Here is a 57,671-nt window from a genome sequence, read left to right on the forward strand (position 1 = left end):
TCATGGAAGGAACAGGTAAGCCAGAATATGGTAAATGTGTTGAAATTTCGACTAAAGCGGCTTTACGCGAAATGATGTTGCCAGGAATTTTAACGATTGGTTTCCCAATTGCGATTGTTCTTTTAGGAAAATTAGTTTATGGTGATAATAACCAATTAATCGCTGAAATGTTAGGTGGTTATATGGCAGGGGTAACAGTTTCGGGTGTGCTTTGGGCTGTGTTCCAAAACAACGCTGGTGGCGCTTGGGACAATGCTAAAAAATCATTTGAAGCTGGTGTTGAAATCAATGGCGAAATGACGTATAAAGGTTCAGATGCGCACAAAGCTGCGGTAACTGGAGATACTGTTGGTGATCCGTTTAAAGATACTTCAGGACCGTCAATGAACATTTTAATTAAATTAACTTGTTTGATTGGATTGGTAATTGCGCCAATCTTAGGAGAAGGAAGTGCCACTCAAAAAGAAATGACCTGTACTATTGAGATGAAATCTTCTTCTGAAGCCGGTATGATGGGTAATTGTGATATGAGCAAATGTGCTACTATGACTAAAGACGAATGTGCTAAAATGTGCGACAGTCTAAAATGTACTCCTGAGCAAAAAGAAATGTGTTTATCTCATTATGATGCGAATGGTAAATACATCGCTAAAGAAGAAAAAGCATGTTGTGCCAAAAAAGGAGAAGCTAAAAAGCAAGTAAATGTTCAAATGAGCAATGATAATGGAAAAGCAAAAGCGACAGTAACTATTTCTGAAAATGGAAAAGAAACTGTTCAAGTTTTTGAAGGAACTGAAGCTGAGGTGAAAGCTAAAGTAGAAGCGATTAAATAATTTCCTTTTATATAAAAAGAAAATGCCTCAAGAAATTGAGGCATTTTTTTATGGATCTAATTTTCAGTCTAAAACAAACCGTTGATTTCGGCATCAATTCGGTTGATGATATTTCCTAAATCTTCTGGATTATCTACAAAATTGATATTGTCTACATCAATGATTAATAATTTACCCCTGTCATAGGTATGAATCCAAGCTTCATAGCGTTCGTTCAAACGACTCAAATAATCAATAGAAATAGAATTTTCATATTCACGACCACGTTTGTGAATTTGGCCTACTAAATTCGGAATAGAACTACGCAAGTAAATTAATAAATCAGGTGCTTTTACCAAAGATTCCATCAATTCAAAAAGAGAAGAGTAATTTTGGAAATCGCGATTGGTCATCAAGCCCATAGCATGTAAGTTAGGAGCAAAAATGTGCGCGTCTTCGTAAATCGTTCTGTCTTGAATGATTCTTTTTCCGCTTTCGCGAATTTGCATTACCTGACGAAATCGACTGTTCAAGAAGTAAATTTGTAAGTTGAATGACCAACGTTCCATTTGGTGATAGAAATCATCCAAATACGGGTTGTCGACTACGTCTTCAAAATGAGGTTCCCATTTGAAATGTTTGGCTAATAAATTGGTCAAGGTGGTTTTTCCCGAACCTATGTTTCCTGCTACTGCTATATGCATTACGGTAGTGTGATTTTATTATTGATAAATTCTAAAAGGGTAAAAATAGATAAAAATTAGTGTTTGTAATACATTTTTCGGAATGATTTATTCACAATCGAAAAATGAAATAGTGGCTTTATTTTATTTCTATTTTTAAATTAATTGCATCGATACCAACTGATTTGGAATGCCTCTGACTAAGTCATTTAACATTTTATTGGTACAAAATTCAAATTCTTTCGTCATATTTGCCTTTTAATTATAATTTGAACTTCATGAAAAAAGCGATTTTACTTTTATTATTTGTATTAATTTATACTAATTCACAAGCACAAAAAGATTTTCAAGGTATGGCCGTATACGAGTCAAAAACCAGTATGGCCGACTTCAAAGTTCGTATGGAAGGGAATAAAAATATTAATCCTGAAATGCAAAAAATGATGGAAGAGCGAATGAAAAAAATGTTTGAGAAAACATTCATTTTAAATTTTGATAAATCAGCCTCCATCTATAAAGAAGAAGAAAAATTAGATGCAAACCCACAAGGTGGCGGATTCAGAATGATGAGTTCCATGACTGGTGGCGGCGGTACTTTTTATAAAAATGTAAAAGACAAAACCTACACAGTGGATAAGGAATTCATGGGGAAAGAATTTTTAGTAAAAGATTCACTAGCGAGTTTGAATTGGAAAATGGAGGCTGAAACTCGTGTAATTGGCGGGTATACTTGTTACAAAGCTACAGCAGTAAAGGAAGCAAGTAAAACAGATTTTAGAAATTTCCGTCCGAAAAAAGAAGAAGAACCTAAAAAGGACGCAGATAAACCTGCTGAAGCAAAGAAAACGAACTTCATGGATGCCGTTGAACTGCCTAAAGAAATTACAATTACAGCTTGGTATACACCTGAAATTCCGGTTAATCAAGGGCCTGAAGGTTATTGGGGTTTGCCTGGATTAATTTTAGAAGTAAATGATGGGAAAACCATTATTTTGTGTTCCAAAGTAATTTTAAATCCAAAAGAAAAAGCGGAAATAAAGCCTTCTTCTAAAGGGAAAGTGGTCGGCCAAAAAGAATACGACGAAACCGTAATGAAAAAAATGGAAGAATTTAGAGAAATGAATCAAGGTCGTGGCGATCGAGGTGGAATGCAAATTCGAATCGGGCAATAAAACCACAATAAAACCACAATAAAATCAAATGGTATCCAATGAAAAAAATAATTCTGTTGATTGCTTTTTTAACAATGACTTTTGTGAATGCTCAAAATATTCGCTTTGAAGGAATTGTTCTTGATAATGCAAAAGCGCCACTAGAAATGGCCAATGTAATGGCGGTTAATCAAACCTCTAAAACAATGGATTCCTATGCTATTACTAGCGACAAAGGTAAGTTTGTTTTGAACTTGAAAGCCAATACGTCGTATTCGATAAAACTGAGTTATATTGGGATGCAAAATAAAGAAATCTCAGTTAGCACAAAATCAGAAAACATCGTTCAGAATATTACTATGGAATCGGGCGGTATTGAATTAGCCGGTGTCGAAATTGTTCGCGAAATGCCGGTTTCTATTAAAGGTGATACTATTGTCTACAATGCAGATTCTTTCAAATCGGGTACCGAACGCAAGTTGGAAGATGTACTTAAAAAATTGCCTGGTGTTGAAATTAATGCAGATGGAGAAGTAGAAGTAGAAGGTAAAAAAGTCTCCAAATTGATGGTAGACGGAAAAGATTTTTTCAAAGGAGACACCAAATTAGGGGTAAAAAATATCCCAGCAGATGCTATTTATAAAGTACAATTTCTTCGCAATTATAATGAAAATTCGATCCTGAAAGGAGTAGAAAACAACCAAGATAATGTGGCCATGAATATCAAATTGAAATCAGGGAAAAAGAATTTCTGGTTTGGTGATATCGCTGCTGCTGGAGGATTGAATGATACCAAACGTTACTTGGTCAATCCCAAATTATTTTATTACAATCCGGAGTATAGTATCAACCTGATTACTAATTTCAATAATATAGGCGAATTGCCTTTGACGGTTCAAGATTATTTTAAATTCACAGGGGGATTTAGAAGTATGATGGCAAAAGGGGGTAGTAGTTTCAATGTATCTTCAAATGATTTGGGTATTTCTTTAATGCGAAACAATAGAGCGAAAGAAATCGAGACACAATTTGGCGCTGCCAATTTTTCATATAATGTGACCAAAGCTTGGACCTTGAGTGGTTTTGGAATTGTGTTGAATTCTAATTCCGATTTGGAAACTAAATCGACAGTGAATATCTTGAATCCTACTTCCAATCAGATTGCTTCTACAGAGAAAAGAACGGAGATTTCCAACCAAAGAAGTAATTTAGGATTGTTTAAATTGGGTTCTATTTACAAACCTAGTTCCCGATTGCAATTGGATTATGATATTTTGGCTAAAGTTTCAAAACAAGATGAAACGAGTACTTTATCACGTCAATCGATTGTTAATTCCCTTTCGAATTCGGAAACTATATTTACCGAAAAAAATCAAGATCCAACATCATTGAATCAAAATTTGAGTGCTTATTTTACGCAAAGTGAAAAGAATGTTTTTGCCTTAGAAATGCAGCATTTGTACCAAGACGAAAATCCATTTTACAATGCTAATTTGCAATCGCAACCCTTTAGTTTAACTGGATATTTGAATGGGCAAAATAGGAATGATTTAACCCAAAACCGTTTTGTACAGACCAATAAAGTAGATGCTAAACTAGATTACTATTATATGGTAACCCCAAAAAGTAATATTAATATTACCATGGGAAATACCATTTCGAATCAGAATTTTGATTCCTCAATTTTTCAAATTTTAGATGGTGGGGCTGTCAATAATTTGTCAGATTCAAGAAATAAAAACAATGTAAATTATAAATTTAATGATGCTTTTTTGGGATTCCATTACAAAGTATTGACCGGTAAATTTACTTTTACACCTGGTGTAAGTTTCCATGCTTACGATATGACTAATACCCAATTGGGCACTAGTTTCAATCAGAATTTCTTTAGGATATTACCCGATTTTGTAGCCATTTACCAAATGAAAAAGGCCGAAACCTTGACCTATAATTTTGGATACACTAATAGTTTTACGGATATCAATAGACTGGCAGAAGGATTTGTTTTTAATAATTACAACAGTTTGTCTAAAGGAAGTCGAACGCTGGAAAACGCTACTCAACAAACTCATTCGTTGCGTTATTTCAAATACAATATGTTTAATCTAGAAAATATTTCGGCTAATCTAAGTTATTCTAAAACCGTGGATGCCATTAAAACGCAGTCAGTTTTTAATGGGGTAAATCAAACATCAGCACCGTATAATTCAGATTTTGCTGATGAAACTGCTTCTGCTTTTGCCATGTATGGCCGTTCTTTTTTTAAGAATTATAAAGCCTCTTTGAACACCCGTTTGGCTTGGTCAAAATTCAATAATATTCAAAATGCTACGCTTACGGTTAGAGAAAGCTTCACGCAATCGCATACGATTACCGCTTCTACAAATTACAAGAACTTACCTAATTTAGAACTGGGGTATTCGTTGACTGTAAATGACTATAACAACACTAAATTTTATACAGACAAACCTTTTGTCAAGTTGGATTATTACTTTTTGAAAAGTTTCTCTTTTGTGTCTGAATACGAATTTTACCATTATTACAACGGCGATAAAACGGTAAATAACGAGTATGATTTTCTTTCGGCCAGTTTGATTTATCAAAAAACAAAAGAAAGTAAGATGGAATATAAAATTGCAGCAACTAATTTATTGAATACTACTTCGTTAAATGATGATAGTTTTTCTCAATTTTCTACAAGAACTTCGCAATATATTGTTCAGCCTAGATACATTATTTTTAGTTTGAAGTATAATTTATAGTCTACATATACAAAAAAACCACGCCAATGGCGTGGTTTTTTTTATCTATAAAAAGCAAATAAATTACAATTTAAAAGCTGTTTTAACTGCGTCTACAAAATCTAATTTTTCCCAAGTAAATAAATCTACAGTCACGGTTTTCGTTAATCCGCCAGGAGCTGAGAAGATTTTAGTTACCGTTTCTGGTGTACGTCCCATATGTCCGTAAGCTGCTGTTTCACTATAGATAGGATTTCTCAATTTCAAACGTTGCTCAATGAAGTACGGACGCATATCAAAAATACCTTCCACTACTTTACTGATTTCTCCATCTGTCAAACTTACTTTTGAAGTTCCGTATGTATTTACATTGATTGATGTTGGTTTTGCCACACCAATAGCATAAGACACTTGTACCAAAACTTCGTCACACAATCCTGCTGCTACTAAATTTTTAGCAATATGACGGGTTGCATACGCTGCAGAACGGTCTACTTTTGACGGATCTTTTCCAGAGAAAGCACCACCACCGTGAGCGCCTTTTCCACCATAGGTATCCACAATGATTTTTCTTCCTGTCAAACCAGTATCTCCGTGAGGTCCTCCAATAACGAATTTTCCTGTTGGGTTGATGTGATAAGTAATATTATCATTGAATAAATGTGCATATTGTGGGTATTTCGCTTTAATACGCGGAATCAAAATGCTCACTAAATCCGATTTGATTTTAGCCAACATCGCCGCTTCTTGATCAAAATCGTCATGTTGCGTAGAGATTACAATGGCGTCAATTCGAACCGGTTTGTTGTCATCTGAATATTCAAGAGTTACCTGCGATTTAGCATCTGGGCGCAAGTATTTGATTTCGTTGTTCTCTCTTCTTAAGTTAGCCAACTCGATCAAAATCGCATGCGATAAATCCAAAGCCAAAGGCATGTAGTTCTCCGTCTCATTAGTAGCATAACCAAACATCATTCCTTGGTCACCCGCTCCTTGTTCTTCTTTACTTGCTCTATCTACTCCTTGATTGATATCAGCTGATTGTTCGTGAATTGCTGAAAGAATTCCACAAGAATTCGCTTCAAACATATACTCACTTTTGGTGTAACCAATTTTCTTGATTACATCACGAGCGATTTGTTGTACATCTAGGTAGGTATTGGATTTTACCTCACCCGCCAAGATCACCTGACCGGTTGTTACCAAGGTTTCACAAGCTACTTTTGAATCGGCATCAAATGCCAAAAAATTATCGATTAATGCATCGGAGATTTGATCAGCCACTTTGTCTGGATGTCCTTCACTCACAGATTCTGACGTAAATAAATAAGCCATAATAATTTAATTTAGTTTTAAATTAAGCGAGGAAAAATGGTGTTGCTACGAAATGCTAAAGGGAAATTCCTGCTTTAGCATTTTTTAACGAGGTTGCAATCAGTTCAAATTTTTCCTCTGAAATTAGAGCGCAAAGTTATAAAACGATTTTGAATTCCAAATTAAACTTTTCATTTTTTTTTGTTGCAAAAAGGCGTTTTGGTTTCGGTTTCTTCAAAAAACGAGGCTTTTAGCTCCTTTTTATTGCATTATTTCTTTGTTCTTATTATATTGTAATCAAATAATCGTTCGCAAATAGAGAAAATCAAATGCCCTGTATTCGAATTTTGTCCAATTATGCAGAAACGAAATTTGGTTCTTTAAGAAATATGCCGTTAATTTGCAGCTCAAAGTTCAAATAAACGTATTGAAATGTTATAAAGAAAGGTAGAGGGATTAGACCCGATGAAACCTTAGCAACCCTTCGGTAAATCGAAGAAGGTGCTGCATTCTACCACAGCAATGTGGAAAGATAACACGAGATTTTTCTAGCTTCCTTCTAGATTTTCTTTCTAATATTTCCAACACAAATCAACAATCACAATCGATTTGACATTGGAAAATAAAACCAACCAAATACAAATACACAATTTTACCACCGAAAGTGGTGTGTTATATCCTACACTACATTTAAGCTATCAAGTATTTGGCCCAAGCTTGAATACAGCTCCTATTGTTTTGGTGAATCACGCCTTAACAGGTAATTCCAACGTAATTGGGGCACAAGGTTGGTGGAACGATTTAATTGGAGAAGGCAAAACGATCGATACAAATAAATACAGCGTTCTAGCATTTAATGTACCAGGAAACGGATACGATGGTTTTGGTATTGAAAACTACCAAGATTTCAACGCGAGAGATATCGCACGAATATTTAATCAGGGAATTGAAGCGCTACAAATTTCACAGTTGTTTGCCATTATTGGCGGGTCTGTTGGTGGAGGAATAGCCTGGGAAATGGCCGCATTAAACCCTAAAATTACCCAACATTTGATTCCAATTGCAACCGATTGGAAATCGACAGATTGGTTGATTGCTAATTGTTTTTTGCAAGAACAAATTTTAGCTAATTCGTCAAAACCAATCGAAGATGCGCGCATTCACGCCATGTTATGTTATCGAACTCCAGAATCCTTTTCGTCCAAATTCCAACGTACAACCAATGAAGAATTAGCCGTTTTCAATATCGAAAGTTGGTTAGCCCATCACGGGAATAAGTTGCAAAAACGGTTTCAGTTATCGGCGTATAAAATGATGAACCATTTGCTAAAGACGATTGATATTACTAGAGGCAGGGATTCTTTTGCAACAGTAGCGGCAACAATCGAAGCTACTATTCATATTATTGGGATTGATTCGGATTTGTTTTTTACAGCAAATGAGAATCGCGGTACTTATGAAGAATTAAAAAAATATAAAGAAAATGTATCCTATCAAGAAATTGTTTCCATTCATGGTCACGATGCTTTTTTGATAGAATACCAACAATTACATAATTTATTGGCTACCATTTTTTAATGGTACAACCAAAAAAACAGACACAATGAAGATTTTAAAATTTGGAGGAAAGTCATTATCTAACGGAGATGGATTAGATAAAGTGGTAGCAATTATTTTAGACAAAGTTAATCAAGGTGAGAAAATTGCCGTGGTGGTTTCGGCGCGTGGCAATGCTACTGACGAATTGGAAGAGATGTTATCTATTGCATCCAAAAATGAAAGCTACAAGCCGCAATTGGAACAGTTTAAATTAGAGCAACAAAATGGTTTTGCTGAAGTTGATTTTACAGAAGAATTTACCGTTTTAGAAAAATTATTTGAGGGTGTAAGCTTAATTGGGGATTACAGCAGTAAAATTAAAGATCAAATTTTGTCGATAGGCGAAGTACTTTCTGCTAAATTATTGACCGCTATTTTACTTAAAAATGGAGTGACTGCTCGTTTTGCAGATAGTAGAGAATTGATCAAAACCGATTCAAAATTTGGCGATGCACAACCCATTGAACACGCCTCTAAAAAAAATGTAGTACAGTATTTCAAAGAGAATGAGGATGCAGTAAATATTGTGACCGGTTTCATTGCTTCGAATGCGAAAAATGTGACTACTACTTTAGGAAGAAACGGAAGTAATTATACCGCTTCTTTGATTGCGAATTATTTGAATGCCGAAGAATTACAAAACTACACACACGTTGACGGAATCTATACCGCAAACCCTGACTTAGTTCCCGATGCCAAGAAAATTGATTATTTGACTTTTAACGAGGCCAATGAGTTGGCTAATTTTGGCGCAACCATTTTACACGCTAAAACGATCATTCCATTATTAGAGAAAAACATTCCGCTTCGTATTTTGAATACCTTCAATCACGAAAATAAAGGCACCTTAATCCGATCTACAGCGAGTAAAGAAGGAATCAAAACACTTTCAGTTTTGGAAAATGTGGCCTTGGTCAATTTAGAAGGACGCGGTTTGCTTGGAAAAACCGGTGTCGATGCCCGAATTTTCAAAGTTATGGGTGACAATGATATCAGTGTGAGTATCATTTCGCAAGGTTCTTCTGAAAGAGGAATTGGTTTAGTGGTTGATGCAGATAAAGCGTCTTTAGCGATGATTCAGTTGGAGAAAGAATTTGAAAATGATTTCTATTCGAAAGATGTCAATAAAATTTCGGTGACCGATAATGTATCGGTTATTTCTATCATCGGACAAGACTTAAGTACTTTTCACAAGCCCTATACGGCATTGATTAAAAATAAAATTGTTCCAATTTTGTTTAACAATACCGTTACCGGTAAAAACGTGAGTTTGGTGGTGAAGAAAACGGAATTGAATCGTGCTTTGAACGTAATTCACGGAGAGATTTTTGGGGTTTCCAAAAAAATCAACATAGCTATTTTTGGTCACGGATTAGTTGGAGGAACTTTAATTAACCAAATTTTAGAATCGGCTACCGCTATCGAAAAACGCAAAGATGTGAAGTTGAATATTTTTGCTATCGCCAATTCTAAAAATGTTTTGTTGAATAAAAATGGGGTAACTCCTAATTGGAAAAACGAAATCCAAAACAAAGGGACTTTATACACCATTCAAGATGTGATTGATTATGCCAATGAACACCATTTGGAAAACTTAATTGCTATTGACAATACGGCGAGTGCCGAATTTGTAGAAAATTATATTCCGTTGATTGAAAGTAGTTTTGACTTAATTTCGTCCAATAAAGTAGCAAATACCTTGAGTTATAGTTTCTATAAAAAACTACGCAAAGTATTGGCCGACAATCAAAAAACCTATTTGTATGAAACCAATGTAGGAGCCGGTTTGCCATTGATTGATACGATTAAATTATTGCACCTTTCAGGTGAAAATATTACTAAAATAAAAGGGGTGTTTTCTGGAACATTGAGTTATTTGTTTAATAACTTCTCTGCCAAAGACGTTCCGTTTAGCGACGTATTGAAAGAAGCCATTGACAATGGGTATACCGAACCCGATCCAAGAGAAGATTTATGTGGAAACGATGTAGGTAGAAAATTGTTAATTTTGGCGCGTGAATTGGATTTGCAAAACGAATTCGAAGAAATCGCTATTCAAAATTTAATTCCGGAACATTTACGAGAAGGAAGTGCATCTGAATTTTTGACCAAATTGAAAGAATTTGATGCGGTCTACGCCAAAATAAAAGAAGACCAACAACCGAATCATGTGTTACGGTACATCGGCGAATTGTCTGGTGATTTGCAAAGCGACAAAGGAAATTTAGAAGTGAAATTAGTAACAGTCCCTTCAGACACAGCTTTAGGTGGATTGAAAGGATCGGATTCATTCTTCGAAATTTACACTGAATCCTATGGAGATCGACCAATTGTAGTTCAAGGTGCGGGAGCTGGTTCAGCGGTAACAGCAAGAGGGGTGTTTGGAGATATTTTAAGATTGTCAGACAAAGGATAATATTTATACAAACAAAACAAATGAAAATAACATTAGAAAGAGTAAACGATAACTTTCATTTTCAATTGAAAAACGACAGAGGACACCTTGTCAATGTCGATGCACGTCCTGCCTTTGGAGGAAACGACATGGGACCAAGTCCAATGGAATTGGTGTTAATGGGTGTTGCGGGTTGTAGTGGTATTGATATGATTTCGATTTTGAAAAAACAACGTCAAGAAATTACGTCTTTTAAAGCGGAAGTAGAAGGAGAACGCGTACCCGTTGGTGAGGCCAATCCGTTTAAAACAATTCATGTTGTTTTCTTTTTAGAAGGCCCAATCAACGAAGACAAAGCAGCTAGAGCGGCTAAATTATCGTTTGAAAAATATTGTTCGGTTTCCAAAACCTTAGAACCAACCGCTACCATTTTGTACAAAGTTGTATTGAATGGAGTGGAATTAGCGAATTAAAAAAAATAAATACAACTACAATGAACGAAGAAGATTTCGGTTTTGAAACTCAAGCGATACGCGGTCAATTAGAAAGAACACAATACTTGGAGCATTCGGTGCCTTTGTATTTAACCTCTAGTTTTGTTTTTGAAGATGCAGAAGACATGAGAGCTTCCTTTGCAGACGAAAAAGAACGCAATATCTATAGTCGTTATAGCAATCCCAATACGATTGAATTCATCAATAAAGTGTGCCAAATGGAAGGAGCCGAAACCGGTTTTGCTTTTGCATCAGGTATGGCAGCGGTGTATTCTACTTTTGCGGCTTTATTGAAATCGGGAGACCATATTGTTTCGGCGAGTAGTGTTTTTGGGGCAACCCATTCGTTGTTTGTGAATTATTTTCCCAAATGGAATATCGAAACAACCTATTTTGATTTAAATCATCCAGAAACCATTGAGAGTTGTATTCAACCCAATACTAAAATTTTGTTTGCCGAATCGCCAACAAATCCTGCGGTAGATATTATCGATCTGGAATTATTGGGAAAAATTGCCAAAAAACACAATTTGATTTTAATTATTGACAACTGTTTTGCAACGCCTTATTTGCAACAACCTATCAAATGGGGTGCTGATTTAGTGATCCATTCGGCAACTAAATTGATGGACGGTCAAGGACGTGTTTTAGGTGGAATCACAGTGGGTAGCGCCGATTTGATAAAAGATATTTATCTTTTTTCTAGATTGACTGGGCCAACATTATCACCGTTTAATGCCTGGGTTTTGTCGAAAAGTTTGGAAACATTAGCCGTTCGTTTGGAAAAACATTGCGAGAATGCTTTGAAAGTGGCTGAGTTTTTAGAAAACCATCCTCAAGTAAATAAAGTGAAATATCCGTTCTTGAAATCGCATCCGCAATATGCTATTGCGCAAAAGCAAATGAAATTAGGAGGCAATATTGTAGCTTTCGAAATCAAAGGTGGAATCGAAGCGGGAAGAGCTTTCTTGGATAAAATTAAATTATGTTCGTTGTCACCCAATTTAGGAGACACTAGAACAATTGTTACGCATCCGGCATCAACAACACATAGTAAATTATCTGTTGAAGAACGTTTGGCAGTGAGTATTACCGATGGATTGGTTCGAGTTTCGGTAGGTTTAGAAACTGTTGCCGATGTCATTGCTGATTTGGAACAAGCTTTGTCTTAAAATTTAAGATGTGCGATAGTGGATTTTCGATTTAGTGTTATAATTTCGCACTTTGCAGATCGTAAATCATGTATCGTAAATCGAATATATAAATCATGTTATCAAAAAAAACAAAGTACGGAATAAAAGCATTGACTTTCTTGGCACGCCAAGAGAATCAAACGCCGGTGCAAATTGCAGAAATTGCCAAGAGTGAGCATATTTCGATTAAGTTTTTAGAAAGCATTTTATTACTCTTACGTCATTCGGGTTTTTTGGGAGCCAAAAAAGGGAAAGGTGGCGGTTACTATTTGATCAAAGAACCGAAAGATATTAATATGGCGCATGTGTACCGTATTTTAGAAGGTCCTATTGCCTTACTTCCTTGTGTAAGTCACAATTTTTATGAAAAATGTGATGATTGTGTGGATGAAGTGAACTGTTCCGTTCATAAACTAATGACCGAAGTCCGCGATAACACTCTGATGATACTCGAAAACAATACGCTCGCAGACGTTTCTTTTTAAATTCAAACTTTTTAAATTTCCATTTTGTAATTAGTAAAAAAGTACTATTTTTGCACTTTAATCTACTTTACCGATAGGGTAATAGATTTTTACATAAGAAAATTAAGAATAAGCTGTAATAATGAGTCGAGAAGCTAAAGAAAATAGATTAGAAGCCAATACAAAAGTACCCTTCAAACAACGTTTGTGGGTGATTATTCCAGTTGCTTTGTTAGTGGGTTTAATTTCAAGTTTAATCTACAACCATCATGCGGAGTTTTCTTGGGAGGGTTTACTAGCAGGTTTCGATCAAGAGTTTTTGGTTTTTTTCTTAATAGGAGTATTTGCTCAGTTAGTAGACGGCACTTTAGGAATGGGGTATGGGGCTACTTCCACTTCGTTCTTATTGGCCTACGGAATTCCACCAGCAATAAGCAGTACGGGAGTTCACGTTGCCGAGATGTTCACAACAGGAGCTTCTGCAATTTCGCACCACCGTTTTGGAAATATCAATAAAAAATTAGTGAAACACTTGTTAATTCCAGGTGTGTTAGGATCTGCTGTGGGAGCTTATTTGCTTTCGGATGTTATCGACGGAGATGTAATTAAGCCTTTTATTGCGGTTTATATGATTGCACTAGCGATCATCATTATTAGAAAAGCAGCTCAAAAAAATATCATCAAAAAGAAAACCAAGCGCTTGAGTGTCCTTGCTTCTTTTGGAGGTTTTATGGATGCTGTTGGTGGCGGTGGTTGGGGACCAATTGTAACCTCTACTTTGTTAGGTCGCGGTAGAAATCCACGTTACACTATAGGCTCTGTAAATGCTGCCGAGTTTGCTGTTTCTTTTGCCAGTGGGGTAACTTTTATGCTTTTTGGCGGAATTGAAGGTTGGCAAGTCATCATTGGTTTGATTTTAGGAGGAGTGATGGCAGCACCCATTGCCGCCTTTTTAGTGAACAAAATTAAAAGACAACCTATGATGATAGCAGTGGGAATATTAATTATCATTTTAAGTTTGCGAACCTTATCTAAATTACTATAATGAGTACATCAGTCGTAGCCAGTTTATTGGAAAAAACAAAGGACTTCTCTATCGAGGAGACGCTTGCTTTTTTAGCGAATGAATATCCAAATCAAGTAGTTTTTTCTACTTCTTTTGGACAAGAAGATCAAGTGATTACCGATTTGATTGGTCAAAATCAATTGCCAATTACCGTATTTACTTTAGATACCGGGCGTTTGTTTCAAGAAACCTATGATGTATTTCATAAAACAGTTAAAAAATACAAGACCGAAATCAAAACCTATTTCCCTGAAACAGCAGCCGTAGAAAGCTTGTTGAATGAAAAAGGGCCGAACAGTTTTTACAGCTCGGTAGAGAATAGAAAAGAATGCTGTTTCATTCGAAAAGTAGCGCCTTTGACAAAAGCCTTGCAAGGCAATGCAATTTGGATTACCGGTTTGCGAGCAGAGCAATCAGAGAACAGAAGCGACTTGAACTTTTTTGAATACGATGCCCATTTTGATATCATTAAATTCAATCCATTACTAAAATGGACATTGCAGGAAGTGGAAGAATATTTAGAAAAGAATAACGTGCCGCAGAATACCTTACATAAAAAAGGTTTTGTGAGTATCGGATGTGCGCCATGTACCAGAGCAATTTTGCCTGGCGAGGACATCAGAGCAGGAAGATGGTCGTGGGAATCAAGTCACAAAGAATGTGGCTTACACCAAAAATAGTGATTAGTCAATAGTAATTAGTGATTAGAATATAATAAATAAAAAAGTAGTGGAAAGTTTAATGATAAGAGGTTAACCAACCTTAAACCTTAAACTTTAAACTTTTAAACAATTATAAATGAGTTCAATAGTAAAAACAAATGCTTTAGAAAGCGAAGCAATTTATATTTTCAGAGAAGTAATTGCTCAATTTGAGAAACCTGTATTGCTTTTTTCAGGTGGAAAAGATTCGATCACCTTAGTGCGTTTGGCACAAAAAGCTTTTTTTCCAGCAAAAATACCTTTTCCATTATTGCACGTTGATACCGGGCATAACTTTCCAGAAACGATTGAGTTTAGAGATAAGTTGGTAGCCGAATTAGGATTAGAATTAATCGTTCGTAACGTTCAGGATGCTATTGACCAAGGAAAAGTAGTAGAAGAATCTGGGAAGTATTCTAGCAGAAATAGTTTGCAAACGACTACGCTTTTGGATGCGATTGAAGAATTCAAATTTGATGCATGTATTGGTGGCGCGCGAAGAGACGAAGAAAAAGCAAGAGCTAAAGAACGCATTTTTTCAGTACGTGATGATTTTGGTCAGTGGGATGAAAAAAACCAACGTCCTGAATTGTTTGATTTGTTGAACGGAAAAATTGAATTGGGTCAAAACGTTCGTGTTTTTCCAATTTCAAACTGGACCGAATTAGATGTTTGGAGTTATATCGAACAAGAAGGCATTGAAATTCCGTCAATTTATTTTTCACACAAACGTAAAGTGTTTTTAAGAGACGGATTGATTTGGTCTCATTCCCCATTTGTGTACCAAGAGGAAGATGAAGAAATCGAAGAACGAATTGTTCGTTTTAGAACCGTGGGAGATATGAGTTGTACGGCTGCTGTTGAATCCTATGCCGCAACCATTCAAGAAGTAGTAGGAGAGATTCGCTCATCCACTATTTCTGAAAGAGGTGCTAGAATTGACGATAAACGATCAGAAGCAGCTATGGAGAAAAGAAAACAACAAGGGTACTTTTAAGCCCCCTAACCCCCAAAGGGGGGACGAAGGAGCGAAAAAAAATAAACAAAATATTAATTTAAAATCAAAACTCAGCTCCCTCCCTTTTGGGGAGGGCTGGGGAGGGGCTTATGGAAGTTTTAAAAATAGCAACAGCAGGAAGTGTAGATGATGGAAAGAGTACTTTAATCGGGAGGTTATTGTATGATACCAAATCATTGACAACGGATAAAATTGAAGCAATAGAAAAAAGCAGCAAGCAAAAAGGATACGATTATCTTGATTTTTCTTTGGCTACGGATGGTTTAGTTGCCGAAAGAGAGCAAGGAATTACAATTGATGTAGCCCATATTTATTTTTCGACTGCAAAGAAAAGTTACATTATTGCCGATACTCCAGGTCACGTAGAATATACGCGTAACATGGTAACGGGAGCTTCGACTTCGCAAGTGTCCATCATTTTGATTGATGCGCGAAAAGGAGTAATTGAACAAACCTACCGTCACTTTTTCATCAATAATTTATTGCGTGTGAAAGAGGTAATTGTTGCGGTAAACAAAATGGACTTAGTGGATTATTCAGAAGAGGTTTTTAACAAAATCAAAGCCGACTTCCAAGCCTTGAATGCCAAAAGTTCGTTCAAAGAACAAAACGTAAGTTACATTCCGTTGAGCGCAATTAACGGCGGGAATGTAGCCGATAAATCTGAAAATATGCCTTGGTATACTGGGCAAACGGTATTGGAACACTTAGAAGATTTAACTCCTGAAGATGTTTTTGAAACCGGTCAAACGCGTTTTCCTGTGCAAACAGTGATTCGTCCCAAAACAGAAGAATACCATGATTTTAGAGGATATGCTGGGAAATTATATGGGAATTCCATTAAAGTAGGCGATGCCGTTACAGTTTTACCTTCTTTAACCGAATCAAAAGTGTCCAAAATCCACTTCTTTGACCAACAATTTGATGAAGCCAAAGCAGGTTCCTCTATTGTATTGGAATTAGAAAACGACATCAACGTGACTCGAGGAGATATGATTGTAAAATCAGGAGAATTACCTCAAGTAGAAAAAGATATCAATGCGACTATTTGCTGGATGGACAGCAAGAAATTAGTCTCAGGAACCAAGTATTTAGTGCAACACAATACCAATAGAGTTTTGGCTAAAATTGATGCAATCAAAAATGTAATTGCGACCGATTATTCTGGTGCGACTCCGGCTTCGCAATTAGCCATTAACGAAATTGGAGAAGTAACCATCAAATTAAGCAAAGCATTGTATTTTGATAAATACAACGATAACAAATCCAATGGAGCGTTTATTTTAATTGACGCCAATACCAACACAACAGCGGGAGTTGGATTTATTAATTAAATAAAAGCCCACAAAAATGGAAAGTTTTAGAACCGAAATAGAAAATCCGATTGTCCAAAAAGACATCATTGATTTAGAAAGAAAAATACGATTATTCAAAGAAGGTAAAATTGATGACGAACGTTTTCGTAGTCTTCGTTTGGCTAGAGGTGTATACGGTCAACGTCAAGAAGGAGTACAAATGATTCGTATCAAATTGCCTTTTGGTAAAGTGAGTAGCGAACAATTAGTGCGAATTACTAAAGTATCTGACGAATATTCGACTGGGCGTTTGCATATTACTACGCGTCAAGACATTCAAATTCACTACGTAAGTTTAGATAGAACACCGGAGCTTTGGGCTAATTTGGAAAAAGACGATATTACCCTTCGAGAAGCTTGTGGAAATACGGTTCGAAATATTACAGCGAGTGAAAATGCAGGAATTGACCCAGAAGAACCTTTTGATGTGTCGCCTTATGCGCACGCTTTGTTTCAATTTTTCTTGAGAAATCCGGTTTGTCAAGAAATGGGACGTAAATTCAAAATGTCTTTTTCATCTTCTGATAAGGATACCGCTTTGAGTTATTTGCACGATTTAGGATTCATACCAAAAATTGTCAATGGAGAACGCGGATTTAAAGTAATGTTAGGTGGTGGATTAGGTTCGCAACCCAGCCATGCCGAATTGCTTTCTGAATTTGTTCCGGTCAACCAAATCATTCCGATGACAGAAGGTGTCTTGCGTATATTCGATCGCTATGGCGAAAGAGCCAAACGTTTGAAAGCCCGTATGAAATTCTTAATCAAAGAAATTGGTAGAGATGAATTTTTACGATTGGTAGAAGAAGAGAAAAAAGCCTTGTCGTACCAAACAGTGGAAATTGATACTACTGCCTTTGAAGGTCCAATTCCAGCACCAGCTTTGGAAGTTCCTAAAGTAACTATCGAAGATGTTGCTGCTTTTGAGGCTTGGAAAAAATCAAATGTAATCGCGCAAAAACAAGCCGGTTATGTAGCTATCGGAATCAAAGTAGCGTTAGGTGATTTTTATACGGATAAAGCAAGAGCTTTGGCCCATTTGATTAAAAATTACGGCGCCAATGAATTGCGTTTTACCTTGCGTCAAGACATTTTAATTCGCTACATAAAAGAAGAAAATTTACCGTTCTTTTACCAAGAATTAGCCAAGTTGGATTTTGTTACTTTAGGGTACAACACCATTAATGACGTGACGGCTTGTCCTGGTACCGATACTTGTAATTTAGGAATTGCTAGCAGTACCGGAATCGCAGTAGAATTAGAACGCGTTTTAGCAACAGAATATCCACAATATAGCAACAATCAAGAAATCACGATTAAAATTAGTGGTTGTATGAATGCTTGTGGACAACACAATATGGCAGAAATTGGTTTCCAAGGAATGTCTATCAACTCTGGAAAATTAGTAGCACCAGCCCTTCAAGTTTTGTTGGGAGGTGGTAACTTAGGAAATGGCCAGGGACGTTTTTCAGATAAAGTAATTAAAATCCCAAGTCGAAGAGGACCTGAAGCTTTGCGTTTGATCTTAAATGATTTTCAAGCCAATGCAAATGGACTATCGTTCTTGAATTATTATGATGCCAAAGGTGAAAAATATTTTTACGAATTTTTGAAACCTTTAGCCGATGTAACCAATTTGACAGAAGCTGATTTTGTCGATTGGGGAAATGCTGACAACTATGTAAAAGCAGTAGGTGTAGGAGAATGTGCAGGAGTAGTGATTGACTTAGTAGCTACCTTACTGGTAGAAGCCAAAGACAAATTGACCTTCTCTCAAGAAGCATTGAACGACCAAAAATGGTCCGATTCTATTTACTTAACCTATGCAGGATTTGTTAATGCAGCCAAAGCTTTATTGTTGGCCGAAAAACAAAAAACAAACCACCACGCCGGAATTATTGATTTGTTTGATACCGTATTTGTGGAGACGAATACCATTCCATTAGCCACTACTTTCAAAGAGTTGGTGTACCAAATTAAAGACAACGAACCTTCGGAAGCGTTTGCCAAACAGTATTTAGAACAAGCCACAGCGTTTTTTGCAACCATAGAAGAATACAGAGAAAAAGATTTAGCTAATGCATAAACCAATACAACCCAAAGTAACTTTAGTAGGTGCTGGTCCAGGCGATCCAGACTTGCTAACAATCAAAGGAGCCAATGCTTTAGCGGAAGCTCAGGTGGTTTTGTACGATGCCTTGGCCAACGAAGAAATTTTGACCTATGCCCCTAAAAAATCCATAAAAATTTTTGTGGGGAAAAGAAAAGGATGTCACGCCTATTCACAAGACGAAATCAATCAATTGATTGTGGACAATGCTTTGACTTACGGACATGTTGTACGTTTGAAAGGTGGCGATCCATTTATTTTTGGTCGTGGTAGTGAAGAAATTGATTTTGTAGAAAGTTTCGGAATTCCTACAGCCATAGTGCCGGGGATTTCTTCTTCGGTTGCAGTGCCAGCTTATCAAGGAATTTCATTAACTAAGAGAGGAGTTTCAGAAAGTTTTTGGGTAATTACAGGAACTACTTCGGATAGAAAATTATCAACTGATGTGGCTTTGGCAGCACAGTCATCAGCCACGGTAGTGATTTTGATGGGCATGAGTAAATTGAACCAGATTGTGAATTTGTTCCAAAATGAATCGAAAGGCGCGAGTCCAATTGCCATTATTCAAAATGGAACCACTCCCAAAGAAAAAATAGGAGTAGGAACCATAGATACGATTCAGCAAGTAGTAGCAGCAAAGAAATTAAGTTCACCAGCCATTATTGTTATTGGCGAAGTGGTGAGAGAAAGCAATAAACTGAAAGATTTTTATCACGATTATTTGATAGAAAAAAGATAAATAGCGTTCCTTTGGCGTGAGCCAATAAAGAAGAATGAAAGAAAGAAACGAACTATATCCGGTATTTTTAAAACTGCATCAATTGAATGTGTTGATTGTGGGTGGCGGAAATGTCGGTTTAGAAAAGTTGTCTTTTATGTTGAAATCCAGTCCGAATGCCAATGTTGAGGTGGTAGCGCCTAGATTTCTTCCTGAATTGGAAGCCTTGGCTACCCAACATCCTTCGGTTAAGCTAACACCAAAGAAATTCAATCGTTGGATGCTTCGCAAACGCCATATGGTAATTGCTTGTACCGACGATTTGAAGGTCAATAAAAGAGTATTTGATTTGTGTCGCAAGCGTCATTTGATTTGCAATATCGCCGATACGCCTCAGTTGTGTGATTATTACTTGGGAGGAATTGTCACTAAAGGAAATGTGAAAATTGCCATTTCAACCAATGGAAAATCGCCAACAACAGCCAAGCGATTGCGAGAGTTTTTTGAAGAAATTATTCCGGACGATATCAATACAATGGTTGAAAACCTGAATGAATATCGAAAAACTTTGAAAGGTAATTTTGAAGAAAAAGTGCAAAAGATGAATGAAATTACCGAATCGTTGAAAAACAAGAAATAGCAATTGAAGAGGAAAAGTGATTAATGTTACCATCAGAAACTAAAATCATTCGTTCATTTGCATAAAATAAGAGAAGATAATTAAAGAATAAAATACAATAGCATGATTAAAACAGACATACTTATAATTGGAGCAGGCCCAACAGGTTTATTTGCCGTATTCGAAGCGGGATTATTAAAATTAAAATGTCACGTTCTAGATGCTTTGCCTCAACCGGGCGGACAGCTTTCGGAATTATACCCTAAAAAACCAATCTACGATATTCCAGGATTTCCTGAAGTATTAGCTGGAGATTTAGTGGATAATTTGATGGAACAAATCAAGCAATTCGAACCAGGATTTACACTGGGTGAACGCGCTGAAACTATCGTAAAACAAGAAGACGGAACCTTCATCGTAACCTCTAATGCAGGAACACAATTTCACACACCCGTAGTAGCTATTGCAGGTGGTTTAGGAAGTTTTGAGCCTCGTAAACCGTTGATTGAAAACATCGAATTTTACGAAGATAAAGGCGTAAAATATTTCATCAAAAATCCAGAAGAATTCAGAAACAAAAGAGTGGTAATAGCAGGTGGAGGAGATTCAGCTTTGGATTGGAGTATTTTCTTGGCTGATGTAGCTTCAGAAGTCACTTTGATTCACAGAAGAAACGAATTCAGAGGTGCTTTGGATTCAGTAGAAAAAGTACAAGAGTTGAAAAACGAAGGTAAAATCCGAATGATTACTCCTGCCGAAGTAGTAGGTATTAATGGAACTAACCATGTAGAATCTATTGTAATTGACGAAGACGGTGCGCAAAGAACCATCGAAACGGATTACTTTATTCCGCTTTTTGGTTTGACACCTAAATTAGGTCCAATTGCCGATTGGGGATTGGAAATCGAAAAAAATGCGATCAAAGTAAACAACTCCTTGGATTATCAAACGAACATTCCTGGAATTTTCGCCATTGGTGACGTAAATACTTATCCTGGTAAACTAAAATTGATTCTTTGTGGTTTCCACGAAGCCACTTTGATGTGTCAGGCCGCCTACCAAATCATCAATCCAGGAAAACGTTATGTATTGAAATACACCACCGTTTCAGGAGTTGATGGGTTTGACGGTACTCGTAAAGAAGCGCCAAAAGCAGTAGTAAAAGCAATTGTGTAACTACTTTTGCATCACAATACAAAGCGCTATAACTTTTAAGTTTTAGCGCTTTTTGTATTTTGGCTTCAGCTCAAACGCCATTTTTTTAAAAGGATCGTATCTAATATTTTTTTAAAGCAAAGGAATGGCGTATTTTTGCCAAGATTTTTTCCTGCTGTACGCTCTATCTTTTATTCTGAAACCCAGAATAAAAGGATGCCGCTTCCATCAGGGCTAAAGGGCAAAAAGGGATTTTTTTGCCAAGAAATAAACAACACAACAGTTTGATTGAGTGCCTGTAAGGCCAAAATAATAAATATGTCAAAAATTCAAAAAGCCATACAAGAAAGAATCTTAGTCCTAGACGGCGCTATGGGAACCATGTTGCAACGCAATAATTTCTCTGAAGAAGATTTTCGTGGCGAACGCTTTAAAGATTTTCCTCATCCGTTAAAAGGGAACAACGATTTACTTTCGATCACACAGCCCGATGCCGTAAAACAAGTGCACCGTTTGTATTTTCAAGCAGGAGCCGATATTGTAGAAACCAATACGTTTTCTGGAACCACTATCGGTATGGCCGATTATCATTTGGAAGATTTGGTGTATGAGTTGAACTTTCAATCGGCAAAAATTGCTCGTGAAGTAGCCGACGAATTTACAGACCGTCCGCGATTTGTAGCGGGTTCTATCGGACCAACCAATAGAACAGCCTCGATGTCACCAGACGTAAACGATCCGGGTTACCGCGCGGTTACTTTTGATGATTTGCGCGTGGCCTACAAACAACAAGTAGAAGCCTTGATTGATGGCGGTTGCGATGTATTATTAGTCGAAACCATTTTTGACACCTTGAATGCTAAAGCAGCCCTTTTCGCCATTGAAGAAGTAAAAGAAGAACGCAAAATAGACATGCCTGTAATGGTGTCAGGAACCATTACCGATGCTTCAGGAAGAACACTTTCAGGTCAAACGGTAGAAGCTTTCCTAATTTCGATTTCCCACATTCCGTTATTGAGTGTAGGATTCAATTGTGCTTTAGGAGCCGACCAATTGAAACCGTATTTGAAACGTTTGTCTATGAATACGCAATTGAATATTTCGGCACATCCTAATGCAGGTTTGCCTAACGCTTTTGGACATTACGATCAAACTCCCGAAGAAATGCAAGCTTTGATTCGAGAGTATTTGCAAGATAATTTAATCAATATTATTGGAGGTTGTTGCGGCACAACTCCAGAGCACATCAAAGCCATTGCTGATGTAGCGAGAGAGTTCAAACCGAGAAACGTTGAATTAAACTAAACCACGAAGGTTTTCAAAACCAATAGGTTGTTACACGATATGAGTACACACGAAACGAAATATTTACAATTATCCGGACTAGAGCCATTAATTATCACCCCAGAAACTAATTTTGTGAATGTGGGAGAACGAACTAATGTGACTGGTTCCAGAAAATTCCTTCGATTAATCAAAGAAGAGCAATACGAAGAAGCTTTAGATATTGCTAGAAATCAGGTAGAAGGTGGTGCACAAATCATCGATGTCAACATGGATGAAGGAATGTTGGACGGGGTGTACGCCATGACCAAATTCTTAAACTTAATTGCTGCTGAACCAGACATTTCTCGTGTTCCTGTAATGATTGATAGCTCAAAATGGGAGATCATCGAAGCGGGATTAAAAGTGATTCAAGGAAAAGGGGTGGTGAATTCTATTTCGCTAAAAGAAGGTGAAGAAAAGTTCATTGAATACGCCAAAAAAATCAAACGTTACGGAGCTGCAGTAATTGTAATGGCATTTGACGAAAAAGGTCAAGCTGATAATTACGAGCGACGTATCGAAATTTGTAAAAGAAGTTACGATGTATTAGTCGATAAAGTAGGTTTTCCTGCTCAAGACATAATTTTCGACCCGAATATTTTTCCAGTGGCTACCGGAATGGAAGAGCATAAATTGAATGCTTTGGACTTTTTCCGTGCGACCAAATGGATTAGAGAAAACTTACCGTATGCCCATATTTCGGGTGGGGTGAGTAATGTGTCTTTTTCGTTTAGAGGGAATGATAAAGTGCGCGAGGCTATGCACTCGGCATTCTTATACCATGCCATCAAAAACGGAATGACAATGGGAATCGTGAATCCTGAAATGTTAGAGATTTACGACGAAATTGATCCGGTTTTGTTAGAACATGTAGAAGACGTTTTGTTGAACAGAAGAGAAGATGCTACCGAGCGTTTATTGGATCTAGCAGAAAGCTTTAAAGGTGATTTCAAAGCCAATGAAAAAGCGATTGCGGAGTGGCGAAACGGTACGGTTCAAGAACGATTGACGCATTCATTAGTCAAAGGAATTGACGAATTTATAGAAATAGATGTAGAAGAAGCAAGACAAGCCGCTTCTAAACCTATTGAAGTCATCGAAATCAATTTGATGGCCGGAATGAATGTAGTAGGCGATTTATTCGGAAGCGGAAAAATGTTCTTGCCACAGGTAGTAAAATCAGCACGTGTAATGAAAAAAGCAGTGGCGTATTTATTGCCTTACATCGAAGCCGAAAAAGATGGTGTGTCGCAAAGTGCGGGTAAAGTTTTGATGGCAACCGTAAAAGGAGATGTTCACGATATTGGGAAAAATATTGTTTCGGTCGTTTTGGCCTGTAACAATTATGAAATAGTTGATTTAGGTGTAATGGTAGCGCCAGAAAAAATCATCGCGGCCGCTATTGAGCACAATGTAGATATCATCGGATTGAGTGGTTTAATTACGCCTTCGCTTGACGAAATGGTCTATTTGGCTAAAGAATTGGACAAAATCAATGTGCAAATTCCAATTATGATTGGAGGAGCAACCACTTCTCGAGCGCATACCGCTGTGAAAATTGCACCACAATACAAAGCGACTGTAGTACACGTAAACGATGCTTCAAGAGCAGTAACTGTTGCTGGAAACTTATTGAATTCGGATACCAATGAAAAATACACCCAAGACATTCGTACCGAATACGATGCGCTTCGTGAAGGCTATTTGAATCGAAGTAGAGATAAAAATTTCCTAACGATTGAGCAGGCAAGAGTTAATAAACTAAAACTAGATTGGAATACCTACACCCCAGCCCAACCGAATTTCATTGGTACAAAAACTGTGGATGTAGCGATTGCCGATTTAGTCGACTATATTGATTGGACGCCGTTTTTCAATTCTTGGGAATTGTACGGAAAATATCCAGCGATATTAACTGATGAGGTAGTTGGAGAACAAGCCACTTCTTTATTTGCTGATGCGCAACAAATGTTGCACCAGTTAATTCAAGAAAATTGGTTAACGGCCAAAGGTATTGTAGGAATTTTTCCAGCGAATACCATCAACGACGACGATATTCTGTTGACAACAGACAACGGACAACCGATCACTTTTTTAACTTTACGTCAACAATCTCAAAAAACCGCTGGAGCGCCTAACATCGCTTTAGCCGATTTTATTGCGCCAAAAGATTCAGGAGTGCAAGATTATATGGGTTGTTTTTGCGTCACCACCGGTTTTGGAGTAGAAGAAAAAGCCAAAGCTTTTGAAAAAGACTTGGACGATTACAATTCGATTTTAGTGAAAGCTTTAGGTGATCGTTTGGCCGAAGCCTTTGCGGAATATTTGCATTTGCAAGTGCGAAAAGAAATTTGGGGATATGCTTCTGATGAGAATTTATCGAATCAGGATTTAATTGCTGAAAATTATAAAGGAATTCGTCCGGCACCAGGATATCCTGCTTGTCCAGACCATTTAGAAAAACCAACGATTTGGAAACTCTTAGAAGTTGAACAAAAAATAGGTGTAACTTTGACCGAAAGTATGGCTATGTGGCCAGCGTCGTCAGTGTCCGGTTACTATTTTGCCAATCCAGAAAGTAAGTATTTTGGTTTGGGTAAAATCAAACAAGACCAAGTAGAAGATTATTCGAAACGAAGAAACACCACCATGGAGCAAGCACAAAAATGGTTGGCTCCTAATATTGCAGATTAATACAGTTGTCGGTTTATTTTGTAAATAAAACCGACAACCAACAATGATACTATGAAAGTAACAGACCATATAGCAGCAGCCAAAGGGGAAACTTTATTCTCATTTGAAATTGTACCGCCTACTAAAGGGACAAGTATTCAGGAATTATATGATAATATAGATCCGTTAATGGAATTCAAACCGCCATTTATTGATGTAACTACTTCGCGCGAGGAGTATATTTATGTGAATAAAGGCAACGGTTTATTGGAAAAAAAATTAACTAGAATGCGTCCAGGAACTTTAGGAATTTGTGCTTCTATAAAACATAAATACCATGTGGATACAGTGCCTCACGTATTGTGTGGTGGATTTACCAAAGAAGAAACCGAATACCTTTTGGTAGATTGTCATTATTTGGGAATTGATAATGTTATGGCCTTGCGTGGCGATGCCATGAAAGACGAACAATCGTTTATTCCTAAAGAAGGTGGAAACCATTATGCAGCTGATTTGGTGAGTCAAATTCACCAGTTGAATCAAGGGAATTATTTACACGGTTTGAAAGATATCGAACACAAATCGGATTTTTGTATTGGAGTAGCGGGCTATCCAGAAAAGCATTTGGAATCGCCGTCGTTAACTTCTGATTTGAAACGATTGAAAGAAAAAGTAGATGCCGGTGCTGATTATGTGGTAACTCAAATGTTTTTTGACAATGCTAAATTTTTTGAATTTGTGGCCAAAGCAAGAGAAATTGGAATTAATGTTCCTATTATTCCAGGAATTAAACCAATTGCGGTACATAGACATTTGCAAATCCTACCTCAAATCTTTAGAATAGATTTACCAGAAGATTTAATCAATGCGGTGGAAAAATGTAAAACACCAGCGGATATCCGTCAAGTGGGAGTAGAATGGGCGATCCAACAGTCGTTGGAATTGAAAGCAGCAGGAGTGCCGTTTTTACATTATTATTCTATGGGTAAATCAGAAAACATCCGACAAATAGCAAGTAAAGTTTTTTAATTAAAACAACACATAAAAAAAATCCAGTACCTAAAGACTGGATTTTTTATTTAGTAACTTCTCGAAATACCGTTTCAAGATTTTTATTTTTTTGATTCAGCTGTAACGTTTTTAGTCCATTGGCGGTAGCAAAATCAAAAACAACCGGGCGCATGTCTTTGTCAGTTGCAAAAGTCAATTCCCAAATGGCGCCATCAATATTGGAATAAGAACTTATATTTTCGATAGTGGCTATTTGAGTTTCGTTTACTTCTTGATCAAACTCCACTCCGATAATTTGGGTAGCCGACTCGCTAATGAGTTTTTCTAATTGTTTATCAGCTACAATTTTTCCTTTGTCAATAATTATAACGCGGTCGCAAATCGCTTCTACTTCTTGCATGATATGTGTAGAAAGGAAAACAGTTTTGTCTTTACCAGCATTTTTTATCACATTTCGAATTTCTACTAATTGATTGGGATCCAAACCTGTGGTGGGTTCGTCCAAAATCAAAACGTCAGGATTGTGCAATAAAGCATTGGCTAAACCCACACGCTGGCGATACCCTTTGGACAATTGACCAATTTTTTTGTGACTTTCAGTAGTCAGTCCGGTCAATTGAATCACTTCTTCAATTTGGGATTGGGCTACCTTATACACATCGGCATTGAAGGCTAAATATTCCCGAACGTACAAATCCAAATACAACGGATTGTGTTCTGGCAAATAGCCAATTGAAAGTTGGACGTCCTTTTGTTGGGAATTCACATCAAAACCATTGACTTTAGCACTGCCTTCGTCAGCGGTCAAATAAGTCGTTAGAATTTTCATCAAAGTCGATTTTCCAGCTCCGTTTGGACCAAGAAAACCCACAATTTCGCCCTTGTTAATGGTAAAAGAAATTGCATCAAGTGCTTTTTGTGTTCCGTAACTTTTAGATATATTATGAATGGCTATTGACATGGTGTTGTATTTGCTACAAAAGTAAACAGAAAAAGCAATTAATTGTTGTTGCAACCGATTTGAATTTTGATGCAATTTTCAAATTCTTAAAAAACAGGGAATAAATAAACGTTTATTTAATCAATAGTTAAATAATAGTGTGTTTAACAAAGAATTTCGTTTTTGTTGTATAAAAGCATTGGTTTTTCTTGGAGGAGATGAAATAAATGCTAATATTTGCACCGTAATTATTTACAAAACAAGCAGGCAATGTGTAATAACCGTTTTTATTTTAGCAATACTTATTACTTCTTTTTTAAGAAGTAAGGATTGTTATAGGGTTATTTGAAAAATTAAAAAGCAAATTAAAACAATATACAATCCTGATGAAAATCAGGATTTTTTTTTGAATTTATGGCAACAAAAATTGCAATACAAGGAATACAAGGTTCATTCCATCATCAAGTGGCTCAGGAGTACTTCGGGAAAGAGGTGGCTGTGGATGAATGTTTGTCTTTTGAAGAATTGGTGTCGAGCCTATTGTCTGGAGAATCAGATCAGGCGGTAATGGCTATCGAAAATTCGATCGCAGGCCCTATTATTCCGAATTATGCTTTGATTGACAAGAATAATTTGCACATTATTGGCGAACATTATTTGGATATTCAACAGAATTTAATGGCTTTGAAAGGTCAGACGATTCAAGATATTGAAGAGGTGCATTCGCATCCAATGGCTTTGCTGCAATGTATGGAGTTTTTGAAACAGTATCCACATATTAAAATTGTGGAAGACAAAGACACTGCAGAAACGGCGCGAAGAATTCACGAAAAGCAATTGAAAGGCATTGCAGCTATTGCCAGTAAAGTGGCTGCTGAAATGTATGATTTAGAAATTTTGGCACCGGAGATTCAGACGATTAATAATAACATGACCCGTTTTGTAATTATTGATAAGAAGCAATCGGTTTTGTCAACTAATGAAATTAATAGAGCGTCGATTAAATTCGAATTGGATCACAAACGTGGCAGTTTAGCAGCCGTGCTGAATGTTATGAGCGATTGCAAATTGAATTTAACCAAAATCCAGTCGTTACCCAAAATCGAAACTCCTTGGAAATATTCGTTTTTTGTGGATGTGACCTTTGAGAAATATGAAGATTATGCCAAAGCAAAAGCCTTGATAGATATTATGGCGGAGTATTTCAAAGTTTTGGGAGAGTACAAAAATGCAAAACCCTAAGAAGTAAAATACCTTTACGAAAGTAAATTAAGATAGTAGAACCAACATGATTGCAACAGCAAAACGTTTAGAGATAGTTGAAGAATATTATTTCTCTTCCAAATTGAGAGAAGTACGACAATTGGCTGCAGAAGGGAAACCCATTATTAATATGGGTATCGGAAGTCCTGATTTGAAGCCTTCGCAAGCTGTTATTGACGCGGTGGTTTTGGCCATGCAGGAAGAAAATGCACACCAATACCAAAGCTATCAAGGAGTTCCTGAATTGCGTCAAAGTATGGCTGATTTTTATCAGAATAACTTTGGGGTAGCAATGAATCCGACTACTGAAATTTTGCCTTTAATGGGTTCCAAAGAAGGGATCATGCATATTTCTTTGGCTTTCTTGAATGAAGGAGACCAAGTGTTGATTCCTAATCCGGGTTATCCAACCTATACATCGGTGACGAATTTAGTGGGTGCAGTTCCGGTGTATTATGATTTAAAAGAAAGTACCAATTGGGAACCGGATTTTGAGGCTTTGGAACAATTGGATTTATCTAAAGTAAAAATAATGTGGGTGGGTTATCCGCACATGCCAACGGGAGCTAGAGGCAGTTTGGCTTTATTTGAAAAATTAGTGGCTTTTGCCAAAAAGCATAGCATTTTGTTAGTGAATGACAATCCGTATAGTTTTGTTCTGAATGACAATCCGATGAGTTTGTTGCAAGTCGAAGGTGCCAAAGAAGTAGCTTTAGAATTGAATTCGTTGAGTAAAACCTTCAATATGGCGGGCTGGCGTGTAGGAATGGTATTAGGAAATGCCGATTGTATTGATGCTGTGTTGAAAGTGAAAAGTAATATGGACAGCGGTATGTTTTATGGCATCCAAAAAGGAGCCATCGCCGCTTTGAAAAGTGATGCTTCTTGGTTTGATTCGATGAATGCTATCTATAGAAAGCGTCGAGTTTTAACTGAACAATTGGCTGAAAAATTAGGTTGTGAAGTCTATAAAGAAGGAGTAGGATTGTTTGTTTGGGCAAAATTGCCAGCAGGAATTAGCTCTGCAGAACAATTCATCGACCAAATATTATATCAAAAACATATTTTCATAACTCCGGGAACTATTTTCGGAAGTAATGGTGAAGGATACATTCGATTTGCACTTTGTGTGAAAGAAGAAAAAGTACAAGAAGCAATAGATAGATTTTAATGCAATGAAAGTAGTTGTAGTAGGTATCGGTTTAATTGGAGGTTCAATGGTTTTAGACATCAAAGCATTGCATCCAGAAGCGACTATTTTGGGTATGGATGCCAATGAAAATCATTTGCAACAAGCTATTGATTTGGGGGTGGTTGAAAAAGCAGGAACGTCTGAAGATTTAGCCGATGCTGATTTTGTGATTGTTTCGGTTCCGGTAGATGTTGCTTTGGTAGTATTGCCTCAAGTATTGGATGCTGTTGGAGAGAATACCATTGTTTTTGAAGTAGGTTCTACCAAGTTGCCTATTTGCGAAGCGGTAGCCAATCATCCAAAACGACGCAATTATATTGCAACACATCCTATTGCAGGAACCGAGTTTTCAGGACCGACGGCAGCCATAAAAGGATTGTTCCAAGGGAAAACAAATATAATTTGTGAGGTAGAAAAAACGACCTTCAAGTTGCAGGAAAAAGCCTTACAATTGTTTACAGCTATAGGAATGCGAATTCGCTATATGGATCCGCAATCGCATGATAAACATATAGCTTACGTATCGCATTTGTCTCATATTAGCTCGTTCATGTTAGGTAAAACAGTAATTGACAAAGAGACCGAAGAGCAAGATATTTTTGATATGGCGGGCAGTGGATTTGAAAGTACGGTGCGTTTGGCTAAAAGTTCCCCAGCCATGTGGACACCGATTTTCAAGCAGAACAAACAACAAGTGGTGAATACCTTAGAAGAATACATTTCTAATTTGTCAAAGTTTAAAACCTTGTTAGAAAATGAGGATTATGATGCGATTTATCAAGAAATGCAAAGTGTCAATAAAATAAAAGAAATATTAAACGGAATAAACATTAAAAAGTAATTTTAGAAAAGATGGAGAATAGTAAAGAAATGAGAAATTGGTTGGATGCATTCAAATTAGATCATCCATTAGTAATTGCAGGACCATGTAGTGCTGAGACTGAAGAGCAAGTATTAAAAATTGCTCACGAATTGAAAGATTCAGATGTAAGTGTGTTTAGAGCAGGAATCTGGAAACCAAGAACTCGTCCAGGAGGATTTGAAGGTGTAGGAGAAATTGGATTGAAATGGTTGAAAAAAGCGAAAGAAGAAACAGGTTTGCTAATGGGTACTGAAGTAGCTACTGCAGCACACTGTAAATTAGCTTTGGAATATGATATCGATGTATTATGGGTTGGAGCGCGTACAACTGCTAATCCATTCGCAGTGCAAGAAATTGCAGATACTTTGAAAGGAACAGATAAAATCGTTCTGATTAAAAATCCAGTAAACCCAGATATGGCTTTATGGTTAGGTGGTGTAGAGCGTTTGTATGCAGCAGGTATTAGAAAATTAGGAGTGATTCATAGAGGGTTTTCTACCTACCAAAAAACAAAATACAGAAACATTCCAGAATGGCAAATTGCTATCGAATTGCAAAATAAATTCCCTGATTTGCCTTTGATCATTGACCCATCGCATATTACAGGAAACCGTGATATGATTTTGGAAGTGACTCAAGAAGCCTTGGATTTGAATTACGACGGTATGATTATCGAAACACATATTGATCCAGACAATGCTTGGAGTGATGCTGCTCAACAAGTAACACCAGCTGCTTTGAAACAAATTTTCAAAGATTTGAAAATCAGAAAGCAAACAGGAGATACGGCTGATTTTGAAAACAAAATGACAAAATTAAGAGCGAACATCGACGTGTTAGACGCTAACCTTTTAGAGTTACTAGGAAAACGTATGCAAGTGGCTTCTGAAATTGGACAAGTAAAAAAAGACGCTAACGTTGCGGTTTTGCAAAACAGTCGTTGGAATGAAATCCAAGCAAAAATGACTGCTGAAGGTGCTAAAAAAGGATTGTCTGAAGAATTTATCATTAAATTGTTCAAAGGCATTCACCAAGAAAGTATCGAACAACAAGAAAAAATATTGAATTCATAATTCGTATTTTTCTATTTATAGAATCCTCACAGTTGAATCAATTGTGAGGATTTTTTATTTGAAGTCAGTGTAAAAACTTTGTAGTTCCAACCATAAACTTGAAACAAAATTTTACCTTTGCCGCATGACAGGAATCGTTTATAAATCTACAGGGAGTTGGTACACCGTAAAATCGGAGACAGGCGATTTTATCGAATGTCGTATCAAAGGAAAATTCCGAATGAAAGGAATTAAAAGCACCAATCCAATTGCTGTAGGTGATGTAGTCGATTATGAAATAGACGAGAACTCAGATTCTGTTACAGGAACTATTCATCATATCCACGACAGAAAAAATTACATCGTTCGAAAATCGGTGAATTTATCGCATCAAATGCACATCATTGCTTCGAATATTGATCGTGTTTTTCTTTTAGTGACAGTGAATAATCCACCAACTACTTTCAATTTTATAGATCGATTTTTGGTTACTGCTGAAGCCTATGGAATTGAAACAGTATTGGTATTTAACAAAATAGATACGCTTGACGACGCTACTTTGGATGAGCAATTGTATATGCAACATGTCTATCAAGAAATTGGCTACCAATGTTTGCGCGTTTCATCAACCGAAATGAAAGGGATCGATGCATTGAAAGCTTTAATGATAAATAAAGTAAGTATGTTTTCTGGGCATTCCGGTGTTGGGAAATCGACTTTGGTCAATGCATTGGAGCCTGCTTTGCATTTGAAAACAAAAAACATTTCAGAAGCCAGCAAACAAGGTCAGCACACGACCACTTTTGCCGAAATGTACGACTTGAGTTTTGGTGCCAAGATTATTGATACACCCGGAATCAAAGGATTTGGAATCGTGGACATGGAGAAGGAAGAAATCGGAGGCTACTTTCCTGAATTTTTCAAATTACAAGATCAATGTAAATTCAACAATTGTTTGCACAAAGAGGAACCTCATTGTGCCATCAAAGCAGCCTTGGAAAAGGATGAAATCGCTTGGTCGCGTTACAATAGTTATTTGAAGATTTTAGAAGGCGATGATGAACATTACCGAACGGATATTTACAATGAAGACCGAATAGCTAGCGATAAAACACGAGATTAATGAAAGTAGTATTACAAAGAGTAACATCGGCTTCAGTAATTGTTGAAGATAATATAGTCGGAGAAATTCAAAAAGGAATAGTAGTCCTAGTTGGAATTGAAGAGGCCGATTCGCAAGAAGATATTGACTGGTTAGTTGGCAAAATTACCCAACTTCGTATTTTTGGCGATGAAAATGGAGTGATGAATTTATCCGTTGAGGAGGTGAATGGAGATGTACTTGTAGTAAGTCAGTTTACTTTACATGCCGCTACCAAAAAAGGCAATCGACCTTCCTATATCAAAGCGGCTAGACCTGAAGTTGCTATTCCAATGTATGAAAAATTCGTAAGTTCGTTAGAAATAAAATTGGGTAAAAAAGTAGCGACGGGAATTTTTGGTGCCGATATGAAAGTGGCATTACTGAATGACGGTCCGGTCACCATAATTATAGATAGTAAAAACAAAGAATAATGGATTTAAAAAACGCACAATTAGACGTCGATACTTGGATTAAAGAGCACGGTGTTCGTTACTTTAACGAATTGACCAACATGGCGCAATTGACAGAAGAAGTGGGCGAAGTAGCGCGCATTATCGCACGCCGTTATGGCGAACAGTCTGAGAAAGAATCTGATAAAAATAAAGATTTAGGCGAAGAACTAGCAGATGTTGTTTTTGTAGTCTTATGTTTGGCCAATCAAACCGGAATTGATTTACAAGCTGCTTTCGACAAGAAAATGGATTTAAAATCGGTTCGTGATAAAGACCGTCATAAAAACAACGAAAAGTTGAAATAATGTGATACGCTGTTTTAAAACTTGGGCAACTCCTTTTTTTAAAATAAATTTGCGCCCAATTACCTACCAACACAAAACAGAATGAAATTACTACTACAATCTGCACTATCTGAAATTAATGCTGCAATAAAGATCACGGGTTCCAAAAGCGAAACCAATCGGTTGTTATTGCTAAAAGCATTGTTTCCGAATATTAGTTTAGCCAATACTTCCAACTCAGATGATAGCGAAGTAATGCAAAAAGCGTTGAATGGTTCAGATGAAATAGTAGATATTCACCACGCAGGAACGGCAATGCGTTTTTTGACGGCTTATTTTGCTGTTAATGCGGGTCGTGAAGTTGTGCTAACAGGTTCTAGCCGAATGCAAGAACGCCCTATCAAAATTTTGGTAGAAGCTCTAGAACAGTTAGGGGCTGTCATCACCTACGAAAAAGAAGTGGGTTATCCACCTATCCGAATCAAAGGACAAAAAATTACGGCTTCTAAAGTCAATTTAGCGGCCAATGTAAGTAGTCAATATATTTCGGCTTTATTGTTAGTAGCTTCGAATTTAGAGAATGGTTTGGAACTTACTTTAGAAGGAGAAATTACTTCTATTCCATATATCAAGATGACTTTGGCTTTGCTAAATGATTTGAATATTCACACGAGTTTTGAAGGAAATGTAATTACTGTTGCTCCTAAATCAGCTGTGGAAACTAAAGAAATGGTAGTAGAATCCGACTGGAGTTCGGCTTCCTATTATTTTAGTATTGCCGCTTTGGCAGACAAAGCTTCGATTACCATTTCAAGCTATAAAGCAAACAGTTTACAAGGTGATTCAGCCTTAGTCAACTTATACCAAGCTATGGGAGTAGAGTCAACTTTCAATGGAAACCAATTGACATTGACCAAACAAGCCAATTTTGATTACCAAGACGTTACTTTCGATTTGAATAATACGCCGGATATTGCCCAAACAATTGTAGTAACCTGCCTTGGATTAGGAATTGGTTGTCATTTAACAGGTTTGCATACCCTAAAAATCAAAGAAACTGATCGTCTTGAAGCACTTCGAATCGAGTTAACAAAACTAGGTGCGAATATTTCAGTGACTAACGATAGTTTGACTTTGGTAGCCACCAAAGGAATCAATCCAAATGTTACGATTGCCACTTACAATGATCACCGTATGGCAATGGCTTTTGCTCCATTGGCTTTCCGAGTTCCGATTTTCATTGACAATGCCGAAGTAGTCTCTAAATCCTATCCTGATTTTTGGGAAGACTTAACAAGAATTGGCTTTGCAATCGAAGAAATAGCTTAATTTGTAAGGTTACATAGTCGGCATCCCTTTCTGGTATTGGGTTGGTAAAAATAAACACCAAAAGACTTGACAACGCCTCTTTCACAATCGTATATTTGCACCCACAAAGTAAAAGACTATAAATTCCCTTTTGCTTGAAACTTAAAATTCAAAACAAATGAAATTATCACATTTTCAATTCAATTTACCGAAAGAACTTTTAGCTGAGTTTCCTGCAGAGAACAGAGACGAGTCTCGTTTAATGGTGATCGACCGAAAAAAACAGACGATAGAGCACAAAATGTTCAAAGATGTTATCGATTATTTTGATGACGGAGATGTTATGATTTTGAATAACACCAAAGTTTTTCCAGCACGTTTGTATGGAAATAAAGAAAAAACCGGAGCAAGAATCGAAGTGTTTTTGTTGCGTGAATTGAATGCAGAACAACGTCTTTGGGATGTATTAGTAGATCCAGCTCGTAAAATCAGAATCGGAAACAAATTGTATTTTGGAGATGATGATTCGTTAGTAGCTGAGGTAATTGACAATACTACTTCTCGCGGAAGAACATTGCGTTTTCTTTACGATGGTTCGTACGAAGAATTTAGAAACAAATTAACTGAATTGGGCGAAACCCCAATCCCAAAATACATTTCACGTGAGGTAACTCCAGAAGATGCAGAGCGTTACCAAACCATTTATGCTAAAGAAGAAGGAGCTGTTGCAGCACCTACTGCAGGTTTGCACTTCTCAAAGCATTTATTGAAAAAATTAGAAATCAAAGGAATCAATTTTGCTGAGGTTACTTTGCACGTTGGTTTAGGAACTTTCAATCCAGTAGAGGTAGAAGATTTATCGAAACACAAAATGGATTCGGAAGAATTAAAAATCAGTCAAGAAGCTTGTGATATTGTGAATAATGCCAAAGCAAAAAAGAAACGTGTTTGTGCTGTTGGAACAACTTCTATGCGTGCCATTGAAAGTTCGGTTTCTTCACAATATACCTTGAATCCATTTGAAGGTTGGACTAATAAATTCATTTTTCCTCCTCACGATTTCAGTATTGCCGATTGTATGATAACCAATTTCCATACACCAAAATCGACTTTATTAATGATGATTTCAGCTTTCTGTGGTCACGATTTAATGAAACGTGCTTACGAAGAAGCAATCAAAGAAGAATACAAATTCTACTCTTATGGAGATGCGATGTTGATTATTTAATCACATCTACTTTAAATATATTAAAATCTCGTCCATCTTGGCGAGATTTTTTTTTTGGCGTGACCCTTTCCCTTCCTACAGCCAAGGCTTGGGTCGGGCTATACACTTCAAGTCCTCGCTGGCTTTCACCAGCTTCGGGCTTTCTGTTGCTATCCCTCACGCAAAACGCTGTTAAATTCTAATTCACTTTATTCGTGCTTATTTTTCCTAATTGTTTGTTACTTTTACCTCTCAAAATTAGTTCGAATGACATTTGAAAACAGCCTAGCTTTTGCGCAACAACTCGATGCTCAAGACCAATTAAGACAGTATCAAAATGAATTTTCTTTCCCACAAGTAAACGGAAAGAATGTGATTTACTTTACCGGAAACTCTTTGGGACTCCAACCCAAAAGAGCCAAAACTTATGTAGATGAGGTAATGAATGATTGGGCAAACTTGGCGGTTGAAGGTCATTTTTATGCCGAAAAACCCTGGTGGGATTACCACGAGCGTTTTGCCAATCCGTTGAGTCAATTGGTGGGCGCTTTACCGTCTGAGGTTACGGTGATGAACACATTAACAGTGAATTTGCATTTACTAATGGTGTCGTTTTATAGACCAACAGCTACTCGATATAAAATTATTTGCGAGGAAAAAGCTTTTCCTTCCGATCAATATTTGTTTCAAAGTCAAGTCAATTTTCATGGCTATGCAACCGAAGACGCCATTGTAGAAGTGAAACGTCGTGAAGGCGAACACAACATTCGTTTGGAAGATGTGCTAGCAAAAATTAATGAAGTCGGAGACGAATTGGCTCTGGTACTCATTGGCGGAGTGAATTATTATACCGGTCAAGTTTTTGATATGAAAACCATCACTGAAGCGGGTCATCGCGTAGGCGCATACGTTGGTTGGGATTTGGCGCATGCCGCTGGAAATATTGAATTGCACTTACACGATTGGCAAGTAGATTTTGCTGCTTGGTGCAGTTACAAATACATGAATTCAGGTCCGGGAAATGCGTCGGGTTGTTTTATACACGAGAAGCATCATACTAATTCTGAACTACCTCGTTTTGCCGGTTGGTGGGGACATAATAAAGAACGCCGTTTCAAAATGGAACAGAAATTTGATCCTATTCAAGGGGCAGATGGTTGGCAAATAAGTAATTTACCCGTTTTGTCTTTGGCTCCTTATTTGGCTTCAGTCGAACTCTTTGCCGAAATTGGAATGGAGGCATTAATTCAAAAACGAAATCAAATTACGTCTTACTTGGAATTTGTTTTGCGCCAAATTGATCAAGAAGTGAATGGCAATTTTGAAATTATTACCCCTTCTAATCCATCAGAAAGAGGTTGCCAACTTTCGGTTTTTTTACATGGAGAAGGCAGAAGTTTATTTGACTACCTCATGAAAAATGGTGTAATAATCGATTGGCGCGAACCTAATGTAATTCGCCTTGCACCAGTTCCATTATACACTTCGTACGAAGATATTTATCGTTTTGGGCAAATTTTGAAAACCGGTATTGAATCGAAATAAATATTCAATTACTTTATAAAGGATTCAGTTGGCTGGTTTTTTCTGGCATACTTTAATCGGTCTACCAATTTAGGCAAACAATACCCGTCTAAACCATTTACGGTAACTACCTTTCCTTTGTCGAGCTGTAACCAGCCATCTTCGTGTTGTAATTCTTCCTCAAAAAACAAGCGTTCAATCGAAGCAATGATATGAATCGTATCGTTTTCTTTTATGTGGTATTCGTTTAAATATTTGCAATACAATTGTACGGGACTTCCTTTTACAAAAGGAATTTCGATATCTGTTTTATATTCTTCTTCTAAATTCGTTTTGTCAAACTCAGAAATACCCATATCATAATTCGCTGAACTATGATGCGCGTCTTCAATCATGTCAACCGTTACATGGTTGATAGTGAAATAACCTGTTTCTTTGATATTTTTATAGGTATCTCTAGGAACTGTTGTTGGTCGCATGATAAATCCAATCATTGCAGGATCACTTCCTAGGTGCGTCACACTACTAAAAATTGCCACATTCGATTGTCCATCAACAGATTTTGTAGCAATTAAATTGGTCGATTTGTAACCCGTACAGGAATTAATTAAATTCAAACGAGGCACTTTGTCCATGGCGCCAATGTTTGCCTTCGAAATGTCTTTCATCGTATTTATTTTGTGCAAAGATACTTTTTGTTTAATAAATATTTAATTTTAGTTAAACAAAATTCAAATTTTTGGATTAGTGTCAAGTAGTAATTCTCGATTATTCTGTTATATTTGTTAATCAAATTTAAACGATATGAAAATTTTCAAAAAAGGACTTCTTGTTATAATTTCAATTTTGATACTACTTATTTTGGTTTTAGTGGGCTATGCTTTTTATTCTAAACCGCAATATGAAGGGGAATTGCCTTTGAAAAATATACAAAAAGAAACTACGGTTTATTTTGATGAATTTGGAGTACCACACATTTATGCCGAGAGCCAAACTGATGCCATGGAAGCATTGGGCTATGTTCATGCTCAAGATCGTTTATGGCAAATGGAGTTGATGCGACGTATTGCACCAGGACGATTATCCGAAATTTTCGGATCGGCAGCTTTGAAAAATGATCAATTTTTTGCGGGTATTGGTATCGAAGAAGCTTCGGCCAAAGCCATTGCGCAATTGGACAAAAACAGTCCGGCTTACAAATTGACACAAGCTTATTTGGACGGAATCAATCAATATTTAGAAGAAGGAAAAACACCTATAGAATTTCAATTATTGGGAATTCAAAAACAAAAATTTGAAATAAAAGACGTTTATAATATTTTCGGGTACATGTCATTTAGTTTTGCGATGGCACAAAAATCAGATCCCCTGATGACTGACTTGCGAAATAAATATGGTATGGAGTATTTGAAAGAGTTTGGTTTAGAGGGCGAATTCAACACTACCAAAATCAAGAATGCGAAGGAGAATGTTCAAGAATATTCGGCTATAGCCAAATCAGTAGCTTCTTTGTTAGACCGATCACCAATTCCTCCATTTATTGGAAGTAACAGTTGGGTCATTGCGCCACAAAAGACCAAAAACGGAAAAGTAATTTTTGCCAATGATCCACATATTGGATTTTCGCAACCGGGCACTTGGTATGAAGCTCATATGGTAACTCCAGATCATGAAATTTATGGCTACTATCTAGCGGGAACACCATTTCCTTTACTGGGACATAATCACAACTATGCCTACGGATTAACCATGTTTGAAAACGACGATATTGATTTGTACCAAGAAGAAACTAGTTCGACAGATGTCACAAAGTACAAAACACCTTCAGGATTTAATGCCTTTGAGACAAGAACTAAAACGATCAAAGTTAAAGACACGTCTGATGTGGTGATGAACGTTAAAGTGAGTCGTCACGGACCAATTGTCAATGATTTGATAGAGGGATTACAAAAAGACAAACCAGTCGCATTATCTTGGGTGTATACCCAACAACCTATTTTGATTTTAGATGCGGTTTATAAACTTTCGCATGCTAAAAATAAAGCCGATTTCCAAAAAGGGGTTCAATTAATTTCAGCTCCTGGTTTGAATGTGATGTATGGCGATGCTAAAGGCAATGTGGCGTGGTGGGCAACCGGAAAATTATACAAACACAATCCAGGTGTGAATCCGAATTTTATTTTGGATGGCGCTAGTGGAAAAGACGATATTAAGGAATATTTGGATTTCTCCAAAAATCCTTCCTCTGTCAATCCGAGTTGGAATTATGTGTATTCTGCCAACAATCAACCGGAAGCAATTGATGGTTTTTTATATCCAGGCTATTATTTACCTGAGGATAGAGCCAAACGAATTGTGCATTTGTTGGATTCAAAATCCAATTGGGACAAAGAATCAGCAAGTAAAATGATTTTTGATAATACCTCTTCGGTTGCGCCTTCAGTGGTTAAAAATCTTATTCAAGCTGTTGATTTAAATACACTTTCTAAATCAGAAAAAGAAGCTATTGCTATTTTAAAAGACTGGAAAGGGTCTAGTAATTTGGAAGACGTAGCCCCTACCATTTATAATAAATGGGTTTATTGCAGCCTAAAAAATACGTTTCAAGACGAAATGGGAGAGAAAGATTTCAAACAATTTTTAGGAACTCATATTGCGAAACAAATTGTTGCAAGACAAATGGCCAATAACCAATCGCTTTGGTGGGATAATTTGTCTACTAAAAATATAAAAGAAACGCGCAGTCAAATCGTGACAACCGCTTTGAAAGAAGCTGTTGCTGCTCTTGAAAAGCAACTAGGTAAATCCGTACAATCGTGGACTTGGAACAAAGTGCATACGGCAGAACACCAACATCCTTTGGGGAAAGTGAATGCCTTGAAACCATTTTTTAATGTGGGACCTTTTGAAGTTTCGGGATCTGTGGAAGTAATCAACAATTTGTTTTTTGATTATACAGAGGATGGCAACTATGCAGTAAAAGGCGGGCCTTCAACGAGACGAATAATTGACTTTTCTGATATTGAAAACAGTTGGAGTATTTTACCAACAGGTCAATCTGGGAATCCAATGAGTCCGCATTATAAAGACCAAGCCGAAATGTACAACACAGGAAAGTTTAGAAAAATGAAATTGAATAAAGCTGAAATTGTTACCACTTCAACAAAATTGGTTTTTATTCCCAATAAAAATTAAATAGAAATAAGGGTTAGTACGTTTTTATAATTATTTTTGCCCAACTTTTAAAATTAGTCATGCAGACTCCTCAAAAAATTGCAATAGTTGGTTCAGGGTTAGTAGGTTCATTATTGGCAATCTATTTGCGCAAAGCAGGCCATACCGTCCATATTTATGACAGAAGTCCGGATATTCGCCAAATTGAATTTTCGGGCCGCTCCATAAATTTAGCCATGTCCAATCGCGGTTGGAAAGCATTAGATGGAGTAGGAGTGGGAGATGCCGTTCGCCAAATTGCCATTCCCATGGACAAACGTGCGATCCATTTGGTTGACAAATTGAATTTTCAAGCCTACGGACAAGAAGGAGAAGCGATCTATTCAATTTCAAGAGGTCTTTTGAATCGTAAAATGATTGATTTGGCGGAAGCCGCAGGAGCCGAATTCTTTTTCGAACAAAAAATCTGGGATGTGACGCTTGCCGATGCTACTTTGCATATTGGCGAATCGGAACGTGGTGCTTGGGAGGAAAAAAAATATGATATGGTATTTGGTGCAGATGGTGCTTTCTCTAGAATTCGCCACCGCATGCAACGCCAAAGCATGTTTGACTATTCGCAAGAATTTTTAAAAATTGGCTATAAAGAATTAAATATTCCTGCGAATCCAGACGGAACTCATAAATTAGATCCGAATTCCTTCCATATTTGGCCACGAGGCGAATATATGTTAATTGCGTTGCCTAATTTAGACGGAAGTTTTACCTGTACTTTATTCATGCCTTTTGAAGGTGACAATTCGTTAGCAGAATTAAAAGATATTAATTTGGTAAAAGCTTTTTTTGCCAAAAATTTCCCAGACTCCATTGAGGTAATTCCAATGTTAGCGGAAGACTTTTTTAAAAACCCAACAAGTACATTGGTAACCATGAAGTGTTTTCCATGGGCATACGAAGACAAAATTGCATTGATTGGAGATGCCTGTCATGCTATCGTTCCTTTTTATGGACAAGGAATGAATGCGGGTTTTGAAGATATTACTGTTTTGAACGAAATGATGCAATTGTATGGAAACGATTGGAAAACAATTCTTTCAGAATACCAAAAATCAAGAAAACCAAATGCAGATGCCATTGCTGAATTGTCGTATCGCAATTTTATGGAGATGAGTACCAAAACTGCCGATGAGAAATTCTTGTTGCAAAAGAAAATCGAAAAAGTATTTTCAGACAAATACCCCGACTTGTGGATTCCATTGTATAGTAGAGTAACTTTTAGCGACCGACCTTATGCCGAAGCATTGGCTATTGGCGATGCCCAAAATACAATTATGGAAGAAGTGTTGCGAATGGACAATATTGAATCCATTTGGGATTCAGCTGAAGTGGAAAACAAAATCTTGGAATTACTTCAAGATAAATAAACTAGTCTTCTTCTCGGTGTACTTTAGTAAAGTCAAATGCAGGCGTACAAATAGCAATGTATTCACAAGCTTTCTCAAATGGGTTGGAATATTGAACTCTGGTATTTTTTTCAATTTTAATAGATTGTCCTGCTTCTAATACGATTGTCTCTTCTTCCACAATAAATTGTTTTTTACCACTTATTATATAGGTATACTCATCAAATTCGGGTGTTTGAAAAGGTTCGCTCCATCCAGGAGGCGCTATCATGTGTGCGATGGACACATTTGGATTGTTAGTACTCGCAAGGCCGTGATGCTCTTCAATTAATTTCCCGTCAGTAGTAGGGACAACGAATGGGTTATTTTGTAAGGTATATTTTTTCATAATGTTGTATTTATCTCCTATTAATTATTAAGCTAGAACGGATTTAATCCATACTTGGATTTCAGTTTAGATTACAAACATATTAATTCTAGTAGAATAAGAGGTTTTCAATTAATTAATTAGTTTTTAATTCCTATTTAATTGGATGGGTTACTATATTTTTTGCAGGATCAATTTAGTGATTGGGAGTACTTATTTTTGGGCTAATTGTCACAAATAATCTCTTACTACAACGTTTTTTATTAAAAAAACATAAATTTTATATCCAAATTTTTTAGCAAGTTATATTGATAATTTAACTGAATATACGGCTTGTAAATGTGTAATTAGTATCAAACAATCGATTTCGTTATGTATTTTTTATTAAATAAATTAATTTCAAAAAAAAATTCAATTGACTCGACTAAAATTAACACTAATTAAATTAAAAAAAGTTTTTTTATTTAAACTAAAAATATAAATTTGCTCCACTACAAGTTTATTTAAACACTAAAAAATTAAATTATTTAAAACTATTAAAATTAAAAAAAATGGCAAACGTTAAAAAAGAAAATGGACCAAAAGGTGGAGGAGCAATTTCAGGAATTATCATCGCAGCATGTATTTTTGTTGGATGGATTATTTGGAATTTTATCATGGGTAATGGAGCTAACTTCGAAGGAGGAGTAAACACAGGTCACCCACTTCCAGGAAACTATTTAGCAATGGTGTATAAAGGAGGTCCAATCGTTCCAATTTTGTTAGGATGTTTATTGATGGTAATTGTTTTCTCTTTTGAGCGTTTTGCAGTTATTTCAAAAGCAGCTGGAAAAGGAAACTTAGATGTTTTCATGAAAACTGTTCAAGCTAGTATTACTAAAGGAGATATCGATGCGGCTATTGCTTCATGTGACAAACAACAAGGTTCTGTTGCTAATGCTATCAAATCTGCATTATTGAAATACCAAGACGTTAAAGCAGAAGGATTAGATAGCGAAGCTGCTGCTGAAACAATTCACAAAGAAATCGAAGAGGCAACTTCATTAGAAATGCCAATGTTAGAGAAACACATGACTATCATCTCTACTTTAGTATCTTTAGGTACATTAGCAGGTTTGTTAGGAACTGTAACAGGGATGATTAAAGCGTTTGGTGCGTTAGCATCTGCTGGAACTCCAGATCAAGCTGCACTTGCAAATGGTATCTCTGAAGCATTGATTAACACTGCAACAGGTATCTCTACTTCTGCATTAGCAATTGTTACTTATAACTTGTTTACTTCTAAAATTGATACTTTGACTTATTCTATTGATGAGGCTGGTAATACAATTGTAAATACTTACAGACACTTCAGAAGTACAAAAAAATAATTAAATAATTAATTGTAATAAGTGACTCGATTTATCGCACGCTTATTGAATTATAAAAAATAAAGTAATGGCTGTAAAAATGTCCAAAAAAGCTGCGTCTATTGATATGACCGCTATGTGTGATGTTGTCTTTCTATTGTTAACTTTCTTTATTTTGACTGCTACAGCCAAAATTCCAGAACCGTTACCTGTAGATACCCCAGCATCAACAGTTCAAACCAAATTGCCAGACACTGATTTAGCTACTATTACCGTAGGAAAAGGAAAAGTTTTCTTTGACCTAAAAGGTAGAGAAGTTAGAAAAAGAACTTTAGAGTTAATGGGTCAAAAGTATGAAGTTGCTTTTACTGAAGAAGAATCTGCAAAATTTGCTTTAATGGAGGGTATTGGAGTGCCAATTACAAGCCTTAAGCAATTAATTGCAATGAAAAGTTCAGACAGAAGTAAAGCTAATTTACAACCTGGAATTCCTAAAGATTCTTTAGACAATCAGTTGTCTCAATGGATTCAAAATGCGCGTATTGCAAATATTGAATTACAAGATAAAGAATTGCAAATTGCAATCAAAGGAGATGCTAGAGAAGAATATCCAGCTATTAAAAAAGTAATGGATATTTTACAAGACCAAAAAATCAATAGCTTTAATTTAGTTACTGGTTTAAGAGCAAAAGATAAATAATATAAAAAGATACTAAAATGGCTGAATTAAATACCGGCGACGGTGGTGGTAAAAAAGGCAGTGGTAAGGTAAGAAGTAAAAAATCTGGCTCTAAGGTTGATTTAACAGCCATGGTAGATTTAGCATTCTTATTGATTACTTTCTTTATGTTGACCACGACCTTGTCAAAGCCTCAATCGATGAGCTTGGGATTGCCAGATAAAGAAGATAAACCAGATCCTAAAAATCAAGTTAAAGTGGATGAAAATCGTACGATGACTATACTTTTAGGAGATAACGACAAATTAGTTCGTTATGTTGGACTTCTTGCAACTCCTGTTAAAGGCGGTGCTCCAAAAGATTTTTCTTATGGAAAAGGCGGAATCCGCGAAGAGTTATTAGCTCGTAAAAAGCTGGTACTTGAGTACACAGGGAATAAGGATAAAGGGATGATTGTAATTATCAAACCAAGTAAAAAATCGAATTATCGTAACTTGGTAGATATATTAGATGAAATGGCAATTGTAGATGTACCAACGTATGCAATTGTTAATGATTATACTCCTGAAGAAAAAAAATTGTTAGAAGGTAAATAATAATAGGATTTACTCAATAACCTAATAATTAAGAAATATGAAATTAGATATATTCACAAATCAATGGCTTGATATTGTTTTCGAAGGGAAAAATAAGACATACGGGGCTTATGAACTTAGAAAATCAAATACAAAAACCACAGTTAGAGCGTTAATTATTGGTGCAGTTTTATTCTCTGTGCTTGTAGCTGCACCTCTTATTATGAGTTTGTTGCCAGATTCTTCAGGTGATGATGATAGTTTAGATACTAAAATCGTAACCATGAAGTTACCTCCAAAAAAGGAAGAGCCTAAAAAAGACCTTCCACCACCTCCACCACCTCCACCAAAAGTGGATCAAGTGAAATTTGTTAAGCCAGTTGTGGCTAAAGCAGAAGAGGTAACAGAGGAGCCACCAAAAATTACTGAAATTAAAGACAAGAAATTAGGTAACGAAACCATCAAAGGGGATCCAGATGCCGATTTGTCTGTTGAGCCTGTTGGAAATGGACCTGCAGCTGTAGTAGAAGAAGATAACAGTATTTACAATACTGCTGGTATCGAAGTAAAACCAGATTTTCCTGGTGGAATGGAAAAATTCTACAAGTTTGTTGGAAACAACTATCAAACTCCTGAAGAGGATGGCTTGAAAGGGAAAGTATATGTTACTTTCGTAGTTGAGAAAGATGGTTCATTAACAGATATCAAAGTAATTAGAGATATTGGATACGGTACTGGTAAAGAAGCTATCCGTGTTTTGAACAAATGTCCAAAATGGACTCCTGGAGAGCAAAATGGTAAGAAAGTGAGAGTACTTTACTCTCTTCCTATTACTATTCAATCTGCAGAGTAATGATACAAAACTTTGTTAATAGTTTTCAGAAGAAATCGCTCAAAGAGCGATTTCTTCTCGTTATGGGGATTTTGTTTTTAATGTCTTACCTTACTTTAGGTATCTTGTTCATTTTCATGAAGCCCTTTCCATTTTCAATGCAATACAATTATAGAGTTGCTTTTGGCGTTCTTTTAATTGCGTATTCAATTATACGTTTTTTTCGAATTATTAATGATAGTAAAGAGTAAGTTATGAATTCTACATTAAGACTAAGTACTTTTTTTTGCGTTCTATTTTTAGCTATTTCCTGCAACAAATCAGTTGATGCAAATCAAGAAACGATTTTGAAAGGTAAAGCAACGTTGCTTGTTGATGCTACTTTGATGCCTGTGATGGAAGATCAAGTACAGATTTTTGAAAGTAGGTACGACGCGACCATTGGTATAAATGCACAATCAGAAACGGAAGTGATTCAATCTTTGGTTAAAGACACTTCTAGTATTGCGGTGCTGTCAAGAAAATTGAATGCTGATGAAATGAAAATTTTTGCGAATAGAAAAATAATTCCAAAAATTACACCGATTGCATTAGATGCTGTAGCTCTTATTACCAATAGCAATTCAAATGATACATTGGTTGATATAAAGGCTGTAATAGATTTTATGAATGGAAAACCGTCACCGAAAATCAAAGGTTTAGTGTTTGATAATGCTAACTCAAGTACGGTACGATATATGAATAAATTAGCCGGTTTAACTACAATTCCTCAAAAAGGAGTTTTTTCTTTTGGAACTAACAATGAAGTTATTAAATTTGTATCGCAAAATGAAGGCATGATTGGTGTAGTTGGATTAAACTGGTTAACACAACCAAAACCTGAAATGCAAGCCTATGTAGATAAAGTTGTTGCATTAAGCTTAAAAGGCCATAATCAAAATGATTTTTTCGCACCTGATCAAAACAATATAGCTGAGGGTAAATATGCTTTAGCGCGTGAAATATACATTGTTAATTGTCAAGGTTTTTCCGGATTAGGAATGGGATTTGCTTCTTTTGTTGCGGGTGATATTGGTCAACGAATTATTTTGAAGTCAGGATTGTTGCCCTACAAAGTCCCACCACGTAAATTAAGTATTAGAAATCAAATCAATAACGATAAAAAATAAATTAACTATACAACTCAAAATGAAAACATTTAAAATTTTCGGATTACTTCTTTTGGCTACTGTTTCAGTAGGTCATGCGCAAGATATTAATCAAGCTAAAAAGGCAATTGATGCCGAAAAATACGAAGAAGCTAAAACGATATTAAAATCAATATTACAAGCTAAACCTTCCAATGGTATGGCCTCTTTCCTTTTAGGAAATGTTTATTTAAATCAAAGCGTCAAAGATTCTGCTACAATTTCTTTTGGTAAAGGATTAGCAGCAACTGAAGCTGCACGTTTCAATCATATTGGTTTAGGTCAAATGGATTTGGACCGAAATGATACTATAGCGGCTAATGCAAAATTTATTTTGGCAACCAAAGACATGCGTAAAAAAGATTTTGAAGAATATGTGTATGTGGCAAGAGCGTACATGAATGCTGAAAAACCAAATTACAAAGCAGCATTAGCAGTTTTAAAGCGTGCTATAGTAAACAACCCAATGGATGCTCAAGTTCAGTTAGCTTTAGGAGACGCTTATTATGGGTTAAGCAATCAAAACGATGCATACAAAGCGTATCGTGATGCATTCTCAGCTGACAATACATTGTTGAGAGCAAAAATGCAATTAGGGGTTTTGTTAAAAGGAGCAAAATCGTATGATGAAGCTTCAAAAGCCTACAATGAAGTGATTGCTATTAACGCAAATTACGGTCCAGTTTATAGAGAATTGGCAGAAACTTATTATAAAATTGCTCGTAACAAACCGTCTAAAGCGGCTGAAAATTTCAAAATTGCGATTGATTACTATCAAAAGTACATGGATTTAACAGATTATTCTATTCACTCTAGAATGCGTCGTGCCGACTTTTTAATTTTAGCAAAAGAATACAAAGCCTTAGAGGAAGAAGCAAATAAAATGATTGAATTGGATAAAGTGAATCCAAGAATTTTCCGTTATTTAGGATATGCTGCTTTTGAAAATGGAAATGTGGATAAAGCAATCCAATCTTTGGAAACATTTACTTCTAATCCAGCTAGTAAAATTATCGCTAAAGATTTTCAAGTATTAGGTTTAGCTAAAATCAAAAAAGGAACAAGTGCTGATGGACTTGCTATTGATCCTATAGCTTTCGAATCCGGTTTAGTTTCTATCAAGAAATCTATTGAAATGGAACCTTTAGCAGTAGAGGATTTAAATGAAGTGGGTAAAAAATTATTTGGTCAGAAATTGTACAAAGAAGCCGCGGCCATTTTTGAATTAGGTGCTAATAATGCAGAGTCAAAAACTTATCTTGATGACAATTTGTATCTTGGATTGTCTTTGTATTATGCTAATAATAAAAAAGACGTTAAACCTGAGGTTGCTGGTCTTCAAAAAGCAGATGCTGCTTTTGATAAAGTATTAGTAGCTTCGCCAAGTTATTACGAAGCCTATATATTCAAAGCAAGAACCAATAGTTTGATGGAAAATGATGAGAACACCATTAAATTCTATGAAGCTTATGTCGCTGCAGTAATTGCTAAAGGAACAGAAGAAACTGCAAAACCAGCAGTTATTAAAAAAATCGCTGAAAGTTACAACACTATTGGAGCAACCTATGCTAATACGGATAAAGTGAAAGCTGTAGAGTATTTCAATAAAACATTAGCTATTGACCCAACCAATGCTTACGCTTTAAGTTCAATTAAACAATTGAAATAAATAAAGTATTAAGAGTGCATAAAAAAACCGACAATTAGTTGTCGGTTTTTTTTATGGCTATTTTGCACAAATGAAGATAGGAAATGAATTTTGGAATTGACTATCTTTGCCGCTTCAATAGAACTAGATGTTATCAAAAGAAATTCAATTAGAAGTTAATAAAGGAGCCATGTTGCCCTTGATGGAAGAATTCTACACCATTCAAGGAGAAGGTTCACATACTGGAACGGCGGCTTATTTTATTCGAATAGGCGGTTGTGATGTGGGTTGTCATTGGTGCGATGTAAAAGAAAGTTGGAATGCTGAGTTGCATCCACCTACTAATGTCGATTTAATTGTTGCCAACGCCACTAAGTATGCTGATACAGTTGTAGTGACGGGTGGCGAGCCACTTACTTGGGACATGACCTTGTTAACTCAAAAACTAAAAGACAATAAGGTAAAAGTACATATTGAAACTTCAGGAGCTTATCCACTTTCTGGGACTTGGGATTGGATTTGTCTTTCGCCTAAAAAATACAAATTACCTACTCAGACGGTCTATGACAATGCCGATGAGTTGAAAGTGATTATTTACAACAAACACGATTTTGTTTTTGCTGAAGAACAAGCCGAAAAAGTAAATAAAAATGCGATTCTTTTTTTGCAACCAGAATGGAGTAAAAGAGAAGAAATGACCCCTTTGATAGTAGATTATGTAATGAACAATCCCAAATGGCGTGTGTCGTTACAAACACATAAATATTTGAATATCCCTTAATAAAAAAACTCCAAACCATTGTTTGGAGTTTTTTATTTACCAGCCTTTTCTTTTTTTCAATTCGGTAATATGGGCCAAATGATGCAATCCATGCCAGGCATATGTGCCAATGATTTCTTTAATTTTGAACGATGCATTATGTTCGGGATGAATGAATGATTTTTCTAAATCGGTTGCCGATAAGCTTTTCATTAAATACGCCAATCGAAAATGCAAACCTTCTAAAAAGGCTAGACTTGGTGCAACCGGCATTGTTACATTATCGGCCATATCGCCCCAGCGGTCCTCGAAATAAAATTTGATGGTGGGATTGTCTTCGGTTAATGCCCATTTGATTCGAATAAAACAGTTCATATGACTATCGGCACAGTGGTGTACCACTTGTCTAATTGTCCAGCCGCCGTCTCTATAAGGCGTGTCCAATTGTTCGTCGGTTAAGTGCATCACTTCGTTTTTTAACAGCTCTGGGAATTGTGCTATTGCTTGAATGCGTTCTGATAAATAGTCTGAAGTATAGGTTTCAGGTGCTTTAAATTTTCCGATAGGATAACGTAATTGATCTTCCATTTTCAGTAGTGTTATAAATGAGTAAGTTGTGCTAAATAATCAAAATGATCGCCCTCCAAAACGAGCTTGCATTGCAATCCATTCGCGATTGCCGCATTTTGCAATGTATTGTAATCCAAATAAAGCCATGGAAAAGGAGTTTCTGTTTCGTTTTTATATTGAACAGTAAAAGTGAGTTCGCCATAATAGGTATCACTCGGAATCCATTTCCCCCCATCTTCATCCTCGTCAAACATATAAATGATATCAGATGAATCAATCAATATTTGTCCGTTTGGATTCAGTAAGCTTTTTAGTTTTTGAAGATAAATGGGTGTTCTCTCTAGAGTTTCGAAAATTCCGGTGCCGTTCATCAACAATAGAATCGTATCGTATTTCTCGTTTTCGATATTCAATACATCTATAACTTGGGTGTTTTTCAATCCGCGAAGAGTACAAGCTGTTATCGCATTTTCAGAAATGTCGATGGAGTGAACGTCGATATTTCGTTCGTTTTGCAAATACAATCCGTGACTTCCAGCACCACATCCTACTTCTAAGGTTCTGCCTTTGGTTAATTGTAACGCTTTTTGTTCTAGAGTTGGCATTTCGGCAAAGCTTCGAAATAAATACACCACTTCCATTTCATCATCATCCGAAATAGAGGTTGAAGTGATCATGTTTTCTGGCGAAGTATTGGTTTGATAATCGAGTATGGCTTTTCCGAAAAGGTCTTTCATAATATCGTTTTGAGGAATGAAGCAATCTTTCCTCTTTAATTAGTTTATAGATTCAACTTGTTTAACTTTGCAGTAGAAATTTAGTAGTATGTTAAAACCAAATTTAGCTGAACTCGGAAAACTGGCCAAAGATAAGCATATCGAAAATAAAAAATATTTCGATAAGCTGAAAAAGAAGGTACCCAAGAATTTAGATTATGCGATGCAAGAATTGCATGATGCCGAATTTAAAAAAACCGATTGTTTGTCTTGCGCCAATTGTTGTAAAACTACCGGTCCTTTGTTTACTTCGGCTGATATTGAGCGAATAGCAAAACATTTACGACAAAAACCACAACAGTTTATTGAGCAGTATCTTCGTATTGACGAGGATAATGATTATGTATTACAATCAGTGCCTTGTACGTTTTTGGATCAGGACAATACTTGTTTTATTTATGAGGTGCGACCAAAAGCCTGTCGCGAATTTCCTCATACCGACCGAAAAAAGTTCCAGCAAATTTCTGATTTGACTTTAAAAAATATTCCTATTTGTCCTGCAGTCTACAATATTGTAGAAGAAATGAAAAAGAAACTGCCGCTTTAGTAAAGCAAATATTTTTTTCGAATTTCTTTAAACTGGTCTAGGCCGGGTTTCCAACTTTTTTTGATTTTTCGTTCAGAAATCCCTTCTTCAATTTGTAGTCGCAAGGTTTGCGTTCCCGCCAATTTGGTAAAAAAAGGATTGAAGAATGCGGTTTTATCTTCCGTTGTGTTATATGCTCGGATGAGCCATTTTAATTCAATTTGGCTTACCGGTTCTATCGTTGATAAATCCTCCCCAAAACAACTAACACCTTTATATATGGGTTCTTTGGCACCAAAATTTGGCTCAGGAATAAAACTAAATCCAGATTGCGGTAAATTGGGCGAACCGTAAATTTGAAATTGTTTGTCGGTACCTCTTCCAACACTAACATTGGTACCTTCAAAAAAGCACAAACTCGCATACAAATTAATGGCTTGGTCATTAGGAAGATTGGGTGAAGGTCTTTCTGGAAAATGATACGAGGCATTTCGATCATAATCAACACAAGGAATTACTTGTAAATTACATTGTACTTCCTCTTTAAGCCATTTTTCGCCATTAATCATTTGAGCATATTCGCCAATGGTCATTCCGTAAAGCACCGGTACAGGATGCATTCCCACAAAACTGCTGAATTCTTTTTCTAAAATAGGTCCGTCAATGATAAAGCCATTGGGATTAGGGCGGTCCAAAACCACTAAGGGAATATTGTTTTCGGCACAGGCTTCCATGATGTAATGTAAACTAGAAATATAGGTGTAAAAACGAGCGCCTACATCTTGAATATCAAAAATCAAAATGTCAATTCCTTCTAATTGTTCTGGGGTTGGTTTTTTATTAGCACCATACAAAGAGATTATGGGAAGACCAGTTTTGGTATCTTTTCCATCAATAATCAGTTCGCCAGCATCTGCCGTCCCACGAAATCCGTGTTCGGGTGCAAATATTTTTTGAACTTGGATCGCATTGGAAACTAAAAAGTCTACTAAATGTATTTTGTTGGATAAAATCCCAGTTTGATTGCTTACGACTCCTACTTTTTTATCTTTCAAAAGTGGAAGATAGTTTTCGGAGTTATCAGCACCTGTTTTAAAACTGATCGATTGATTCGGTCGAATGGAGTTTTGATTTTCAGAAAGAGTTGATTTTTGATACGAATTTTTGCTTGGAATAGTTTTATTTATGGAACAGGAAGTCATCAAAAAAAGTACGCCTAAAAAAGGAATTGATTTTTTAAAAGTGTTGAACATTGTCTTATAAATAAAGTTAAAGTCAATTAGTGTAATTCGTGTTTTAGCTGTATTTTTGGCTCAATTAAATACCCAATTTACTTGAATTTAGATTATTTCATCGCCAAAAGATTGATTACTGCTAAAGATTATAAAAGTAGTATATCTGCACCAATAATAAAAATTGCCATAGCTGCAATTGCTATTGGTATGGTAATGATGATTGTTTCTGTAGCCACTGGTATTGGTTTACAACAAAAAATCCGAGAGAAAGTATCCGCTTTCAACGGACATATTATTATTTCTAATTATGATAATAATCAATCGGAGGCTACATTAACTCCAATTACCAAGAACCAAGAGTTTTACCCTAAGTTCAATTCGGTTGCAGGCATTAGTCATGTTCAAGCTATAGCTACCAAAGCTGGAATTATCCGTACCGAAAAGGCTTTTGAAGGAATTGTTTTTAAAGGAGTAGGAAAAGACTATCAATGGAGTAATATTAAAGAGTATTTGGTTGCAGGCCGTTTGCCTTATTTGTCAAGCCAACTTAAATCGGAGGTAGTGATCTCACAATTTTTAGCCGATAGGTTGCAATTAAAAGTAGGCGATGCGTTCAATACTTTTTTCATCAAAGAAAATCAAAATCAATTGCCCAATATTCGCCGATTTAAAATATCAGGTATTTTTAATTCAGGCTTTCAAGAATTTGATGCTACTTATATATTGGGAGATATTCGCCATATTCAACGCATTAATAAATGGTCACCCAATCAAATCGGTGCGTTTGAGATTTTCGTAGACGATTTTGATCAGATTCAATCCGTTGGAGAAGAAGTGTACCAACAAACTCCGTCCAATCTAGATTCCAAAACCATAATCGAAAAATACAGTTACATCTTTGACTGGTTGCAATTGTTTGATTTCAACATTGTCGTTATTCTTGGCGTGATGATTTTGGTTGCTACCATTAATATGGTGGTGGCTTTATTGGTTCTAATATTAGAACGAACCCAAATGATCGGAATTCTAAAAGCACTAGGAGCTAACAATTGGTCTGTCCGAAAAATATTTCTTTACAACGCCCTGTATTTAATTTTTCGTGGACTCTTATGGGGCAATGGTATTGGGATAGGCGTGTTACTCATCCAAAAATACTTTGGTGTCATCCAACTCAATCCCGAAAATTATTATGTCAATCAAGCACCAGTCTATTTTAATTGGGGCTATATCTTGGCGCTTAACCTATTAACAGTAACCGTTTGTTTTGTTGTATTATTGATTCCTTCTTACCTTATTACTAAAATCTCCCCAGTCAAAGCCATTCGTTACGACTAATTACCTGAGCGTTCCCTGTTTGCCTCGTGGCCTCGCAAACTAGGTCGGGCTATTGCTACAAGTCCTCGCTGCGCTGTGGGCTTTTCGCTTCTATCCCTAACGCGGTTTGTGATTAAAACATCTCTATCAAAGTTCAACATTCAACATTCTTTATCGAATTTTCGTTGTTTGAACCTTCTAATTCAACCTTTACAATTCCCAATTGACAAAAAACTTTGGTATTTACAAAACGGGGAATCAGCCAGTTAAGAAAAAGCTGTAAAATAAACTCAAAAAATACTTGCCAGAGTGGATTTAGGTTGTACTTTTGCACCCGCAATAAAGGCGAGGTTCTTACATAGATATTGAAAAGCAAACAAAAGGAGATAAAAGAAATTTTACTTGTAAAAAATTTGCTAGAGATAAAAAAGTAATTATCTTTGCCCTCCCCAAAAGGAGCCAAGTTCTTAAGTAAGTTGAGTGAGTTAAAAAAGAAAGTATTTTTTCTAAAAAATTTTCAAATAGACTTGCGAGATAAAAAAGAAGTTGTACTTTTGCACCCGCTTTGAGAGATAAGCGCAACAAACAAGTTAGACACGTTCCTAGACATATTGAATTGACAGCCGTTTTGAGAGAGATCTCAAAACAAATTAAAGAGTAATAGAATCGTAAGATTCGAAAAAGACCATTAGATCATTGTCATAATAAATAGAAGCAAATTTATTTGCTTCGCATAATATACGATGAAGAGTTTGATCCTGGCTCAGGATGAACGCTAGCGGCAGGCTTAACACATGCAAGTCGAGGGGTATAGTTCTTCGGAGCTAGAGACCGGCGCACGGGTGCGTAACGCGTATGCAATCTACCTTTTACAGAGGGATAGCCCAGAGAAATTTGGATTAATACCTCATAGTATGTGAGAATCGCATGGTTTTCACATTAAAGTTCCAACGGTAAAAGATGAGCATGCGTCCCATTAGCTAGATGGTAAGGTAACGGCTTACCATGGCGACGATGGGTAGGGGTCCTGAGAGGGAGATCCCCCACACTGGTACTGAGACACGGACCAGACTCCTACGGGAGGCAGCAGTGAGGAATATTGGACAATGGGCGCAAGCCTGATCCAGCCATGCCGCGTGCAGGATGACGGTCCTATGGATTGTAAACTGCTTTTGTACAGGAAGAAACACTCCCTCGTGAGGGAGCTTGACGGTACTGTAAGAATAAGGATCGGCTAACTCCGTGCCAGCAGCCGCGGTAATACGGAGGATCCAAGCGTTATCCGGAATCATTGGGTTTAAAGGGTCCGTAGGCGGTTTAATAAGTCAGTGGTGAAAGCCCATCGCTCAACGGTGGAACGGCCATTGATACTGTTAAACTTGAATTATTAGGAAGTAACTAGAATATGTAGTGTAGCGGTGAAATGCTTAGAGATTACATGGAATACCAATTGCGAAGGCAGGTTACTACTAATGGATTGACGCTGATGGACGAAAGCGTGGGTAGCGAACAGGATTAGATACCCTGGTAGTCCACGCCGTAAACGATGGATACTAGCTGTTGGGAGCAATCTCAGTGGCTAAGCGAAAGTGATAAGTATCCCACCTGGGGAGTACGTTCGCAAGAATGAAACTCAAAGGAATTGACGGGGGCCCGCACAAGCGGTGGAGCATGTGGTTTAATTCGATGATACGCGAGGAACCTTACCAAGGCTTAAATGTAGTTTGACCGATTTGGAAACAGATCTTTCGCAAGACAAATTACAAGGTGCTGCATGGTTGTCGTCAGCTCGTGCCGTGAGGTGTCAGGTTAAGTCCTATAACGAGCGCAACCCCTGTTGTTAGTTGCCAGCGAGTCAAGTCGGGAACTCTAACAAGACTGCCAGTGTAAACTGTGAGGAAGGTGGGGATGACGTCAAATCATCACGGCCCTTACGCCTTGGGCTACACACGTGCTACAATGGCCGGTACAGAGAGCAGCCACTGGGTGACCAGGAGCGAATCTACAAAACCGGTCACAGTTCGGATCGGAGTCTGCAACTCGACTCCGTGAAGCTGGAATCGCTAGTAATCGGATATCAGCCATGATCCGGTGAATACGTTCCCGGGCCTTGTACACACCGCCCGTCAAGCCATGGAAGCTGGGGGTGCCTGAAGTCGGTGACCGCAAGGAGCTGCCTAGGGTAAAACTGGTAACTAGGGCTAAGTCGTAACAAGGTAGCCGTACCGGAAGGTGCGGCTGGAACACCTCCTTTCTAGAGCTTGAATGTTAGTTATTTTGGTAACACTTTCAAGAAAGAAGACGATAGATCGACATGGGATTGAATTTCATGATAATATTACTCTTGCTGTTAGTTCAAATAATACAAATAAGTAAAAAACAGAGTCTCGTAGCTCAGCTGGTTAGAGTACTACACTGATAATGTAGGGGTCCCCAGTTCGAGTCTGGGCGGGACTACTATTTTTTAGCTTATGGAAATTTTAGAAGTTGAGTCATCCGATGGATGTTGTCTTTATCATTATACTGTCAACAGACGACTGATAACTGACAACTAAAACACGGGGGATTAGCTCAGCTGGCTAGAGCGCCTGCCTTGCACGCAGGAGGTCAACGGTTCGACTCCGTTATTCTCCACAAGATGCTAATTAGATTTAGCACACACGTTCATTGACATATTGAGATAAGAAAATAATAAAGTAGAAAACATTTTTACTTGTTTATCATTAGACAAGTAAAAGAAACGGCATATTTTAAGTAATATGTTGGTACAATAAGCAAAATAAGGGCGTATGGGGGATGCCTAGGCTCTCAGAGGCGATGAAAGGCGTGATAAGCTGCGAAAAGTTACGGGGATTGGCACACACGATACGATCCGTAAATACCTGAATGGGGCAACCCACTATGTTGAAGACATAGTACACCGATAGGTGGGCAAACCCGCTGAACTGAAACATCTAAGTAGGCGGAGGAGAAGAAAACAAAAGTGATTCCGTAAGTAGTGGCGAGCGAACGCGGATTAGCCCAAACCAATGTTGTTACGGCAATGTTGGGGTTGTAGGACCACGACATTTCTTGCACAAAGAACTAGAATCTACTGGAAAGTAGGACCAAAGAGGGTGATAGTCCCGTATAGGTAATGAGTGTAAAGGATAGTGGTATCCTGAGTAGGGCGGGGCACGTGAAACCCTGTCTGAATTTGGCGGGACCATCCGCTAAGGCTAAATACTCCTGAGAGACCGATAGTGAACCAGTACCGTGAGGGAAAGGTGAAAAGAACCGTGAATAACGGAGTGAAATAGATCCTGAAACCATACGCTTACAAGCGGTCGGAGCCCTTTAGTGGGGTGACGGCGTGCCTTTTGCATAATGAGCCTACGAGTTAACGTTGCTGGCAAGGATAAGTGGTTAAGTCACGGATCCGTAGCGAAAGCGAGTCTGAATAGGGCGCTT

48 protein-coding genes, 2 tRNA genes, 2 rRNA genes and 1 riboswitch (2 of these 53 running past the window's edge) are annotated in these 57,671 nt (G+C 36.9%); of the genes, 44 read left to right on the forward strand and 8 right to left on the reverse strand.

Annotated features, from left to right (window positions below; genetic code table 11):
• Nucleotides 1-833, forward strand: partial view of a sodium-translocating pyrophosphatase gene (locus LPC21_RS04350; RefSeq protein WP_229318284.1) — the final stretch only. 1,723 nt of this gene lie to the left of the window's left edge; only the last 833 of its 2,556 coding nucleotides appear in the window; the start codon falls outside the window, past its left edge; it ends in the stop codon at nucleotides 831-833.
• A 68-nt stretch (nucleotides 834-901) separates the two neighbouring features.
• Here the strand turns inward: LPC21_RS04350 and LPC21_RS04355 are convergent, their stop codons facing one another.
• Nucleotides 902-1,516, reverse strand: coding sequence for a deoxynucleoside kinase (locus LPC21_RS04355; RefSeq protein WP_229318285.1), 615 nt, complete (start codon nucleotides 1,514-1,516; stop codon nucleotides 902-904).
• A 257-nt stretch (nucleotides 1,517-1,773) separates the two neighbouring features.
• Between LPC21_RS04355 and LPC21_RS04360 the strand changes: the two genes are divergently transcribed.
• Together LPC21_RS04360 and LPC21_RS04365 are read left to right on the forward strand one after the other, a co-directional pair.
• Nucleotides 1,774-2,667, forward strand: a complete 894-nt coding sequence (locus LPC21_RS04360) for a GLPGLI family protein (RefSeq protein WP_229318286.1) — start codon at nucleotides 1,774-1,776, stop codon at nucleotides 2,665-2,667.
• Nucleotides 2,668-2,705: 38 nt separating this feature from the next.
• Complete coding sequence (locus tag LPC21_RS04365; RefSeq protein WP_229318287.1) at nucleotides 2,706-5,408, forward strand: carboxypeptidase regulatory-like domain-containing protein; 2,703 nt, start codon at nucleotides 2,706-2,708, stop codon at nucleotides 5,406-5,408.
• A gap of 63 nt (nucleotides 5,409-5,471) precedes the next feature.
• Here the strand turns inward: LPC21_RS04365 and metK are convergent, their stop codons facing one another.
• The gene (gene metK / locus LPC21_RS04370; protein WP_229318288.1) at nucleotides 5,472-6,722 is read right to left on the reverse strand and encodes a methionine adenosyltransferase; all 1,251 of its coding nucleotides are present in this window, start codon (nucleotides 6,720-6,722) and stop codon (nucleotides 5,472-5,474) included.
• Between the two features lie 411 nt (nucleotides 6,723-7,133).
• A riboswitch (SAM riboswitch) is annotated at nucleotides 7,134-7,240 on the forward strand.
• A gap of 76 nt (nucleotides 7,241-7,316) precedes the next feature.
• Between metK and LPC21_RS04375 the strand changes: the two genes are divergently transcribed.
• The 16 genes from LPC21_RS04375 to metF all read left to right on the forward strand — a co-directional run bounded on the left by LPC21_RS04375 (nucleotide 7,317) and on the right by metF (nucleotide 26,616).
• The gene (locus LPC21_RS04375; RefSeq protein WP_229318289.1) at nucleotides 7,317-8,279 is read left to right on the forward strand and encodes an alpha/beta fold hydrolase; all 963 of its coding nucleotides are present in this window, start codon (nucleotides 7,317-7,319) and stop codon (nucleotides 8,277-8,279) included.
• 25 nt (nucleotides 8,280-8,304) lie between these two features.
• Nucleotides 8,305-10,716, forward strand: coding sequence for a bifunctional aspartate kinase/homoserine dehydrogenase I (gene thrA / locus LPC21_RS04380; RefSeq protein WP_229318290.1), 2,412 nt, complete (start codon nucleotides 8,305-8,307; stop codon nucleotides 10,714-10,716).
• A gap of 20 nt (nucleotides 10,717-10,736) precedes the next feature.
• The gene (locus LPC21_RS04385) at nucleotides 10,737-11,168 is read left to right on the forward strand and encodes an OsmC family protein (RefSeq protein ID WP_229318291.1); all 432 of its coding nucleotides are present in this window, start codon (nucleotides 10,737-10,739) and stop codon (nucleotides 11,166-11,168) included.
• A gap of 20 nt (nucleotides 11,169-11,188) precedes the next feature.
• Complete coding sequence (locus tag LPC21_RS04390; protein WP_229318292.1) at nucleotides 11,189-12,361, forward strand: trans-sulfuration enzyme family protein; 1,173 nt, start codon at nucleotides 11,189-11,191, stop codon at nucleotides 12,359-12,361.
• 95 nt (nucleotides 12,362-12,456) lie between these two features.
• The gene (locus tag LPC21_RS04395; protein WP_229318293.1) at nucleotides 12,457-12,867 is read left to right on the forward strand and encodes an RrF2 family transcriptional regulator; all 411 of its coding nucleotides are present in this window, start codon (nucleotides 12,457-12,459) and stop codon (nucleotides 12,865-12,867) included.
• Between the two features lie 121 nt (nucleotides 12,868-12,988).
• Nucleotides 12,989-13,891, forward strand: coding sequence for a sulfite exporter TauE/SafE family protein (locus LPC21_RS04400; RefSeq protein WP_229318294.1), 903 nt, complete (start codon nucleotides 12,989-12,991; stop codon nucleotides 13,889-13,891).
• Nucleotides 13,891-14,592 (forward strand): phosphoadenylyl-sulfate reductase, encoded by a 702-nt coding sequence (locus LPC21_RS04405; RefSeq protein ID WP_229318295.1) that lies wholly within the window; start codon nucleotides 13,891-13,893, stop codon nucleotides 14,590-14,592. The genes LPC21_RS04400 and LPC21_RS04405 overlap by 1 nt, the downstream gene beginning before the upstream one ends.
• Before the next feature lie 118 nt (nucleotides 14,593-14,710).
• The gene (gene cysD, locus LPC21_RS04410) at nucleotides 14,711-15,610 is read left to right on the forward strand and encodes a sulfate adenylyltransferase subunit CysD (RefSeq protein ID WP_089081165.1); all 900 of its coding nucleotides are present in this window, start codon (nucleotides 14,711-14,713) and stop codon (nucleotides 15,608-15,610) included.
• A 110-nt stretch (nucleotides 15,611-15,720) separates the two neighbouring features.
• Entirely contained in the window at nucleotides 15,721-16,965 is a 1,245-nt protein-coding gene (locus LPC21_RS04415; protein WP_229318296.1) for a sulfate adenylyltransferase subunit 1, read from the forward strand.
• A gap of 16 nt (nucleotides 16,966-16,981) precedes the next feature.
• Nucleotides 16,982-19,072, forward strand: coding sequence for a nitrite/sulfite reductase (locus tag LPC21_RS04420; RefSeq protein ID WP_229318297.1), 2,091 nt, complete (start codon nucleotides 16,982-16,984; stop codon nucleotides 19,070-19,072).
• Entirely contained in the window at nucleotides 19,065-19,835 is a 771-nt protein-coding gene (gene cobA / locus LPC21_RS04425; protein WP_229318298.1) for a uroporphyrinogen-III C-methyltransferase, read from the forward strand. The genes LPC21_RS04420 and cobA overlap by 8 nt, the downstream gene beginning before the upstream one ends.
• Before the next feature lie 34 nt (nucleotides 19,836-19,869).
• Nucleotides 19,870-20,454, forward strand: coding sequence for a precorrin-2 dehydrogenase/sirohydrochlorin ferrochelatase family protein (locus LPC21_RS04430; RefSeq protein WP_229318299.1), 585 nt, complete (start codon nucleotides 19,870-19,872; stop codon nucleotides 20,452-20,454).
• Nucleotides 20,455-20,556: 102 nt separating this feature from the next.
• Nucleotides 20,557-21,609 (forward strand): NAD(P)/FAD-dependent oxidoreductase, encoded by a 1,053-nt coding sequence (locus tag LPC21_RS04435; RefSeq protein ID WP_229318300.1) that lies wholly within the window; start codon nucleotides 20,557-20,559, stop codon nucleotides 21,607-21,609.
• Nucleotides 21,610-21,906: 297 nt separating this feature from the next.
• Nucleotides 21,907-22,893: a homocysteine S-methyltransferase family protein gene (locus LPC21_RS04440; protein WP_229318301.1), complete on the forward strand. Its 987-nt coding sequence runs from the start codon at nucleotides 21,907-21,909 to the stop codon at nucleotides 22,891-22,893.
• Nucleotides 22,894-22,932: 39 nt separating this feature from the next.
• Nucleotides 22,933-25,608 carry a methionine synthase gene (gene metH / locus LPC21_RS04445; RefSeq protein ID WP_229318302.1) on the forward strand — a complete coding sequence of 892 codons (2,676 nt, stop codon included), beginning with the start codon at nucleotides 22,933-22,935 and terminating at the stop codon, nucleotides 25,606-25,608.
• 51 nt (nucleotides 25,609-25,659) lie between these two features.
• A complete protein-coding gene (gene metF, locus LPC21_RS04450; protein WP_229318307.1) occupies nucleotides 25,660-26,616 on the forward strand; it encodes a methylenetetrahydrofolate reductase [NAD(P)H] in 957 nt (318 codons plus the stop codon).
• Nucleotides 26,617-26,662: 46 nt separating this feature from the next.
• Here metF and gldA read toward each other — a convergent pair whose 3' ends face one another.
• Entirely contained in the window at nucleotides 26,663-27,559 is an 897-nt protein-coding gene (gene gldA, locus LPC21_RS04455; protein WP_229318310.1) for a gliding motility-associated ABC transporter ATP-binding subunit GldA, read from the reverse strand.
• Nucleotides 27,560-27,952: 393 nt separating this feature from the next.
• On the opposite strand from gldA, the gene LPC21_RS04460 reads away from it, so the two are divergent.
• The 10 genes from LPC21_RS04460 (at nucleotide 27,953) to kynU (ending at nucleotide 37,847) form a co-directional block, all read left to right on the forward strand.
• A complete protein-coding gene (locus LPC21_RS04460; protein ID WP_229318312.1) occupies nucleotides 27,953-28,780 on the forward strand; it encodes a prephenate dehydratase in 828 nt (275 codons plus the stop codon).
• Between the two features lie 46 nt (nucleotides 28,781-28,826).
• Nucleotides 28,827-29,972: a pyridoxal phosphate-dependent aminotransferase gene (locus tag LPC21_RS04465; protein ID WP_229318314.1), complete on the forward strand. Its 1,146-nt coding sequence runs from the start codon at nucleotides 28,827-28,829 to the stop codon at nucleotides 29,970-29,972.
• Between the two features lie 4 nt (nucleotides 29,973-29,976).
• Nucleotides 29,977-30,834, forward strand: a complete 858-nt coding sequence (locus tag LPC21_RS04470) for a prephenate dehydrogenase (protein WP_229318316.1) — start codon at nucleotides 29,977-29,979, stop codon at nucleotides 30,832-30,834.
• A gap of 11 nt (nucleotides 30,835-30,845) precedes the next feature.
• Complete coding sequence (locus LPC21_RS04475) at nucleotides 30,846-31,928, forward strand: bifunctional 3-deoxy-7-phosphoheptulonate synthase/chorismate mutase type II (protein ID WP_229318318.1); 1,083 nt, start codon at nucleotides 30,846-30,848, stop codon at nucleotides 31,926-31,928.
• Nucleotides 31,929-32,052: 124 nt separating this feature from the next.
• Nucleotides 32,053-33,030, forward strand: a complete 978-nt coding sequence (gene rsgA, locus LPC21_RS04480; RefSeq protein WP_229318320.1) for a ribosome small subunit-dependent GTPase A — start codon at nucleotides 32,053-32,055, stop codon at nucleotides 33,028-33,030.
• Complete coding sequence (gene dtd / locus LPC21_RS04485; RefSeq protein ID WP_229318322.1) at nucleotides 33,030-33,482, forward strand: D-aminoacyl-tRNA deacylase; 453 nt, start codon at nucleotides 33,030-33,032, stop codon at nucleotides 33,480-33,482. Before rsgA ends, dtd begins: the two co-directional genes overlap by 1 nt.
• Nucleotides 33,482-33,808, forward strand: a complete 327-nt coding sequence (locus tag LPC21_RS04490) for a nucleotide pyrophosphohydrolase (protein WP_179001729.1) — start codon at nucleotides 33,482-33,484, stop codon at nucleotides 33,806-33,808. Before dtd ends, LPC21_RS04490 begins: the two co-directional genes overlap by 1 nt.
• A gap of 81 nt (nucleotides 33,809-33,889) precedes the next feature.
• Nucleotides 33,890-35,116: a 3-phosphoshikimate 1-carboxyvinyltransferase gene (locus LPC21_RS04495; RefSeq protein ID WP_229318324.1), complete on the forward strand. Its 1,227-nt coding sequence runs from the start codon at nucleotides 33,890-33,892 to the stop codon at nucleotides 35,114-35,116.
• A 157-nt stretch (nucleotides 35,117-35,273) separates the two neighbouring features.
• A complete protein-coding gene (gene queA, locus LPC21_RS04500) occupies nucleotides 35,274-36,323 on the forward strand; it encodes a tRNA preQ1(34) S-adenosylmethionine ribosyltransferase-isomerase QueA (RefSeq protein WP_229318326.1) in 1,050 nt (349 codons plus the stop codon).
• 246 nt (nucleotides 36,324-36,569) lie between these two features.
• Nucleotides 36,570-37,847 carry a kynureninase gene (kynU, locus tag LPC21_RS04505; RefSeq protein WP_229318329.1) on the forward strand — a complete coding sequence of 426 codons (1,278 nt, stop codon included), beginning with the start codon at nucleotides 36,570-36,572 and terminating at the stop codon, nucleotides 37,845-37,847.
• Nucleotides 37,848-37,855: 8 nt separating this feature from the next.
• Here kynU and LPC21_RS04510 read toward each other — a convergent pair whose 3' ends face one another.
• On the reverse strand, nucleotides 37,856-38,494 hold the full coding sequence (locus LPC21_RS04510; protein WP_229318331.1) for a flavin reductase family protein: 639 nt from the start codon (nucleotides 38,492-38,494) through the stop codon (nucleotides 37,856-37,858).
• A gap of 136 nt (nucleotides 38,495-38,630) precedes the next feature.
• Here LPC21_RS04510 and LPC21_RS04515 point away from each other — a divergent pair, with 136 nt between their 5' ends.
• Nucleotides 38,631-41,021: a penicillin acylase family protein gene (locus LPC21_RS04515; RefSeq protein WP_229318333.1), complete on the forward strand. Its 2,391-nt coding sequence runs from the start codon at nucleotides 38,631-38,633 to the stop codon at nucleotides 41,019-41,021.
• Nucleotides 41,022-41,080: 59 nt separating this feature from the next.
• Nucleotides 41,081-42,424: an FAD-dependent oxidoreductase gene (locus tag LPC21_RS04520; RefSeq protein ID WP_229318334.1), complete on the forward strand. Its 1,344-nt coding sequence runs from the start codon at nucleotides 41,081-41,083 to the stop codon at nucleotides 42,422-42,424.
• 1 nt (nucleotide 42,425) lies between these two features.
• Here LPC21_RS04520 and LPC21_RS04525 read toward each other — a convergent pair whose 3' ends face one another.
• Nucleotides 42,426-42,791 carry a cupin domain-containing protein gene (locus tag LPC21_RS04525; RefSeq protein ID WP_229318335.1) on the reverse strand — a complete coding sequence of 122 codons (366 nt, stop codon included), beginning with the start codon at nucleotides 42,789-42,791 and terminating at the stop codon, nucleotides 42,426-42,428.
• A gap of 530 nt (nucleotides 42,792-43,321) precedes the next feature.
• Between LPC21_RS04525 and LPC21_RS04530 the strand changes: the two genes are divergently transcribed.
• The 7 genes from LPC21_RS04530 to LPC21_RS04560 all read left to right on the forward strand — a co-directional run bounded on the left by LPC21_RS04530 (nucleotide 43,322) and on the right by LPC21_RS04560 (nucleotide 49,821).
• Nucleotides 43,322-44,140, forward strand: a complete 819-nt coding sequence (locus LPC21_RS04530; protein ID WP_229318336.1) for a MotA/TolQ/ExbB proton channel family protein — start codon at nucleotides 43,322-43,324, stop codon at nucleotides 44,138-44,140.
• A gap of 67 nt (nucleotides 44,141-44,207) precedes the next feature.
• Nucleotides 44,208-44,819 carry an ExbD/TolR family protein gene (locus LPC21_RS04535; RefSeq protein WP_229318337.1) on the forward strand — a complete coding sequence of 204 codons (612 nt, stop codon included), beginning with the start codon at nucleotides 44,208-44,210 and terminating at the stop codon, nucleotides 44,817-44,819.
• 17 nt (nucleotides 44,820-44,836) lie between these two features.
• Nucleotides 44,837-45,394, forward strand: coding sequence for an ExbD/TolR family protein (locus LPC21_RS04540; protein ID WP_229318338.1), 558 nt, complete (start codon nucleotides 44,837-44,839; stop codon nucleotides 45,392-45,394).
• Nucleotides 45,395-45,431: 37 nt separating this feature from the next.
• On the forward strand, nucleotides 45,432-46,226 hold the full coding sequence (locus LPC21_RS04545; RefSeq protein ID WP_229318339.1) for an energy transducer TonB: 795 nt from the start codon (nucleotides 45,432-45,434) through the stop codon (nucleotides 46,224-46,226).
• A gap of 233 nt (nucleotides 46,227-46,459) precedes the next feature.
• On the forward strand, nucleotides 46,460-47,374 hold the full coding sequence (locus LPC21_RS04550; protein WP_229318341.1) for a PstS family phosphate ABC transporter substrate-binding protein: 915 nt from the start codon (nucleotides 46,460-46,462) through the stop codon (nucleotides 47,372-47,374).
• Nucleotides 47,375-47,393: 19 nt separating this feature from the next.
• Entirely contained in the window at nucleotides 47,394-49,061 is a 1,668-nt protein-coding gene (locus LPC21_RS04555) for a tetratricopeptide repeat protein (RefSeq protein WP_229318343.1), read from the forward strand.
• 127 nt (nucleotides 49,062-49,188) lie between these two features.
• Nucleotides 49,189-49,821, forward strand: a complete 633-nt coding sequence (locus tag LPC21_RS04560; protein WP_229318345.1) for a 7-carboxy-7-deazaguanine synthase QueE — start codon at nucleotides 49,189-49,191, stop codon at nucleotides 49,819-49,821.
• A 36-nt stretch (nucleotides 49,822-49,857) separates the two neighbouring features.
• Here LPC21_RS04560 and LPC21_RS04565 read toward each other — a convergent pair whose 3' ends face one another.
• Nucleotides 49,858-50,388, reverse strand: coding sequence for a YfiT family bacillithiol transferase (locus LPC21_RS04565; RefSeq protein ID WP_229318347.1), 531 nt, complete (start codon nucleotides 50,386-50,388; stop codon nucleotides 49,858-49,860).
• 11 nt (nucleotides 50,389-50,399) lie between these two features.
• On the reverse strand, nucleotides 50,400-51,107 hold the full coding sequence (locus LPC21_RS04570; protein ID WP_229318349.1) for a class I SAM-dependent methyltransferase: 708 nt from the start codon (nucleotides 51,105-51,107) through the stop codon (nucleotides 50,400-50,402).
• Between the two features lie 88 nt (nucleotides 51,108-51,195).
• Here LPC21_RS04570 and LPC21_RS04575 point away from each other — a divergent pair, with 88 nt between their 5' ends.
• Nucleotides 51,196-51,693, forward strand: coding sequence for a YkgJ family cysteine cluster protein (locus LPC21_RS04575; RefSeq protein ID WP_229318351.1), 498 nt, complete (start codon nucleotides 51,196-51,198; stop codon nucleotides 51,691-51,693).
• Here LPC21_RS04575 and LPC21_RS04580 read toward each other — a convergent pair.
• Nucleotides 51,690-52,925: an exo-beta-N-acetylmuramidase NamZ family protein gene (locus tag LPC21_RS04580; RefSeq protein ID WP_229318352.1), complete on the reverse strand. Its 1,236-nt coding sequence runs from the start codon at nucleotides 52,923-52,925 to the stop codon at nucleotides 51,690-51,692. The two genes, LPC21_RS04575 and LPC21_RS04580, sit on opposite strands and share 4 nt — an antisense overlap.
• Before the next feature lie 81 nt (nucleotides 52,926-53,006).
• On the opposite strand from LPC21_RS04580, the gene LPC21_RS04585 reads away from it, so the two are divergent.
• The 5 genes from LPC21_RS04585 to LPC21_RS04605 form a co-directional block, all read left to right on the forward strand.
• Nucleotides 53,007-54,242 carry an ABC transporter permease gene (locus tag LPC21_RS04585; RefSeq protein WP_229318354.1) on the forward strand — a complete coding sequence of 412 codons (1,236 nt, stop codon included), beginning with the start codon at nucleotides 53,007-53,009 and terminating at the stop codon, nucleotides 54,240-54,242.
• A gap of 719 nt (nucleotides 54,243-54,961) precedes the next feature.
• Nucleotides 54,962-56,475: ribosomal RNA gene (locus LPC21_RS04590) — 16S ribosomal RNA — on the forward strand.
• Nucleotides 56,476-56,604: 129 nt separating this feature from the next.
• Nucleotides 56,605-56,678 (forward strand) — tRNA-Ile (locus tag LPC21_RS04595).
• A 103-nt stretch (nucleotides 56,679-56,781) separates the two neighbouring features.
• Nucleotides 56,782-56,855: transfer RNA gene (locus LPC21_RS04600), tRNA-Ala, on the forward strand.
• 134 nt (nucleotides 56,856-56,989) lie between these two features.
• Nucleotides 56,990-57,671, forward strand: a 23S ribosomal RNA gene (locus LPC21_RS04605); it runs 2,198 nt beyond the window's last position.
• The 16S and 23S rRNA genes sit together here with 2 tRNA genes alongside, the layout of an rRNA operon.

Source organism: Flavobacterium ammoniigenes (assembly GCF_020886055.1).
GTDB classification, from domain to species: domain Bacteria; phylum Bacteroidota; class Bacteroidia; order Flavobacteriales; family Flavobacteriaceae; genus Flavobacterium; species Flavobacterium ammoniigenes.

Bases quoted from the DNA above. Each gene is read 5' to 3' on its own strand.
- LPC21_RS04355 (WP_229318285.1), bottom strand. From the start codon at position 1,516: ATGCATATAGCAGTAGCAGGAAACATAGGTTCGGGAAAAACCACCTTG.
- LPC21_RS04360 (WP_229318286.1), top strand. From the start codon at position 1,774: ATGAAAAAAGCGATTTTACTTTTATTATTTGTATTAATTTATACTAAT.
- LPC21_RS04365 (WP_229318287.1), top strand. From the start codon at position 2,706: ATGAAAAAAATAATTCTGTTGATTGCTTTTTTAACAATGACTTTTGTG.
- metK (WP_229318288.1), bottom strand. From the start codon at position 6,722: ATGGCTTATTTATTTACGTCAGAATCTGTGAGTGAAGGACATCCAGAC.
- thrA (WP_229318290.1), top strand. From the start codon at position 8,305: ATGAAGATTTTAAAATTTGGAGGAAAGTCATTATCTAACGGAGATGGA.
- LPC21_RS04385 (WP_229318291.1), top strand. From the start codon at position 10,737: ATGAAAATAACATTAGAAAGAGTAAACGATAACTTTCATTTTCAATTG.
- LPC21_RS04390 (WP_229318292.1), top strand. From the start codon at position 11,189: ATGAACGAAGAAGATTTCGGTTTTGAAACTCAAGCGATACGCGGTCAA.
- LPC21_RS04395 (WP_229318293.1), top strand. From the start codon at position 12,457: ATGTTATCAAAAAAAACAAAGTACGGAATAAAAGCATTGACTTTCTTG.
- LPC21_RS04400 (WP_229318294.1), top strand. From the start codon at position 12,989: ATGAGTCGAGAAGCTAAAGAAAATAGATTAGAAGCCAATACAAAAGTA.
- LPC21_RS04405 (WP_229318295.1), top strand. From the start codon at position 13,891: ATGAGTACATCAGTCGTAGCCAGTTTATTGGAAAAAACAAAGGACTTC.
- cysD (WP_089081165.1), top strand. From the start codon at position 14,711: ATGAGTTCAATAGTAAAAACAAATGCTTTAGAAAGCGAAGCAATTTAT.
- LPC21_RS04415 (WP_229318296.1), top strand. From the start codon at position 15,721: ATGGAAGTTTTAAAAATAGCAACAGCAGGAAGTGTAGATGATGGAAAG.
- LPC21_RS04420 (WP_229318297.1), top strand. From the start codon at position 16,982: ATGGAAAGTTTTAGAACCGAAATAGAAAATCCGATTGTCCAAAAAGAC.
- cobA (WP_229318298.1), top strand. From the start codon at position 19,065: ATGCATAAACCAATACAACCCAAAGTAACTTTAGTAGGTGCTGGTCCA.
- LPC21_RS04430 (WP_229318299.1), top strand. From the start codon at position 19,870: ATGAAAGAAAGAAACGAACTATATCCGGTATTTTTAAAACTGCATCAA.
- LPC21_RS04435 (WP_229318300.1), top strand. From the start codon at position 20,557: ATGATTAAAACAGACATACTTATAATTGGAGCAGGCCCAACAGGTTTA.
- LPC21_RS04440 (WP_229318301.1), top strand. From the start codon at position 21,907: ATGTCAAAAATTCAAAAAGCCATACAAGAAAGAATCTTAGTCCTAGAC.
- metH (WP_229318302.1), top strand. From the start codon at position 22,933: ATGAGTACACACGAAACGAAATATTTACAATTATCCGGACTAGAGCCA.
- metF (WP_229318307.1), top strand. From the start codon at position 25,660: ATGAAAGTAACAGACCATATAGCAGCAGCCAAAGGGGAAACTTTATTC.
- gldA (WP_229318310.1), bottom strand. From the start codon at position 27,559: ATGTCAATAGCCATTCATAATATATCTAAAAGTTACGGAACACAAAAA.
- LPC21_RS04460 (WP_229318312.1), top strand. From the start codon at position 27,953: ATGGCAACAAAAATTGCAATACAAGGAATACAAGGTTCATTCCATCAT.
- LPC21_RS04465 (WP_229318314.1), top strand. From the start codon at position 28,827: ATGATTGCAACAGCAAAACGTTTAGAGATAGTTGAAGAATATTATTTC.
- LPC21_RS04470 (WP_229318316.1), top strand. From the start codon at position 29,977: ATGAAAGTAGTTGTAGTAGGTATCGGTTTAATTGGAGGTTCAATGGTT.
- LPC21_RS04475 (WP_229318318.1), top strand. From the start codon at position 30,846: ATGGAGAATAGTAAAGAAATGAGAAATTGGTTGGATGCATTCAAATTA.
- rsgA (WP_229318320.1), top strand. From the start codon at position 32,053: ATGACAGGAATCGTTTATAAATCTACAGGGAGTTGGTACACCGTAAAA.
- dtd (WP_229318322.1), top strand. From the start codon at position 33,030: ATGAAAGTAGTATTACAAAGAGTAACATCGGCTTCAGTAATTGTTGAA.
- LPC21_RS04490 (WP_179001729.1), top strand. From the start codon at position 33,482: ATGGATTTAAAAAACGCACAATTAGACGTCGATACTTGGATTAAAGAG.
- LPC21_RS04495 (WP_229318324.1), top strand. From the start codon at position 33,890: ATGAAATTACTACTACAATCTGCACTATCTGAAATTAATGCTGCAATA.
- queA (WP_229318326.1), top strand. From the start codon at position 35,274: ATGAAATTATCACATTTTCAATTCAATTTACCGAAAGAACTTTTAGCT.
- kynU (WP_229318329.1), top strand. From the start codon at position 36,570: ATGACATTTGAAAACAGCCTAGCTTTTGCGCAACAACTCGATGCTCAA.
- LPC21_RS04510 (WP_229318331.1), bottom strand. From the start codon at position 38,494: ATGAAAGACATTTCGAAGGCAAACATTGGCGCCATGGACAAAGTGCCT.
- LPC21_RS04515 (WP_229318333.1), top strand. From the start codon at position 38,631: ATGAAAATTTTCAAAAAAGGACTTCTTGTTATAATTTCAATTTTGATA.
- LPC21_RS04520 (WP_229318334.1), top strand. From the start codon at position 41,081: ATGCAGACTCCTCAAAAAATTGCAATAGTTGGTTCAGGGTTAGTAGGT.
- LPC21_RS04525 (WP_229318335.1), bottom strand. From the start codon at position 42,791: ATGAAAAAATATACCTTACAAAATAACCCATTCGTTGTCCCTACTACT.
- LPC21_RS04530 (WP_229318336.1), top strand. From the start codon at position 43,322: ATGGCAAACGTTAAAAAAGAAAATGGACCAAAAGGTGGAGGAGCAATT.
- LPC21_RS04535 (WP_229318337.1), top strand. From the start codon at position 44,208: ATGGCTGTAAAAATGTCCAAAAAAGCTGCGTCTATTGATATGACCGCT.
- LPC21_RS04540 (WP_229318338.1), top strand. From the start codon at position 44,837: ATGGCTGAATTAAATACCGGCGACGGTGGTGGTAAAAAAGGCAGTGGT.
- LPC21_RS04545 (WP_229318339.1), top strand. From the start codon at position 45,432: ATGAAATTAGATATATTCACAAATCAATGGCTTGATATTGTTTTCGAA.
- LPC21_RS04550 (WP_229318341.1), top strand. From the start codon at position 46,460: ATGAATTCTACATTAAGACTAAGTACTTTTTTTTGCGTTCTATTTTTA.
- LPC21_RS04555 (WP_229318343.1), top strand. From the start codon at position 47,394: ATGAAAACATTTAAAATTTTCGGATTACTTCTTTTGGCTACTGTTTCA.
- LPC21_RS04560 (WP_229318345.1), top strand. From the start codon at position 49,189: ATGTTATCAAAAGAAATTCAATTAGAAGTTAATAAAGGAGCCATGTTG.
- LPC21_RS04565 (WP_229318347.1), bottom strand. From the start codon at position 50,388: ATGGAAGATCAATTACGTTATCCTATCGGAAAATTTAAAGCACCTGAA.
- LPC21_RS04570 (WP_229318349.1), bottom strand. From the start codon at position 51,107: ATGAAAGACCTTTTCGGAAAAGCCATACTCGATTATCAAACCAATACT.
- LPC21_RS04575 (WP_229318351.1), top strand. From the start codon at position 51,196: ATGTTAAAACCAAATTTAGCTGAACTCGGAAAACTGGCCAAAGATAAG.
- LPC21_RS04580 (WP_229318352.1), bottom strand. From the start codon at position 52,925: ATGTTCAACACTTTTAAAAAATCAATTCCTTTTTTAGGCGTACTTTTT.